This is a genomic window from Sphingopyxis sp. (genome assembly GCF_050725615.1).
Lineage (GTDB): Bacteria > Pseudomonadota > Alphaproteobacteria > Sphingomonadales > Sphingomonadaceae > Sphingopyxis.
This window is the reverse complement of the sequence record NZ_JBOHHU010000025.1, coordinates 1-46,968: the sequence shown is the minus strand read 5'-3', so window position 1 is coordinate 46,968 and position 46,968 is coordinate 1. Positions and strand designations below refer to the sequence as shown.

At 66.7% G+C, this 46,968-nt stretch carries 44 protein-coding genes, 2 tRNA genes and 1 pseudogene; 27 read left to right on the top strand and 20 right to left on the bottom strand.

The genetic code is table 11. The annotated features are described in order from the left end of the window. The 6 genes from ACREB7_RS07990 to ACREB7_RS07965 form a co-directional block, all read right to left on the bottom strand. Window positions 1-1,063: hypothetical protein (locus ACREB7_RS07990; protein WP_431591751.1), on the bottom strand; the 1,063-nt coding region annotated here is incomplete at its 3' end. A 175-nt stretch (window positions 1,064-1,238) separates the two neighbouring features. Further along, the gene (gene tldD / locus ACREB7_RS07985) at window positions 1,239-2,666 is read right to left on the bottom strand and encodes a metalloprotease TldD (RefSeq protein WP_431591750.1); all 1,428 of its coding nucleotides are present in this window, start codon (window positions 2,664-2,666) and stop codon (window positions 1,239-1,241) included. A gap of 240 nt (window positions 2,667-2,906) precedes the next feature. Beyond that, complete coding sequence (locus ACREB7_RS07980; protein ID WP_431591749.1) at window positions 2,907-3,455, bottom strand: DUF4402 domain-containing protein; 549 nt, start codon at window positions 3,453-3,455, stop codon at window positions 2,907-2,909. Between the two features lie 131 nt (window positions 3,456-3,586). Beyond that, entirely contained in the window at window positions 3,587-3,784 is a 198-nt protein-coding gene (locus ACREB7_RS07975) for a zinc-finger domain-containing protein (RefSeq protein WP_431591748.1), read from the bottom strand. Between the two features lie 52 nt (window positions 3,785-3,836). Further along, window positions 3,837-4,325, bottom strand: a complete 489-nt coding sequence (locus ACREB7_RS07970) for a DUF4402 domain-containing protein (RefSeq protein ID WP_431591747.1) — start codon at window positions 4,323-4,325, stop codon at window positions 3,837-3,839. A gap of 72 nt (window positions 4,326-4,397) precedes the next feature. After that, on the bottom strand, window positions 4,398-4,961 hold the full coding sequence (locus ACREB7_RS07965) for a DUF4402 domain-containing protein (protein ID WP_431591746.1): 564 nt from the start codon (window positions 4,959-4,961) through the stop codon (window positions 4,398-4,400). Between the two features lie 107 nt (window positions 4,962-5,068). Here ACREB7_RS07965 and ACREB7_RS07960 point away from each other — a divergent pair, with 107 nt between their 5' ends. From ACREB7_RS07960 to ACREB7_RS07945, 4 genes are all read left to right on the top strand, one after another. Beyond that, window positions 5,069-5,992 carry an ABC transporter ATP-binding protein gene (locus tag ACREB7_RS07960; RefSeq protein WP_431591745.1) on the top strand — a complete coding sequence of 308 codons (924 nt, stop codon included), beginning with the start codon at window positions 5,069-5,071 and terminating at the stop codon, window positions 5,990-5,992. Window positions 5,993-6,093: 101 nt separating this feature from the next. After that, window positions 6,094-7,680: an L-aspartate oxidase gene (nadB, locus tag ACREB7_RS07955; RefSeq protein WP_431591744.1), complete on the top strand. Its 1,587-nt coding sequence runs from the start codon at window positions 6,094-6,096 to the stop codon at window positions 7,678-7,680. A 43-nt stretch (window positions 7,681-7,723) separates the two neighbouring features. Beyond that, window positions 7,724-8,365 carry a DUF433 domain-containing protein gene (locus ACREB7_RS07950; protein WP_431591743.1) on the top strand — a complete coding sequence of 214 codons (642 nt, stop codon included), beginning with the start codon at window positions 7,724-7,726 and terminating at the stop codon, window positions 8,363-8,365. Window positions 8,366-8,396: 31 nt separating this feature from the next. Further along, window positions 8,397-8,774 carry a DUF5615 family PIN-like protein gene (locus ACREB7_RS07945; protein ID WP_431591742.1) on the top strand — a complete coding sequence of 126 codons (378 nt, stop codon included), beginning with the start codon at window positions 8,397-8,399 and terminating at the stop codon, window positions 8,772-8,774. A gap of 3 nt (window positions 8,775-8,777) precedes the next feature. Here ACREB7_RS07945 and ACREB7_RS07940 read toward each other — a convergent pair whose 3' ends face one another. The 5 genes from ACREB7_RS07940 to ACREB7_RS07920 form a co-directional block, all read right to left on the bottom strand. After that, window positions 8,778-9,023, bottom strand: coding sequence for a GlsB/YeaQ/YmgE family stress response membrane protein (locus ACREB7_RS07940; protein ID WP_431591741.1), 246 nt, complete (start codon window positions 9,021-9,023; stop codon window positions 8,778-8,780). Further along, window positions 9,020-10,225: a M20 metallopeptidase family protein gene (locus ACREB7_RS07935; protein ID WP_431591740.1), complete on the bottom strand. Its 1,206-nt coding sequence runs from the start codon at window positions 10,223-10,225 to the stop codon at window positions 9,020-9,022. Before ACREB7_RS07935 ends, ACREB7_RS07940 begins: the two co-directional genes overlap by 4 nt. A 54-nt stretch (window positions 10,226-10,279) precedes the next feature. Then, window positions 10,280-11,353: a helix-turn-helix domain-containing protein gene (locus tag ACREB7_RS07930; RefSeq protein WP_431591739.1), complete on the bottom strand. Its 1,074-nt coding sequence runs from the start codon at window positions 11,351-11,353 to the stop codon at window positions 10,280-10,282. Then, window positions 11,350-11,982 (bottom strand): hypothetical protein, encoded by a 633-nt coding sequence (locus ACREB7_RS07925; RefSeq protein ID WP_431591738.1) that lies wholly within the window; start codon window positions 11,980-11,982, stop codon window positions 11,350-11,352. Before ACREB7_RS07925 ends, ACREB7_RS07930 begins: the two co-directional genes overlap by 4 nt. Window positions 11,983-12,056: 74 nt before the next feature. Next, a complete protein-coding gene (locus ACREB7_RS07920; protein ID WP_431591737.1) occupies window positions 12,057-13,229 on the bottom strand; it encodes an acyl-CoA dehydrogenase family protein in 1,173 nt (390 codons plus the stop codon). Window positions 13,230-13,365: 136 nt separating this feature from the next. Here ACREB7_RS07920 and ACREB7_RS07915 point away from each other — a divergent pair, with 136 nt between their 5' ends. Further along, window positions 13,366-14,622, top strand: coding sequence for a dipeptidase (locus ACREB7_RS07915; RefSeq protein WP_431591736.1), 1,257 nt, complete (start codon window positions 13,366-13,368; stop codon window positions 14,620-14,622). A 3-nt stretch (window positions 14,623-14,625) separates the two neighbouring features. Here the strand turns inward: ACREB7_RS07915 and ACREB7_RS07910 are convergent, their stop codons facing one another. Next, complete coding sequence (locus ACREB7_RS07910; protein WP_431591735.1) at window positions 14,626-15,039, bottom strand: DoxX family protein; 414 nt, start codon at window positions 15,037-15,039, stop codon at window positions 14,626-14,628. 21 nt (window positions 15,040-15,060) lie between these two features. On the opposite strand from ACREB7_RS07910, the gene ACREB7_RS07905 reads away from it, so the two are divergent. Then, window positions 15,061-15,564 carry a TlpA family protein disulfide reductase gene (locus ACREB7_RS07905; RefSeq protein WP_431591734.1) on the top strand — a complete coding sequence of 168 codons (504 nt, stop codon included), beginning with the start codon at window positions 15,061-15,063 and terminating at the stop codon, window positions 15,562-15,564. Between the two features lie 101 nt (window positions 15,565-15,665). On the opposite strand, the gene ACREB7_RS07900 is transcribed toward ACREB7_RS07905, so the two are convergent. Then, entirely contained in the window at window positions 15,666-16,958 is a 1,293-nt protein-coding gene (locus ACREB7_RS07900) for an FAD-dependent oxidoreductase (RefSeq protein ID WP_431591733.1), read from the bottom strand. 177 nt (window positions 16,959-17,135) lie between these two features. Between ACREB7_RS07900 and ACREB7_RS07895 the strand changes: the two genes are divergently transcribed. The 4 genes from ACREB7_RS07895 to ACREB7_RS07880 all read left to right on the top strand — a co-directional run bounded on the left by ACREB7_RS07895 (window position 17,136) and on the right by ACREB7_RS07880 (window position 20,295). Further along, a tRNA-Gln gene (locus ACREB7_RS07895) sits at window positions 17,136-17,209 on the top strand. Window positions 17,210-17,456: 247 nt separating this feature from the next. Continuing rightward, the gene (locus ACREB7_RS07890; protein WP_431591732.1) at window positions 17,457-18,284 is read left to right on the top strand and encodes an oxidoreductase; all 828 of its coding nucleotides are present in this window, start codon (window positions 17,457-17,459) and stop codon (window positions 18,282-18,284) included. Window positions 18,285-18,300: 16 nt separating this feature from the next. Further along, on the top strand, window positions 18,301-19,332 hold the full coding sequence (locus ACREB7_RS07885; protein WP_431591731.1) for an AraC family transcriptional regulator ligand-binding domain-containing protein: 1,032 nt from the start codon (window positions 18,301-18,303) through the stop codon (window positions 19,330-19,332). A 114-nt stretch (window positions 19,333-19,446) separates the two neighbouring features. Further along, window positions 19,447-20,295, top strand: a complete 849-nt coding sequence (locus ACREB7_RS07880; protein WP_431591730.1) for an SDR family NAD(P)-dependent oxidoreductase — start codon at window positions 19,447-19,449, stop codon at window positions 20,293-20,295. 24 nt (window positions 20,296-20,319) lie between these two features. Here the strand turns inward: ACREB7_RS07880 and ACREB7_RS07875 are convergent, their stop codons facing one another. After that, the gene (locus tag ACREB7_RS07875; RefSeq protein WP_431591729.1) at window positions 20,320-20,700 is read right to left on the bottom strand and encodes a hypothetical protein; all 381 of its coding nucleotides are present in this window, start codon (window positions 20,698-20,700) and stop codon (window positions 20,320-20,322) included. Continuing rightward, window positions 20,697-21,749, bottom strand: a complete 1,053-nt coding sequence (locus tag ACREB7_RS07870) for a Leu/Phe/Val dehydrogenase (RefSeq protein ID WP_431591728.1) — start codon at window positions 21,747-21,749, stop codon at window positions 20,697-20,699. The genes ACREB7_RS07875 and ACREB7_RS07870 overlap by 4 nt, the downstream gene beginning before the upstream one ends. A gap of 122 nt (window positions 21,750-21,871) precedes the next feature. On the opposite strand from ACREB7_RS07870, the gene ACREB7_RS07865 reads away from it, so the two are divergent. Continuing rightward, window positions 21,872-22,336, top strand: coding sequence for an Lrp/AsnC family transcriptional regulator (locus tag ACREB7_RS07865; RefSeq protein ID WP_431591727.1), 465 nt, complete (start codon window positions 21,872-21,874; stop codon window positions 22,334-22,336). A 6-nt stretch (window positions 22,337-22,342) separates the two neighbouring features. Here ACREB7_RS07865 and rtcR read toward each other — a convergent pair whose 3' ends face one another. Further along, on the bottom strand, window positions 22,343-23,938 hold the full coding sequence (rtcR, locus tag ACREB7_RS07860) for an RNA repair transcriptional activator RtcR (protein ID WP_431591726.1): 1,596 nt from the start codon (window positions 23,936-23,938) through the stop codon (window positions 22,343-22,345). 263 nt (window positions 23,939-24,201) lie between these two features. On the opposite strand from rtcR, the gene ACREB7_RS07855 reads away from it, so the two are divergent. The 16 genes from ACREB7_RS07855 (at window position 24,202) to ACREB7_RS07780 (ending at window position 41,651) form a co-directional block, all read left to right on the top strand. Then, the gene (locus tag ACREB7_RS07855; protein WP_431591725.1) at window positions 24,202-25,749 is read left to right on the top strand and encodes an RNA-binding protein; all 1,548 of its coding nucleotides are present in this window, start codon (window positions 24,202-24,204) and stop codon (window positions 25,747-25,749) included. A 14-nt stretch (window positions 25,750-25,763) separates the two neighbouring features. Next, window positions 25,764-25,828 (top strand) — tRNA-Arg (locus ACREB7_RS07850). 607 nt (window positions 25,829-26,435) lie between these two features. Next, on the top strand, window positions 26,436-27,662 hold the full coding sequence (locus tag ACREB7_RS07845) for an RtcB family protein (RefSeq protein ID WP_431591724.1): 1,227 nt from the start codon (window positions 26,436-26,438) through the stop codon (window positions 27,660-27,662). A gap of 32 nt (window positions 27,663-27,694) precedes the next feature. Further along, window positions 27,695-28,168: a hypothetical protein gene (locus ACREB7_RS07840; RefSeq protein ID WP_431591723.1), complete on the top strand. Its 474-nt coding sequence runs from the start codon at window positions 27,695-27,697 to the stop codon at window positions 28,166-28,168. Window positions 28,169-28,177: 9 nt separating this feature from the next. Beyond that, on the top strand, window positions 28,178-28,960 hold the full coding sequence (locus tag ACREB7_RS07835) for a nucleotidyltransferase domain-containing protein (protein WP_431591722.1): 783 nt from the start codon (window positions 28,178-28,180) through the stop codon (window positions 28,958-28,960). Then, the gene (gene rtcA, locus ACREB7_RS07830) at window positions 28,957-29,970 is read left to right on the top strand and encodes an RNA 3'-terminal phosphate cyclase (RefSeq protein WP_431591721.1); all 1,014 of its coding nucleotides are present in this window, start codon (window positions 28,957-28,959) and stop codon (window positions 29,968-29,970) included. The genes ACREB7_RS07835 and rtcA overlap by 4 nt, the downstream gene beginning before the upstream one ends. 148 nt (window positions 29,971-30,118) lie before the next feature. Beyond that, the gene (locus ACREB7_RS07825; RefSeq protein ID WP_431591720.1) at window positions 30,119-31,012 is read left to right on the top strand and encodes a TauD/TfdA dioxygenase family protein; all 894 of its coding nucleotides are present in this window, start codon (window positions 30,119-30,121) and stop codon (window positions 31,010-31,012) included. Beyond that, on the top strand, window positions 31,009-32,412 hold the full coding sequence (locus ACREB7_RS07820; RefSeq protein ID WP_431591719.1) for an FAD/NAD(P)-binding protein: 1,404 nt from the start codon (window positions 31,009-31,011) through the stop codon (window positions 32,410-32,412). The genes ACREB7_RS07825 and ACREB7_RS07820 overlap by 4 nt, the downstream gene beginning before the upstream one ends. 48 nt (window positions 32,413-32,460) lie before the next feature. Further along, window positions 32,461-33,084 carry a TetR/AcrR family transcriptional regulator gene (locus ACREB7_RS07815; protein WP_431591718.1) on the top strand — a complete coding sequence of 208 codons (624 nt, stop codon included), beginning with the start codon at window positions 32,461-32,463 and terminating at the stop codon, window positions 33,082-33,084. A gap of 341 nt (window positions 33,085-33,425) precedes the next feature. Continuing rightward, window positions 33,426-33,839, top strand: coding sequence for a hypothetical protein (locus ACREB7_RS07810; RefSeq protein ID WP_431591717.1), 414 nt, complete (start codon window positions 33,426-33,428; stop codon window positions 33,837-33,839). Between the two features lie 5 nt (window positions 33,840-33,844). Continuing rightward, on the top strand, window positions 33,845-35,140 hold the full coding sequence (locus tag ACREB7_RS07805) for an efflux RND transporter periplasmic adaptor subunit (RefSeq protein WP_431591716.1): 1,296 nt from the start codon (window positions 33,845-33,847) through the stop codon (window positions 35,138-35,140). A 104-nt stretch (window positions 35,141-35,244) separates the two neighbouring features. Further along, window positions 35,245-38,421 carry an efflux RND transporter permease subunit gene (locus ACREB7_RS07800; protein WP_431591715.1) on the top strand — a complete coding sequence of 1,059 codons (3,177 nt, stop codon included), beginning with the start codon at window positions 35,245-35,247 and terminating at the stop codon, window positions 38,419-38,421. Window positions 38,422-38,432: 11 nt separating this feature from the next. Continuing rightward, window positions 38,433-39,833, top strand: coding sequence for an efflux transporter outer membrane subunit (locus ACREB7_RS07795; RefSeq protein ID WP_431591714.1), 1,401 nt, complete (start codon window positions 38,433-38,435; stop codon window positions 39,831-39,833). 339 nt (window positions 39,834-40,172) lie between these two features. Beyond that, entirely contained in the window at window positions 40,173-40,796 is a 624-nt protein-coding gene (locus tag ACREB7_RS07790; protein ID WP_431591713.1) for a hypothetical protein, read from the top strand. Further along, entirely contained in the window at window positions 40,720-41,328 is a 609-nt protein-coding gene (locus tag ACREB7_RS07785) for an RNA polymerase sigma factor (protein WP_431591712.1), read from the top strand. The genes ACREB7_RS07790 and ACREB7_RS07785 overlap by 77 nt, the downstream gene beginning before the upstream one ends. After that, complete coding sequence (locus ACREB7_RS07780) at window positions 41,325-41,651, top strand: hypothetical protein (protein ID WP_431591711.1); 327 nt, start codon at window positions 41,325-41,327, stop codon at window positions 41,649-41,651. Before ACREB7_RS07785 ends, ACREB7_RS07780 begins: the two co-directional genes overlap by 4 nt. Before the next feature lie 42 nt (window positions 41,652-41,693). On the opposite strand, the gene ACREB7_RS07775 is transcribed toward ACREB7_RS07780, so the two are convergent. The 4 genes and pseudogenes from ACREB7_RS07775 to ACREB7_RS07760 all read right to left on the bottom strand — a co-directional run. Then, window positions 41,694-43,883 (bottom strand): toll/interleukin-1 receptor domain-containing protein, encoded by a 2,190-nt coding sequence (locus ACREB7_RS07775; RefSeq protein ID WP_431591710.1) that lies wholly within the window; start codon window positions 43,881-43,883, stop codon window positions 41,694-41,696. Window positions 43,884-44,036: 153 nt separating this feature from the next. Beyond that, window positions 44,037-45,755 carry a flotillin family protein gene (locus ACREB7_RS07770; protein WP_431591709.1) on the bottom strand — a complete coding sequence of 573 codons (1,719 nt, stop codon included), beginning with the start codon at window positions 45,753-45,755 and terminating at the stop codon, window positions 44,037-44,039. A 63-nt stretch (window positions 45,756-45,818) separates the two neighbouring features. After that, the gene (locus ACREB7_RS07765; RefSeq protein WP_431591708.1) at window positions 45,819-46,445 is read right to left on the bottom strand and encodes an OB-fold-containig protein; all 627 of its coding nucleotides are present in this window, start codon (window positions 46,443-46,445) and stop codon (window positions 45,819-45,821) included. 64 nt (window positions 46,446-46,509) lie between these two features. After that, window positions 46,510-46,968, bottom strand: a pseudogene (locus ACREB7_RS07760) (hypothetical protein); the annotation flags it as partial.

Genomic DNA, 46,968 nt, shown 5'->3' with positions numbered 1-46,968 from the left:
TCGCGGTCCAGTCGATATTCCACACCGCATTGCCGGCGGGCTTGGGCGGGTAGGAAAAATTCGCCTCGGGACCAAAGGCGTTCAAATTGCCCATCATAAACTCGCCCGACGCCTTCTTGACCTCGGCGGGGATCTGGCACGTCGTCTGCGACGGCGGCATCACGATCTTCTTGGTGATCAGGTTCGCGACCACCGAGGGCGGCAGCCAGTCCCACAGCCCGCCACCGAATTCCTTGGTCGCGCTGCTCGTCCACCACACCATGTCGCCGCCCTTGTCGGCGCGGTCCATGCCGCCGATCGTCCAGGCAGCATAGCCGGTCGCGGGGGCGAGCGAATTCCAGCGGATCATCACCGACCCGTCGGGCTGATCGGCGGTCGAGGCCTGCAGCGCGGGCATATAGTCCTGCGCGAGGGTGAAATTGATGTCGTTGCCGACATTGCTCGCGACGCGGTGCGCGCCGAGCAGGCTGCTGTCCCTCGACGGCATCTTGGTCGACTTGCCGTTCGGCCATTCCATATAGGATTTGCTATTTGACGGCGACACTTCGCGGATGATCGGCACGGCGGTCGAGAAGAGGTTCGGTGGCACCTGTCCCGCCGCGACCTTGGCAAAATCGATGATCACCGGCTGCCCCGGTCCCGCCTTGGCGCCGCAGCCCCAATAGAGCAAAAGCCGGCCCTTCGGCCGTTCGAACTCGGTCGGATAGCTGCCGTCTTTGCGTTCGGGCGCGATCAGCGGCACCGATTTGCCGAGCTTCGCCTGCGGCAGGAAAAAATGGTCGCCCTTGGGCGGCGGCGCGGTCGGCAGCTCGTTCGAACCGAGGCGCAGGACCAGCTGGCGCGCCAGCGCATTGTCGGGGCCGCCGCCGAACATCATGCTCATCGCGCCGCCCATGCCGCCCCCACGACCATTTGGGCCGCCGCCCATCGCGGCAAAGCCCGACATCGTCGCGGCGTCCATCTCATAGCGTTCCTTGGGACCGGTGGATTTTTGCGCCGCGACCGGCGCGGTCAGCATCGCGGCGATCACCGCGACCGAAGTAAAACGGAAAGTCGTACGCATAATTCCTCCCTGCGACCGGAGGCGTACGCCCCCGGGGAAAAGTTCATGCGACCCAAATTCTGTTCTTGTTTGATGGCTCTATATGCGCAGCAGTCCGGCGCGCCAAGCAATGACGTCGATCACAGTCGGCGGTTTGTCGGCAGGCGTTCGCCGTTCGACGAATGCGGGCGCCAGATCAGGCCGTCCCGCCCACCGTCAGTCCGCTGACCAGCAAAGTCGGCTGGCCGACGCCCGCCGGCACGCTCTGGCCGCCCTTGCCGCACACGCCGATGCCCTCGTCGAGCGCCATGTCGTTGCCGATGCCGGTGACTTTCGTCAGCACGCTCGGCCCGTCGCCGATCAGCGTCGCGCCCTTGATCGGGGCGCCGAGCTTGCCATTTTCGATCTTGTACGCCTCGGTGCAGCTGAACACGAATTTGCCCGACACGATGTCGACCTGGCCGCCGCCCATGCTTTTCGCGAAAATGCCGGACTTGACGCGGCTGAGCAGTTCGGCGGGATCGTCGTTGCCGCCCTTCATGAAGGTGTTGGTCATGCGCGGCATCGGCGCATGGGCAAAGCTTTCGCGGCGGCCGTTGCCGGTCGGCGCCATGCCCATCAGCCGCGCGTTGAGCCGGTCCTGCATATAGCCCTTGAGGATGCCGTCCTCGATCAGCACCGTCTCGCCGGTCGGGGTGCCCTCATCGTCGATGCTCAGCGATCCGCGCCGTTCGGCGAGGCTGCCGTCGTCGACCACCGTCACCCCCGGCGCCGCGACGCGCTGACCGATGCGGCCCGAAAAGGCGCTGGTGCCCTTGCGGTTGAAATCGCCCTCGAGCCCATGGCCGATCGCTTCATGGAGCAGCACGCCGGGCCAGCCGGGGCCGAGCAGCACGGTCATCTCGCCCGCCGGGGCGTCGACCGCCTCGAGATTGACGAGCGCCTGCGCCAGCGCCTCGTCGATCGCGCGGTTCCATTGCGCCTCTTCGAACAGGTGATCGTACATATAGCGGCCGCCGAGGCCGAAATAGCCGCTCTCGCGCCGGCCATTTTCTTCGACGACGATGCTGACGTTGAGGCGGACGAGCGGGCGGATGTCGGTCGCGAGGAAGCCGTCGGCGCGGACGATCTCGACCACCGACCAGCTGCCCGCGAGCGCGACCGACACCTGCGCGATGCGCGGATCGCGCGCGCGCGCCGCTGCGTCGATCTGCTGGCACAGCGCGACCTTCTTGGCGAAGGGGATCAGGTCGAGCGGATTCGCCTCGCCATAAAGATGGCGGTTGGTGCGCGCGGGGGCGGCGGCGTGCGGCTGGCTGGCGGGATCAAGCAGCGCCAGCGTCTCGGCGGCGCGGCGGATCGCCGGGGCGCTGATGTCGCTGGCATGGGCGAAGCCCGTCATCTCGCCCGACACCGCGCGCAGGCCAAAACCCGCGTCGGTCGAATAGTCGGCGGTCTTCAGCCTTCCGTCGTCGAAACCGAAACTCTCGGTCGCGCGATATTGCAGATAGAGTTCGCCGTCATCGGCCTTGGCGAGCGCTTCCCTGGCGAGCTTCTGCGCGAGATCGGGGTCGAGCGCATCGGCGCGATAGAGGAAGCGGCGGGGATCGGTGGGGCTTGTCATTGGCCCGATATAGGGAGGCGCGCGCGCCGCGCAAAGCGTCTTGGCTGCTCGGGCGCGCTTATTGGGTTCACGCGAAGACGCGAAGACGTCGTGTTGGCCGCGAAGCGGCCTTCTCTTTTGGACATCGCCTCTGGCCGCACCGTTGCAAAGGAAAAGGGGCCTGTCGGCCCGAACTGTCCTCTTCGCGCCTTCGCGTCTTCGCGCGAAATTCTGCAACGTCCGACGATGACGCGTCGCTCGTCAGAGATAATTCACCGTCAGCGTGAAGGTCCCGCTGTAATCGCCGTCGGGCTGGTTCGCGGGGACGGTCAGCGTGCCGCCGATATAATAGGTCTGGACGCCGCTGGGCAGCAACGTCCCGCCGAGCAGGGCGATGCCGCCGCCGCTGGTGCTTGCGGCGCGCACCAACGTCGCGGTCATCGGCGTCGCGCCGCCGCCGGCGCGGCTCAGCGTCACCGACGTGCTGCCCGACACGGTGATCAGCAGGATGCCGCCGGTGCCCTGGAATTGCGCGCGTTGGAATCCGGCGCCGACCGACGTGGTGCCGCCGCCGGTCGTGCGGGCGCCGGTGACCGCGTCGATCGTCGCGGTGCCGCCGGTGCTGCCGCTGACGAGGGTGCCGAAATCGAGGTCCTCGGTCTTGACGAGCGTGTTGGGCCGCACGACGGTCGCGTTGGCGGTACCCGGCATGTCGGCGGCGTGCGCCGGGGCGCACAGCGCGGCGAATGCCGCAGCGATGGTCAGGGCGCGCGCGGCGGCCCGACAGTTTCTGGTCCCTGGAATCCCCACGATTCTGCTCCTGTCTGGCACAGCTTATGCCAGCGGGAAGTGAGTCGTTGATGCACGGGGGTGGTGAAGATCGCGTTTACTTTTGGGCAACGCGCTGTTTTGTCAGGCGTGATCGGCGATCCCGCCGAGGTTCAACCCTTGTCGGCGATCCCGCCCACGAGAACGAAGCGCCGGTCGCAATAGCCGCAGTCGGCAAAGCCTTCGTCGGTGTCGATCTCGAGCCAGACGCGCGGGTGGCCGAGCGCGGCGTCGACGAGGCCGTCGCCGGTGCCGTCGCAGGCGATGCGGGTTTTGGGCGTGCGGATGGTTTCGGGCGTGTCCTGGGTCATCGATCGCGCCCATAGCAAGCGCGTCGCAGCGCCGCAATCGGGTCTGCGCGGGCTATTGATAGTTGAAGGTGACCGAAAAACTGCCGCTATAGTCGCCTTCGGCCTGATTGGCGTTGACGCGCAGCCGGCCGCCGACCGCAAAGCCGACGATCCCATTGGCGTCGGTGATGCGATAATTATTGCCGTTGCCGAGTTGCGACAATCCGGTGAGCGCGCCGATCTCGAAATCGTCGACGCGCATCTGGGCGCCGGGACCGGACAGGAAAATCTGGCTCGATCCGGTCTTGATGATGACGCGGTTGGCGCTGCCCTGCCCCGCGAAACGCGCCGGGCGGGCGTCGCCCGACGCCGCGATCACCCCGCCCGAGGTGGTCACCGCGCCGGACGCGGCAACGGTGACATAGCCGATCGTCCCCGAGGGGATGATCGATCCGAAGTCGAGCTGTTCGATGTTGGTCAGCGACATGGGTTCGAGCACCAGCGCGCTCGCCTGGCCCTGCGTCTGCTGCGCGGCGGCGGGCATCGCCCAGAGTGCCGCCATGACGGCACCGGCAAACGCACTCCCCCCGAAGCGCGCCAGTGGTCCCCCGGTGCCGTCGCCCCACATCGGCGATCAGAGGTAATTAAGGGTGATGGTGAAGGTCCCGCTGTAATCGCCCGGCGCCTGGTTCGCGCCCACTTCGAGCGTCGCGCCGACCGGGAAATTATAATTGCCCAGCGTCGAGGCGATGCGGAAGCGCGTCGGGGTCGTCGACAGGATCGCGGTCGGCGTGCTGCCGATCTCGAAGGTCCGGACGCGCATCGGGGCGCCGGGGCCGGTGATGAAGATCTGGTTCGCCCCCAGCGAGATGTTGACCTGGCGATTATAGGTGCCGAGTCCCGCGAAACGCGCCGGTTCGCCGCCGCCGCCCGCCAGCGTCACGCCGCCGGTCGTCGTGCGCGATCCGTCGGGTTCGAGCGTCACCGTTCCCGCCGTCGTCGACGCGATGATGTCGCCGAAATCGAGGTCGTTGACCTTGAAGAAGGAAAGCGGCCGCAGCACGATGGCTTCGGCTTCGCCCTGGGCGCTGGCCTGCGCCCACGCCGGCGACGCGGCGGCGGGCGCCAACAACAGCGCAAAGGCGGCTAGGCCGCGCTGCGCGGGCAGCGGGCGACGGGTGTGTCTGGTCCTCACCATTTGGCGGATAGCAGCGATGTGACAAAATATGCTTACCCGCCATGGTAAAGAATTCCTTGCCAACCAATGTCTTTCGCGGGGGCGGGGGCGCGGCTATGGAAGACGCCATGAGTGAAGCCGCCATCCGCATCGACGCCGTCTCCAAAATCTATGCGGGGGGCAAGCAGGCGCTCGACAATGTCAGTTTCGACGTGCCGCGCGGGCAGATCTTCGGGCTGCTCGGGCCGAACGGCGCGGGCAAGTCGACCCTGATCAATATCCTCGCGGGGCTGGTCAACAAGACGAGCGGCAGCGCGAGCATCTGGGGCTTCGACATCGACGCCGACCCGCGCAACGCCAAATATTCGATCGGCATCGTACCGCAGGAAATCGTTTTCGACCCCTTTTTTACGCCTTTCGAGACGCTGGAGAATCAGGCGGGGCTGTACGGGGTCGCGAAGGGCAAGCGTATTTCGGACGAACTGCTCGCCGCCGTCCACCTCAGCGACAAGCGCGACGCCTATGCGCGGACGCTGTCGGGGGGCATGAAGCGCCGCCTGCTCGTGGCGAAGGCGATGGTCCATTCGCCGCCGATCATCGTGCTCGACGAACCGACCGCCGGGGTCGACATCGAACTGCGGCAGCAGCTCTGGTCCTATGTGCAATCCTTGAACGACCGCGGCGTCACCGTGGTGCTGACAACGCATTATCTCGAAGAGGCCGAGCAGCTCTGCGACCGCATCGCGATCATTAACCACGGACGGCTGATCGCGAACAAGCCGACGCGCGAACTGGTCGATATGGCGCGCGAAAAGATCGTCGTGGTGACGCTCGACGCCGACGTCACCGACCTACCGTCACACCCCGCCTTCGACAAGGTCGAGCGCGAGGGTGAGCGGGGCCTGGCGATCCACTACAACAAGGACCGCACCAACGCGGGCGAAGTGCTCGCTGCGGTGAACGCGATGGGGCATGGCATCGTCGACGTCTCGACCCGCGAAGCCGACCTCGAGGACGTCTTCCTCAACCTGACGCGCGCGGCGAATGGCTAGGCCCCCGTTTCCGTTTGTGTCGAGCGAAGCCGAGACACGTCGACGCAGCGCCAGAGGCATCTCGACTTCGCTCGATGCGAACGGGGCAAGGGTTTGACGAAATGACCGAAACCACCCCCCACGACGTCATCATCGTCGGCTCCGGCGCTGCCGGGCTCACCGCCGCGATCGCGCTCGCCGATCATTGCCGCGTGCTCGTGCTCGCCAAGGGCGAGCTCACAGGCGGGTCGACCGCCTGGGCGCAGGGCGGGATCGCCGCGGTGCTCGATGCGGGCGATACCTTCGAAAATCATATCGAGGACACGATGGTCGCGGGCGCCGGGCTCAACCGGCGCGAGACGGTCGAGTTCGTCGTAGAGAATGCGCCGCACGCGATCGAGCGGCTCGTCGAGATGGGGGTGCCGTTCAACAAGGACAGCGACGCGCTGCACCTGACGCGCGAGGGTGGCCATTCGCACCGCCGCATCGTCCATGTCGACGACGCGACCGGCTGGGCGGTGCAGGCGGCCTTGCTCAAGACCGCCGAGGCGCATCCGAATATCACTTTGCTGCCCGGACAGGCGTGCATCGACCTGATTACCGGCCGCCACGAGGAACGTTACTCAGGATCGGGCCGCGTCTGGGGCGTCTATGCGCTCGACGAAAAAAGCGGGGAGGTCCATGCGCATGTCGGCCGCGCGACGATCCTCGCGAGCGGCGGCGCGGGGCGCGTGTACCAGTTCTCGACTGCTCCCAGGGGTGCGACCGGCGACGGTATCGCGATGGCCTGGCGCGCGGGCTGCCGCGTCTCGAACATGGAGATGATGCAGTTCCACCCGACCTGCCTCTATAATCTCGAGGTCAAGAATTTCCTGATTACCGAGGCGGTACGCGGCGAGGGCGGCATCCTCAAGCACCCCGTCACCGGCCACCGCTATATGCCCGATTATGACGCGCGCGCCGAACTCGCGCCGCGCGATGTCGTCGCGCGCGCCAACGACGACCAGATCAAGCGCTCGGGGCTCGACTATGTCCATCTCGACATCAGCCATCTCGACCCCGATTTCGTCGCCGGGCATTTCCCGAACATCTATGAGAAATTGCTGACGCTCGGCATCGACATGACGAAGCAGCCGATCCCGGTGGTGCCCGCGCAGCATTATACCTGCGGCGGCATCCTCATCGACCTCGACGGCCGCACCGACCTGCCCGGTTTATACGCGGCGGGCGAATGTACCGAGAGCGGGCTGCACGGCGCCAACCGCCTCGCGTCGAACTCGCTGCTCGAATGCTTCGTCTTCGGCGAGGCGGCGGCGAAGGACATCATCGCGCGCTGGGACCAGCTCGACACCCCGCCGCCGATCCGCGCCTGGGACGAAAGCCGCGTCACCGATTCGGACGAAGAGGTGATCATCAAGCAGAACTGGACCGAAATCCGCCGCTTCATGTGGAACTATGTCGGCATCGTGCGCACCACCAAGCGTCTCGAACGCGCGCAGCATCGCATCAACATGATGACGCATGAGGTCGAGGATTATTACGGCCATTTCCGCGTCACGACCGACCTCATCGAACTGCGCAACCTGCTCCAATGCGCCGAGTTGATCGTGAAGAGCGCGCTCCACCGCAAGGAAAGCCGCGGGCTGCATTATACGCTCGACTATCCGGCGATGCTGCCGACGGCGGTCGATACGGTGTTGGTGCCCTAGCAAACTTGCGTCCCGATTCTGGCAATGATAGCCTTAGCCTGCCGTGGCAAATTTGATCTCAGCCTTTTCGGCCGAACAGGTCGAGCGCCTTACTGGCTTATCCGAATCTCAGCTTCGGGATTGGGATAATGACGGATTTTTTACTCCCGCCTTTGCAGCTGAAAACCGCCGATCTCCTTATAGTCGAATCTACTCGTTCGACGATTTGGTAAGCCTTCGGACGCTAGGAATTCTTCGAAAAAAGCACAAAATAGCCCTTCAATCGCTGAAGAAAACCGCAGCGAAATTGGAACAACATTCTGGTCGACCGTGGTCTGATCTGACTCTGTATGTCCTCAACCGTGAGGTCCATTTCAAAAACCCAAGCACCGGGCGAGTTGAAGGAGCCATTTCTGGCCAGATGGCCGTTCCGATCCCCCTCGGGTCGATTGCCGATGATCTGCGGTCAAAAATAGAAGAATCCAGATCAAGAAGTTTGGATAGCGAGGGCGACTTCGAGCAGCATCGTTATGTGGCGCATAATCGCCGTGTAGTATCAGGCACACGAATTCCGGTTGAAAGCGTAATGGCATTCTGGGAGCATGGTTTTTCTATCGAGCAAATATTGCGCGAATACCCTTCGCTGACACGAAAAGACATAGAGGCTGTGGTGGCTTCCAGTGATCGTGAGGCGGATGCAGCATAATCGGGGGGGGGGCGCTACAACGATGAGATTCATGCTGGACGAGAATGTTCCAGCGGCCGTGTCCCATTTCCTTGCGGAGCAAGGGTTCGAAGTAATTTTGTCGAGAGATGCCGTCGGCGAAGGAGCTCCGGATCCAATGGTGGCTCAGGCTGCACAAGTGAACGAAGCAATTTTGGTTTCGCTGGATCGAGATATGAGGCGAATTCAACGCCAGCTATCCGCAGCAAACGAAGCTCGCTTTCCAACCTTGGACCTGATCATGCTGGCTTGTAGCGAACCTCAAGCCGCTGCCCGCTTGCAGAAGTTCTTGCCTATCATTCAGGCGGAGTTCGAGCGAATTTCGATCGATCAGCAGATCGAGCGGTTGAGAATTGAAGTCGGTGCGAACAGATTGGTTGTTTGCCACTAAGCATCAGCCCCCGATCCCCAGCAACCGCCCCACAAAAATCAGCACGATCGCCCCCACCACCGACGCGAAGCAGCCCGCGCCGTGAAAGTCGCGCTGGCCGCGCGAGGTGACGAGCCCGGCGAGCAAAGAGCCGCCGATGCCGAGCAGGATCGTCGCGATCCAGCCCATCTCGACCGCGCCGGGGTAAAAGAATCGCGCCAGCGCGCCGATCAGCAGGCCCGTGATGATGGCGCCGATGATGTTGATCATATGCCGAACCCCTCGTTCAAAAACCGCTCCGCCAATGCCGCGTGCAGCGCCGCGCCGCGCGCCATGACCTTTTCGTCGAGCACCATGCGGTTCGAGTGCAGCCCGCAGCAGCTCCGCCAGTCGCTGCCCGCCTCGCTGGCGCCGAGCCAGAACATCGCGCCCGGCACTTTTTCGAGCACATAGGCGAAATCCTCGGCGCCCATCACCGGATGGTCCATCGTCATCCACGCGGCCTCGCCAAAGGTCGCCTCGACCACCGCCTGGCCAAAGGCGGCGGCGCGGCTGTCGCAGACGGTGACGGGGAAGCCCTCGACGATCTCGACCTCGGCGGTGCAGCCATGCGCCTCGGCGATCGCGGGGGCGAGGCGTTTCAGGTCGGCGGCGACTGCGGCGCGGCGGTGCGGCGACAGGGTGCGGATCGTGCCCTGCATCTCCGCCGTCTCGGGGATGATATTGTTCGTCGTGCCCGCGCTGATCTTGGCGATCGTGACGACGGCAGGGTCGAACACCGAGACGCGGCGCGTGACCATCGTCTGGATCGCGGTCACGATCGAACAGGCGACGGGGATCGGGTCGATCGCGTCCTGCGGCATCGACGCGTGGCCGCCCGCACCCCTGACGGTGATCGACAGCACGTCGGACGAGGCAAGCAGCGGCCCGGCGCGCCCGGCAAAGACACCGTGCGGCGCATTGGGCATGATGTGCAGCGCAAAGGCCGCGTCGGGCAGCGGATCGATCAGCCCGTCGTCGAGCATGAAACGCGCGCCATGATGCCCCTCCTCGCCGGGCTGGAACATGAACTGGACGGTGCCGGGCAGCCGATCACGGGCGGCGCAGAGCAGCTTCGCCGCGCCGACGAGCATCGCGACATGCGTGTCGTGCCCGCACGCATGCATCGCGCCGGTCGTCTCCGACGTGAAGTCGAGTCCCGTGTCCTCGACCAGCGGCAGCGCATCCATGTCGCCGCGCAACAGCACGGTGCGGCCATTGGCAGGGCCGCGCAAGGTCGCGACGAGTCCTGTCGTCGACGGCCCCTCGCGAAATTCGAGCGGCAGGCCGGCGAGCGCATCCTTGATCTTGGCGAGCGTCTTCGGGTTCTGAAGCCCCAGCTCGGGCTCGCGGTGGATCGCGCGGCGCAGGTCGACGAGATCGTCGAGGAGGGTTTCAGCCTCGGCGGGCCAGCTGTGTGATTGAGTGTCCATGCTGAGCATATTGTCCTGCTCGAATGGCGCTGTCGAGTTGACTTTCTCCAGCCTCTAACTCGTTACAAGCGACATTGGTGGCCAGTCGCTAGGAGCTTGCAATGGTCCTGCAAGTCCGAAAATTAGAGTCTCAATCTCTTCAAGCGGCACGCCAAGTTCGCGAGAAATATCGTTCTTAGTCAGCTTCTTACTCCAAAGTGCAGAAAGCACCTTCGCTAGAACTGCTGAAGTCTCTCGTTCAATTCCGTTTGGTTCGCCCCCTCGGTAACCCAGCTTCCCAAGCTCAATACAAAACGACCTATAGCTCCAGTCACTTAGCAGTTTCAAAGAGTGGAGCCGGTACGACAGCGCCATCGCGGAAACCTTCCAGCGCGATTTTGTTCTAATAATCTGTTGGGGAGAAATAACGTAAGAAATCTCATTTTTGATATCGGCTTCGGGCATCAAGAAAGCAGAGGCGAAGCGATCTGCTTGAAACTCAGCTCCCTTGTCGTTTTTTGCTCCAGCATGGTTGTGAAGAACCAAATGCCCAAGTTCGTGCGCGCAGTCGAAGATTGAACGCTCCGCCGTCTTTTCTTGGTTCAGGAAGACGTAAGGCCTATCCCCACTCCAGAATGAATAGGCATCAACATTTCGCGTGTTTTCAGACAGCGATAGGACCCTAACCCCTTTCGACTCCAAAAGCTTTATAACATTGCCAATTGGCCGATCGCCAAGCCCCCAATGTTGACGGAGAAGCCGTGCGGCGGTGTCGGGCCTAGTTCGTTCCTTGTTTAGGTCGATCAAATCTGGTTCTGGCAGGTGAAATCGATCATCGATCCATTGATACAAGGCAACTCCGATTGAGCCTGCTGCAAGTGACGCGTCGCGTTCAGCCGCACTCATCTTCTTGAGGCTCCGAAAGCTGACGGTATCTGGGTCCAACACCTCGGGCGTATCCATGAAAAAAAACTCGATAGGATACGCCAAAGCCAAGGCCAATTTTGAGACCGTCTCCGTATCTACCTGATGCCCATTTTCTGCCTTGGAAATGGTGACAGAAGTTAAGCCTGCCAAATCGGCAAGCGCTTTGCCCGAAAGCTTTCTACGCTGGCGCGCGACCTTCAGTCTTTCTGAATTGAAAATCATGCAGAATCTTTGAATCGAACCGAGATATCAAAATCGTCAATCGGACCCGTGTCCGGATCGATTTCTTCGAGCCAGTCGTCGCCCGGGGCAGAGATAAAGATCCTCTCGACGAAGTGTTTAAACGAGCCATTCGCGATGATCGGCTGCGACAATTCCACGCTGCCGTCTTCGCCCACCATGACGTAAAAACTAGGTACACCGTCGCTACGCACGCCAGTGAGCGGGCCCGCTTCAATACCAGCGCGCTCGAAAAGATTCGGGCCACATAGATTTTCCGAGGCGCTGCCTTTGGCCGAGCGAGGCGTCGGCGGAAAATGAACGTCGCAGGCGCGGTCTACGTTCTGATAGCCGATACGAAGGCCGAGTTCGCGATTTATAACCGCTTCGATGCCGCATGTCCGATCAACCTTCCAGCTGTCGTCCAAAAGCTGCTCACGAAGCTCGTTAACGCCGTAAATATATGCCAAGGTCCCCGGCGCATTGGTTGGCATCAGCGGGCTCGCGTCATCGGCCCAAGTCTTGGCGACGGAGGCCACCGCCGTAAGCTGTTCCCTAATCAGCCCTAAATCGGCGAGCCGACGATCCACCTCATTCGCGTCTTCGACCACAATCGTTCTGGCAGGGATCATCGATTCGCTCCGTTTAATAATCCATACCTCAATAGAGGGGTAAAAAATTAAACGCAAGAGCTATTGCGGTGCGGTCACCGCCCCCCGAACAACTGCCGTCCCGCGAGGTCGAGCATGATTTCCTCACTCCCCCCGCCGATCGCGTTGACGCGGACCTCGCGGTAGATGCGTTCGACCTTGCTGCCGGTGATGTAACTCGCGCCGCCCAGCACCTGCGCCGCCTCGCGCGCGACGGCCTCCAGCATCCGCGTCGCTTGCACCTTCAGCATCGCGAAATCGGCGGGGCGGTCCTTGCCGCTCTTCACCTGCCAGGCGGCGAGGTCGACCCATGCCTGCGTCGCCTCGATCTGGCGCTCCATGTCGGCGAGCTTGATGCGGATCGACTGATGGCCGACAAGCGGCTTGCCGAACGTCTCGCGTTGCTGCGCCCACTCCGCCGCCTCGGCGAGCGCGACGCGCGCATAGGCGCAGCAGCCCATCGCCATGCCCAACCGCTCCGAATTGAAATTGCGCATGATGCCGATGAAGCCGCCATTCTCCGGCCCGATCAGGTTGGTCGCCGGGACGCGGACGTCGCTGAAATGGATCGCGGCGGTGTCGCTGCAGCGCCAGCCCATCTTGTCGAGCCGCGTGCGCTCGACCCCCGGCGAATCCATCGCGATCAGCAGCAGCGAGATGCCCGCCGCGCCCGGCCCGCCGGTGCGCACCGCGCAGGTCAGCCAGTCGGCGCGCATGCCCGACGTGATGAACATCTTGCCGCCATTGACGACATAATCGTCGCCGTCCCTGACCGCCGTCGTCTTGAGGTTGGCGACGTCGCTGCCGCCGCTCGCCTCGGTGATGCCGAGCGCGATGATCTTCTCGCCCGCGAGCACCGGCGGCGCGACGCGCTGTTTCAATTCGTCCGACCCGAGCGCGAGGATCGGCGGCAGGCCGATGCCATGCGTCATCAGCGATGCGCCGAGCCCGCCCGCGCCGACCGCGGCGAGTTCCTCGGTGAGGACGAGGCTGTGGAAATTGTCGAAGCCCTCGCTGTGCCCGCCATATTGCTCGGGATAACGCAATCCGAGGATGCCGGCGTCGGCCGCTTTCTTGTGCAGTTCGCGCGGCAGCTCGCCCTCGGCCTCCCAGCGGTCGATATGCGGTGCGATCTCGCGCGTCACGAACCGCCGCACGCTCTGCGCCAGCGCCTCATGGGTTTCGTCATAATAGGGCGAACGCGCGCGCCAGTCGTCGAAAGCTGTCATGGCGCGATGCTGCGCGGGGTTTACGTAAACGTCAAGTGGCGTTTCCCCGACCGTGAAACTGCATAACATATGCCTTTCCGTTATACGCTCCGCCTCGCTCTTGCACCGCGCCGCCAACCCTCTAGGGTCGCGCGCCATGAACAAGTCGCACCTGCTCGCCGGCCTCGCCGCCTTCGCCCTTCTTTCCACCCCCGCCCTGGCCCAGAAGACGCCCGAGGCGATCGCCGAGGCGGCGCTCAAGAAGGCGCCGGTGTTCGACGGGCACAACGACGTGCCCTGGGAATTGCGCGGGAGCGTCGGCAATGTCATCAACGACTTCGACTTCAACGACACCACCAGACCCAAGCCCGACGGCAGTGTGATGCACACCGACATCCAGCGGCTGCGCAAGGGCCATGTCGGGGCGCAATTCTGGTCGGTCTATGTGCCGTCGAACACCAACGAGCAGCAGGCGGTGCAGCAGACGATCGAGCAGATCGACGTCGCGAAGCGGCTGATCGCGCGCTATCCGAACGACCTCGGCTTCGCGTCGACGGCGGCCGAGCTCGAAAGCCAGATGAAGGCGGGCAAGGTCGCGGGCATGCTCGGGGCGGAGGGCGGCCAGTCGATCGGTTCGTCGCTCGCGGTGCTGCGCCAGCTTTATGGCATGGGCGTGCGCTATATGACGCTGACCCATGGCAAGACCACGCCCTGGGCCGACAGCGCGACCGACGCGCCGCAGCATGACGGGCTCACCGATTTCGGCAAGCAGGTCGTTCGCGAAATGAACCGCATCGGTATGATCGTCGACCTCAGCCATGTCAGCGAAGCGACGATGAAGGACGCGCTCGAAGTGGCGAAGGCGCCGGTGATGTTCAGCCATTCGGGCGTGCGCGCGGTCAACGACCACCCCCGCAACGTCCCCGATTCGGTGCTGCCGGCGGTGAAGGCGAACGGCGGCGTGGTGATGGTCGTGCTTTATGCGGCCTTCCTCGATCCCAAGCTGCGCGACCATGGGTTGTCGCGCACCGCTGAAAAGGCGCGGATCGATGCGCGCTATGTCGGCGATCCCGATGCCGCCGCCGCCGCGCTCAAGGCCTGGGACGCGGCGAACCCGCCGCCGCAGACGCCGATCGGCCTCGCCGCCGACCATATCGACCATCTGAAAAAGACGATCGGCGTCGACCATATCGGGATCGGCGGCGACTATGACGGCATGGACGCGACCCCGGTCGGGCTGGAGGATGTCACCGGCTATCCCCGCCTGTTCGCCGAACTCGCGCGGCGCGGTTACACGCAGGCCGAGCTCGAGAAGATTTCGAGCGGCAACATGCTGCGCGTGCTGAAGGCGGTCGAGGCCTATGCCGCGAGCCAGAAGGGCCAGCCGCCGATCGAGACCCCGGTCGCGAAATAGGGCTCAGCGGCGGCGGAACGGCCAGTCGGTCACGCCGCCCACCCACAATGCCCACCAGATGATCACCGGCTGCAGCGCAAGGCGCGGGCCGTGGTACCACCAGCTTAGCGTCTCGCCGCCGATCGCGATGTTGGCGAAGGCGTGGTGGAAATTGGCGGGCCAGACGCACAGCGCATAGATCGCGAGGCCCCAGCCGGCGGCCTTGCGCGTCTGCGGGAGCATCAGCCCGATCGCGCCGGCGAGTTCGGCGACGCCGGTCGCGGCGACGACCAGATCGGGCCTCGGCACCCAGGGCGGGGTGATCGCGAGGAAGGGGGCGGGGGTCGCGAGGTGGCGATAGCCGGCATAGGCATAAGCGAGCGCGAGCAACCAGCGCAGCATCGTGCGGGCGCGACTTTGCGGCTTGCCTAAGCTCATGTTTTTTCGTCTAGTCGGTGCATGAAAATCCTGTTGCCCGCCCGTCTGTTGTTCGCGCCGATCGCCGCCGCGCTGCTGCTCGGCGCCGCGCCGGGCAAGACACCCACGCCGGGCTATCCGGCGCCCGCCTTCACCCTCACCACCTTCGAAAAGCGCAAGGTCACGCTTGCCGAGATGAAGGGCAAGGTCGTCGTGATCAACTATTGGGCGACCTGGTGCGCGCCGTGCAAGGCCGAAATGCCGATGATGCACGACTATTTCAACGCCAATCAGGCGCGCGGGCTGGAGATGTTCGGGGTGACGACGCAGGACAGCCTGCCCCAATATCAGCTCAAGAAGCTGTCCGCCGTGCTGTCCTACCCGCTCTCGAACAAGATGAGCCGGGGCTATGGCGCGATCGATAATGCGGTGCCCTCGACCTATATCATCGACCGCAAGGGCATCGTCCGCCATGCGAAGAAGGGCGCTTTTACCGCGCGCGAATTCAAGGCGGCGATCGATCCGCTGCTGGCGGAGGGGGGCTGATTAACCCAACGCCGTTTGTATCGAGCGAAGTCGAGATACGCTTTGGAGCGCATGGGGTAACGTGTCTCGACTTCGCTCGACACGAACGGAGAGGGAAGTGATTACCGCCCGATCGCCGCCAGCATCGCCTCGACGCTGGTGAATTTCTCGCGCGGGTTGCCGTCGAGCGCGGCGGCGATTTCCGCCGCCTCGATCTTGCGCCAGTCGCGAAAGGTCACCGGTACGACGTTGCGGCTCGCGAGCAAGGCGTCGAGCCCCGGGCGTCCCGCCTTGCCTGCGCCGCGCCCGATATCCTCGAGCACCATCTCGCCCACCCGCGCGCCGTCGGGCTTGTTGGTGCCGATCGTTCCCGACGGCCCGCGCCGCGCCCAGCCGACGGCATAAAGGCCGGGCAGGATGCGCCCCTCGGTGTTGGCGAAGCGGCCGCGGCCATGTTCATAGGGGACGCCGGGGATCGGCGGGGTCTGATACCCGATGCAACTGACGACCAGCCCGGCTTCGATCGCATAGGTCTCGCCGGTGCCATGGCTGCGCAGGTCGGCATCGAGCCGCGTCCGCTCGACGATGACGCGCTGGACCCTGCCGTCCCCCTCGATCGCGATGGGCATGGCAAAGAAGTCGAAGTCGATCGTCACCGGCTTGGCGACGGGGTTGGCGGAAAATCCGCGCAGATGCGTCACCGACTTGCGCATGCCGGGCTCGAGCAACGCATCGTCGCCCTCGGGCGGCAGGTCGGCGGGGTCGACGCGCGGGCTCGCGCGTTCGAGATGGCCGAGTTCGCCGAGCTCCTTGGGCGTCATCGCGATCTGGTGCGGCCCGCGCCGGCCGAGGATATGGATATGGCGCACCGCGCTGCCCGCCAGCGTCTCGCGCGCGTGCGCGACGATGTCGCTGCCGGCGAACTCGGCCGGGGTCTTGGCGAGAATGCGGGCGACGTCCAGCGCGACATTGCCGTTGCCGATCACCGCGACTCCGGCGGCGTCGAGGCGCGGGGCGAGCCCGGCGAAATCGGGATGGCCATTATACCAGCCGACGAAGGCGGCGCTGCCGATCACCCCGGGCAGGTCGGCGCCGGGGATATCGAGCGGCCGGTCGTTCGGTGCCCCGGTCGCGAGCACGACCGCGTCGTAGAGCCCGACCAGTTCGTCGATCGTCACGTCGGTGCCGACCGAGACATGGCCGACGAAGCGGACATTGTCGGCGAGCGCGACGCCTTCGTAGCGGCGCGACACCGCCTTGATCGACTGGTGGTCGGGCGCGACCCCGGTGCGGATCAGGCCATAGGGGACGGGCAGGCGGTCGATGACGTCGACGGCTATGTCCTCGGCTTTCTGCAAGGTTTCGGCGGTGTAATAGCCGGCCGGACCCGAACCGACGATCGCGACATGACGCATTCAGCCCACTCCTTCGGGGTGTCCGCGTGGGACGGCGGCCCCCTTGTCTTGTTAGACGCGATGCTAGCGGCGATTTGCGTCAGGGCAAGGGGCAAGGGGCAGGGTGGGGGGCAGCGGTCGCATCGTCGCAGCGGCCTTGACAGCGCGGGCGGGGAATCATAATGCGCGCCCCTCTGATGCCCCGTCGTCTAATGGTAAGACTGCGGTTTCTGATACCGCCTATTGAGGTTCGAATCCTCACGGGGCATCCACTCCTTCCGGTATTCGGCAGCCCGCGCACCAAGCCCGGGCTCGCGGCCGTCCGCCGCCTGGCCTGAGTGGCACGGGTCGCCCTGCCTTCCGGCCTTCGCTCGAAAAATAGTCTGCGGTTCTCTCCCGAGCGCGGCGACCTTCGTCCTCGCTCCGGGCCAATTGGCGCTTTCGGCGAGCGCGATGGCGCGTTCTGCCAGTCAATTCCCGGGCGCGCCGGTCTAGGCCGCTGGCACAGGAGATTGGCAGATGAGCAATATGGGTAAGGTGGCGCTGGTGACCGGAGCATCCTCCGGAATCGGGTTGGCGGTGGCGGAACGGCTGCTGGACGATGGTTTCAGGCTCTATGTCGCCGCGCGCTCGGTGGACAAGATGGCGGGGCTCGTGGCGCGCGGCGCGGTCGCGATCGCCATGGACATCACGAAGGAAGCCGACGTCAGCGCGGCGGTCGAGCGGATCGCGGCGGACGTCGGCGGCGTCGACCTGCTGGTGAACAATGCCGGTTTCGGCCTGTACGGCCCGGTGGAGGAAATCTCCATCGACGAGGCGCGCTACCAGTTCGAGGTCAATGTTTTTGGGCTGGCGCGTCTGACTCAGTTGCTGATCCCGGCGATGCGCGCGCGCGGATCGGGAACGATCGTCAACGTCACCTCGATGGGCGGCAAGATCTATTCGCACCTTGGCGCCTGGTATCATGGCACCAAACACGCGCTGGAAGGGTGGTCCGACTGCCTGCGACTCGAACTGGCGCCGTTCGGGATCGACGTCGTGATCGTCGAGCCGGGGGTCATCGAAACCGGATTCGGAACGGTGGCGGCGCGGCAGATCGCCGAGCGGTCCGGCAACGGACCCTATGCCGGGCAGGCGGCGGCGGTGGCCGCGGCGATCGACGGCACCTATGGTCACGGCACGGGGTCGGACCCGAAGGTGATTGCGCATATCGTGTCCAGGGCGGCCCGTGCACGCCGACCGCGAACGCGCTATGTCGCGGGCAAATACGGGAAGATGCTGATCGGCATGCGCCGCTGGATGAGCGATCGCATGTTCGACCGACTGATTATGAGCCAGACGAAATAGGCCGAAGGGACGCGGGATGAGCCAGGCGCCAGCAGATCGTTACAAGATTCCCAAGGCGCTGTGGACCGCCGTCGAGCGGATCGGGCTGTCCCCCGCCGCCGTCCTGCGCCAGGCGCGGCTGCCGGCGACACTCGGGACCAGCGAACAGGCCCCGATCACCACCGCGCAATATTTTACGCTGTGGCGGGCGATCGACGCGCTCAAGGGCGACAGCGCGCTCGGGATTCGGCTGGTCGAGGCCACCGACACCGCGATCCACCCGCCGGCGATGCTCGCCGCCTTCCATGCCTCCGACTATCGCGACGCCTTGCACCGCATCGCGCGTTTCAAACGGCTGTGTACCCCCGAACAGCTCCATGTCGCCGAAAGTCCGGAGGGGTGCACCGTGACCTTCGACTGGATCTATTCGAGCGAAACCGGGCCGCCGATCACGACCGACATCACCTTTGCGTCGCTGCTCGAACTGGGGCGCCGGGGGACGGGCCGGCGGATCGAACCGCTGCGGCTCGACCTGGCGCGGCCATCGGACGGCTGCCGCTATCGCCAGCAATATTTCGGACCGATCCGCTATGGCGCGCCGCGTGATGCGATGATCCTGCGTCGCGAAGATCTGGACCGGCCATTTCCGGGGCATAATCCCGAGCTTCTCGCGATGCTCACCCCGGCGCTCACCTCGGCGCTCGAAGAGCTGGACGCCCGCAATTCGGTGGAAACCCAGGTCAAGATCGTGGTGAAGCGCCGTCTCGCCAGCGGGCGCCCCGACCTAGCCGAGATCGCGCGCGAGCTGGGCCTGAGCGAGCGTACCTTGCAACGGCGCATCACCGCGTCGGGAACGACCTTTCGCCAGTTGACGATCGACGCGCGGCAGGAACAGGGGCGCGAACTCCTGCGCAACCCGTCGGCGGACATCGACGAGATCGCCTATCTCCTGGGCTATCAGGACAGCAGTTCCTTCTACCGCGCGTTCCGGTTCTGGGAAGGCGTCACCCCGGCGCGCTGGCGCGAACGCGAGCGCGGGCTGGCGGGTGCGGAGGGCGCGCTGCACTAAGGAGCCCGATCTTGGCGCCCAATGCCAGTCGAACGGCGCCTTGTGCCAGTGTGGCTCGCTCCGCCCCCGCTATGCCTCGTCCATCGGCGACCGTCGCCGGATGGAGAGATGAAGATGGCACAGAAGATCTGGTTTATCACGGGCGCGTCGCGCGGATTCGGCAGGCTTTGGGCGGAGGCGGCGCTGGCGTGCGGCGACAAGGTCGCGGTCACCGCGCGGTCGATCGCCGATGTCGAGGATTTTGCCGAACGCTTCGGCGATCGGGCCTTGCCGATCGCGCTCGATGTCACCAACCGCACCCAGGTCGGCCTCGCGGTCGCGCGCGCCCATACGCATTTTGGCCGGCTCGACATCCTGCTCAACAATGCGGGCTATGCGCTGGTCGGCGCGATCGAGGAGGGCGAGGAGGCCGATGTCCGCGCCGAATTCGACACCAATTATTTCGGTACGCTCGCGGTGATCCAGGCGGCGCTGCCGCTGCTGCGCGAGCAGGGCAGCGGTCATATCCTGGGCGTTTCCAGCGTCGCCGGGGTCATTGCCCATGGCATGATCGGTTTCTATCACGCGTCGAAATGGGCGTTCGAGGCCTTGCACGAGGCGCTGGCCGACGAGGTGAAGGCGTTCGGGATCAAGGTGACGATCCTCGAACCCGGCGCCTATGCGACGAGCTTCTCCAGCCCGACCTCGCTTCGCATGGCCAAGGGACTTGACGCCTATGCGCCGCACCGCGCCCAACTCTTCGCCGCCGGCGCGCAAATGCCGATGGGCGACCCCCATGCCACCGCCGATGCCATCCTGAAAATCGTCGATGCGGCGGACCCGCCGCTGCGTTTCTTCGTCGGGACCGAAGGCCTGCCGCTGGTGAGAGCGGCGTTCGCGGCGCGCCTCGCGACATGGGAAGCGTGGGAGGAGCTTTCGACGGCGGCGCAGGGGGTGTCGATCACGCGCGAGGTCGAGGTCTGAGCTTCGGCGAAGCGTCGTACCCGCTCACGCGCTCCAGGCATGATCGGGACGGTCTCGACGGCTTTCGACCTGGCGGTCGCCGACGAGGGCGCTCGCCAGCTCGTGCCTGCGGGCCGGGGGCGCCATGTCCGGACCGGGGGCCACCCCGGCCGATGGCGTCCCCGCGAGCGCCGCGTCGGCGTCGCGCCGCGATGCGGCGATGACCATCACCCCTTCGTTCAGCCGCGCGACCAATATGTCGGCGTGCGGCGCGTCGAGTTCGGTGACGAGCGCGACATGCAGGCTGTCGTCGGCGCGCCGGACGGTCATTGCCTCGGGGATCAGCGAGCGCTGCGCGAACAGGCCGACGACCCGCAGCAGGGCCTGCGGGTCGTCCTGCACCACCAGATCGAAACGCTGTCTCAAGCCGCGACCCGCTCGACGTCGGCGATGATGCGCTCGGCCATCTGGTCGGCGACCAGCGCGGGCGAGAGCCGGCGCCGCGCTGCCTCTTCGAGCAGCGCCGCGACGCGGGGGCCGATCTGTCCGACGCGGGCGACGACATGGGCGCGATTCTCGCCCAGATATTCGGCGGTCACGCTGACGATGCCGCCGGCATTGGCGACATAGTCGGGAACATAGGCGATGCCGCGCCGGACCAGCAGGTCGGCGACGTCGGGCGTGGCGAGCTGGTTGTTGGCGCCGCCGCAGATCAGCTTGGCCTTCATCGCCGCGACGCTTTCGGGGGTCAGCGCGCCGCCGAGCGCGCAGGGCGCGAAGATGTCGGCCTCGACCCCGGCGATTGCATCGACGTCGACGACGCGCGCGCCGAGGATCTTTTCCAGCCGGTCGCGGCGCTCGGGTTGGACGTCGGCGATCACCAGCTCGGCGCCCGCATCGGCCAGGCGGCGGCACAGTTCGCCGCCGACATTGCCGGTGCCCTGCACCGCGACGGTCAGCCCTTTCAGGCTCGATCCGAAGGCGTGGGCCGCGCCCGCCTCCATCGCGTCGAACACCCCTTGCGCGGTCCATGGCGACGGGTCGCCGCCGGCACGCCGCGCATCGACGGTGAGGCCCGCGACGTGGCGAGTCTCTTCGGCGACATGATGCATGTCGGCGACGCTGGTGCCGACATCCTCGGCGGTCACATAAGCGCCGCCGAGGTCGGCGACGGCGCGGCCGAAGGCGCGGAACAGCGCCTCGCGGTCGAAATCGCCGGCCGGGCGGCGCAGCACCGCCTTGGCGCCGCCGAAGGGCAGGCCCGCCATCGCATTTTTATAGCTCATGCCTTCGGCCAGCCGGAAGGCGTCGGCGCCGGCGGCGGCGATGTCGGGATAATGCCAGAAACGGCACCCGCCCGCGCCCGGGCCGAGGCGGGTCGAATGGATGACGATGACGCCATCAAGGCCTGATGCCGCATCCTCCAGCCGGACGACCTCGACGGCGGGGTTCAGGCGGGACACTTTTACGACCATGGGAAACTCCTCCTTGAGCGCCGCTTATCGCCCGGCGCGCGGAGAGAAACTTGCCTCAACTGACTAGGCGGAGCGCCGGATATGGGTTAAATCATCTCCATATTGCCTAAATGTGAGTTGATATGACTGACCTTGATCCGTTCGAGAAGAAAATCCTCCACGAATTGCAGCAGGACGCGAGTCTCACCACTGCCGAGCTGGCCGAGCGGGTGGGGCTGTCGGCGACGCCGTGCTGGCGGCGGATCAACCGGCTCGAGCAGGACGGCTATATCCGCGCCCGCGTCGCGCTCGTCGACCGGCGCAAGGTCGGGCTCAACGCGCATATCTTCGCGCAGGTGAAGCTGAACGCGCACGGCCGCGCCAATCTCGACGAATTTGGCGCTGCGATCCGCGATTTCCCCGAAGTGCTCGACTGCTTCGTGCTGATGGGCAGCACCGATTTCATGCTGCGCATCGTAGCGAAGGACATCGACGCCTATGAAAAATTCTTCTTCGACCGGCTGAGCAAACTGCCCGGCGTGCAGGAAATCAACTCGACGGTGGCCTTGTCGGAGATCAAGTCGACCAGCGCCCTGCCGATCGCCTGACGGGCGTCAGGCGTCGGCGATCGCGCGCCAGTCGAGGGCGAAGCGCGCGAGATATTTGCGCAGCCGGTCGGCGTCGTTCGAGCTGGCGCGGCGCGCCTTCGACGCCGCGAACAACAGGCGCCCGGCCTCCGACAGGCTGCGCGACGCGCGGCAGGTGCGCACGACCTCGGCAAGCTGGACACGGTCGAACAGGTCGAGCGCGTCGACCGCTTCCGGCCCCAGCAACGCGTCCAGGCCGTCGTCGGCGCCCGCGACCTGCCCCGACCACAGCGCCCTCAGCCGCGTGATTTCGCCATCGACCTGGTCGCTGTCGATCCGGCCGGTCGGGGCGAGGGTCGCCATGCGGGTGACGCTGGCGGCGAGGTCGCGGAAATTGCCCGGCCAACTCGCCGCCGCCGAGGTCGCGAAGGCCAGGTAGCGCAGGCGCGCTTCCTTGTTGAAGCTCACCCGCTGCCCCTCGCGCTCGGCAAAGCGGTCGAGTTCATAGTCGAGATTGGGCTCGATATCCTCGCGCCGCTGCGCAAGCCCGGGCAGCGCGAAGGTCCACAGGTTGAGCCTTGCGAACAGGTCGTCGCGAAACGCCCCGGCGGCGACCGCGCCGCCGAGGTCGCAATTGGTGCCCGCGATCAGCTGGAAATCGGACGCGCTTTCCTTGTCGGCGCCGACCGGCAGGAAGCGTTTGTCCTCGATCGCGCGCAGGATCATCGCCTGTTCGTCGAGCCCGAGTTCTGCGATCTCGTCGAGGAACAGGATGCCGCCATCGGCCGATTTGAGCAGCCCGGCGCGCTCGGCGACCGCGCCGGTGAAGGCGCCCTTGCGGTGCCCGAACAGCGCCGACATCGCGCCGTCGCCCTTCAGCGTCGCGCAATTGACCTCGACGAACGGCCCCGCGACCTGATGCTTGGCCTTTTTGAGTGCGTGGATACGCCGCGCGAGTTGGCTCTTGCCCGCCCCGGTCGGTCCCATCAGCAGGATCGGCGCCTTCGACCGGCTCGCGACATGCTCGATCTCGTCTATCATGCGGTTGAAGGCCGGGTTGCGCGTCGCGATCCCCGATTTGAGGAACGAGGTGCTCTCGCCCGCCACCGCGGCGAAGCGCGTCGCGATGCTGTCGTAGCGCGACAGGTCGAGGTCGATCGCCGCCCATTTGCCCGGCGCCGCGCCCGACACCCGCCCGACCGGCTGGGTCTGCAGCAGCTTGCCGGGCAGGAAGCGCGCCTCGGTCAGCAGAAACAGGCAGATCTGCGCGACGTGCGTGCCCGTGGTGATGTGGATCAGATAATCCTCGGCCTCGGGATCGAAGGGATAGGCGTTGGCGAAGTCGAGCAGGGCGCCATAGACCTCCTCGAAATCCCACGGATCGGTCAGGTCTATGATGCGGCGGTCGACGCGCGTTTCGGGCGAAATCGATTCGATATCGGCCGCGACATAGTCGGCGAGGCGGCGGTGCTGGCTGGCGTGGAGCATCACGAACCGGTCGACGCGCAGATCCTCGTGCATCGTCAGCGCGACCGACGGGCGCCATTTTTCCCAGCGCGACGGGCCGAACTTGCTCGCGTCGAGGGTCGAGCCGAGAAATCCGATGACGACCAATGGTTTCATTTATCCTATGATATAAGTTCCGATATCATTGTCTATAAATTTTGATCACCCCCAAGCGGCGCGACGGACCGGCGTGCGACACACGATCTATATTTATGTCGTATAATCAATATATTATGGAATTTCCTCGGCCGTTTCCGAGCAACTGGCACGCCTTCTGCAATGCTAAGGGGGTCAGGACATCGCCTGACGGACGCGGTTCAGGGGCGGCCGGAATAGGCCGGTCGCCCCCGGCAGCCGCCGAAGATTTTGAGGATATGGCCATGGCCAACACGACCCTGTTTGCATCGCTGAAGGCGCGGATCCTGCCGCGCACCGATGCCGTCAACCACGCCGGCGGTGCGGCATACAGCTATGGCCCCGAGGCCAGGCTGGCGCAGCTCGCGGCGACCGGGACGCTGGCCGATGGTTTTTATGCGACCGCCGATGCGCAGCTGACCGACGTCCTCGCGGCGGCGCGTGCGGTGTCGCCGGACTTTGTCGCCAGGGCGGCGATCTATGCCCGCCAGTCGGGCGCGATGAAGGATATGCCGGCTTTGCTGACGGCCTATCTGACCGTCGCCGATCCCGACCTGGCGGTGCCGGTGTTCGGCCGCGTGATCGACAACGGCCGCATGCTGCGCAATTTCGTGCAGATCATGCGGTCGGGGGTGGTCGGGCGCTCGTCGCTCGGCACCCGGCCGAAGCGGCTGGTCAAGCAGTGGCTGGAGCAGGCGTCGATGCGCGACCTGATGGCGGCGGCGACGGGCACCAGCCCCAGCCTCGCCGATGTCGTCCGCATGGTCCACCCCGCGCCGGCCGATGCGACCCGCCGTGCCTTTTACGGCTGGTTGATCGGCAAGCCTTATGATGTCGCGGCGCTGCCGGTGGAAATCGCGGCGTTCGAGGCCTGGAAGCAGGCGCCGGACGGCGATCTGCCGCCGGTGCCCTTCGAATGGCTGACCGCCTTTCCGCTGTCGGACCGGCAATGGGCATCGCTCGCCGGCCGCATGGGCTGGCAGGCGCTGCGCATGAACCTGAACACGCTGGCGCGCCAGGGGGCGTTCGCGCTTCCGGGCGTGACCGAGATGGTCGCGAACCGGATCGGCGATCCCCGGGCGATCGAGCGGGCGCGGGTGATGCCGTACCAGTTGATGGTCGCGATGACGCAGGTCGGAGATGGCGTGCCGCTCGCGGTGCAGGCGGCGCTCGAAAAGGCGCTGGAGGCGTCGCTCGCCAAGGTTCCGGTGCTGCCGGGCCGGGTTGTGGTCTGCCCCGACGTCTCGGGCTCGATGAGCTCGGCGGCGACGGGATACCGCAAGGGCGCAACCTCGGCGGTGCGCTGCATCGACATCGCGGCGCTGGTCGCGGCGGCGGTGCTGCGCAGCAACCGTCAGGCGCGGGTGATGCCGTTCGAAGAGCGGGTCGTGCCACTGGCGCTCGATCCGTTTGCACGGGTCGCGGTGAATGCGGCGCGGCTGGCGGCGATCGGCGGCGGCGGGACCAATGTCTCGGCGCCGCTGGCAAAGCTCAACGCCGAACGCGCGGCGGTCGATATGGTGATCCTTGTCTCCGACAATGAAAGCTGGATCGATCCCTCGCGGCGCGGCGCCACGGCGACGATGCACGAGTGGACGAAGCTGAAGCGCCGGAACCCGGCGGCAAAGCTGATCTGCATCGACATCCAGCCCTATGGCACGACGCAAGCGCGTGACGGTACGGACATCATGAATGTCGGTGGTTTCACCGACGCGGTTTTCGACGCGATGGCGCGTTTCGCCGCTGGTCAGGCGCGCGATTGGGTCGGGATTGTCAACGAAGTGGAGATATGAAGAAGAGCGTCACGGCGAATGCCGGAAAGGACTACACTTCGAATGTGGGGGTCGCGGGTTCGAATCCCGCCTGTCCGGAAACGGTCAGTAGCTCAGCGGATAGAGCACCAGCCCTAGGGCATGTCTTTTCCATCCCTCGTCGCCGTGACGCCAGGGAATTTCAGGATTGCCGTGGCGAATGCCGGTGGGGCTACATCCCAAACGAGGTCCGACGAGTAAAGCGCCCCAGCCCCGGAAACGGACTGGGGAGATGCGGGTTCGAATCCCGCCGCTGGAACGTAGCTTAAGGACCGCCGTCTCACCAAAACTCGTCGCCACGGCGACCCGAACGCCGGCGAATGCGGGACGGGACTCCATCCTGTCACGATGGCCCCCTGGGCCGTCTCGTCCCTGAACTTTCGTCGCCGGAACCGACATAGGCTGGCAAATGCCGGTGGGACTCCATTCCAAAGGTGCCAGTGGCGGGCTCCGCCTACGCGCTGGCTTGAATGTCTCATCGATCCTCGTTGCCGGCACCCGGATAACAGTCGGCGAATGCCGGCGGGACTACAGGGTCAGAGCATCCACCCCCGGGTGGAAGGTCGGCGGTTCAAATCCGCCCCCGGCTTGCCGGGGTAGCTCAGGAAAAATGTCTCGCCACGCCTCGTCGCCGGCACCATGAAGATATTGAAAGAAGGAGGTCAGCCATGACCCAGACGACATACGAAGTGCTCAATGTCGAGGGCGGACGCCCGGTCAAGATGTGGACGCGCGGCGTCCCCGTCGAAGACGCCGCGCGCGCGCAGCTGACGAAGGCGGCAAAGATGCCCTTCGTGTTCAAGCATGTCGCGGCGATGCCCGACGTCCATGTCGGCCTCGGCGCGACGGTCGGATCGGTGATCCCGACCCGCGGTGCGGTGATCCCGGCGGCGGTCGGGGTCGACATCGGCTGCGGCATGATGGCGGCGCGCACGACGCTGGTGGCGCACGACCTGCCCGACAATCTGGAGAATATTCGCAGCGCGATCGAGGCGGCGGTGCCGCACGGCCGGTCGGTCGGGCGCGGCAAGCGCGACACCGGTTCGTGGGGCGATCCGCCGGCGGCGATCGTCGACGCCTGGGCGACGCTCGCCGAGCGTTTCGGCCATATCGTCGCCAAGCATCCGCGGCTGAAGAACACCAACAACCTCACGCATCTGGGGACGCTCGGGACGGGAAACCATTTCATCGAGCTGTGCCTCGATACCGAGGCGCGGGTGTGGGTGATGCTCCATTCGGGGTCGCGCGGCGTCGGCAATGCGATCGGCACCTACTTCATCGAACTGGCGAAGAAGGACATGCGCAAATGGTTCATCAACCTGCCCGACGAAGATCTGGCGTACTTCCCGGAAGGGACCGACCATTTCGACGATTATGTCGAGGCGGTGGGCTGGGCGCAGGACTTTGCGGCGCTGAACCGGCGGATGATGATGGCGAATGTGATCGCGGCGCTGCGGCGCCAGATCGCCAAGCCCTTCGAGGCCGAAGCCGAAGCGGTGAACTGCCATCACAATTATGTGACGCGCGAGAATCACTTCGGCGAGAATGTCCTCGTCACCAGAAAAGGTGCCGTGCGCGCGGCGAAAGGCACGATGGGGATCATCCCGGGTTCGATGGGCGCGAAATCGTTCATCGTGCGCGGGCTGGGCAACCCGGAGTCGTTCGATAGCTGCAGCCATGGCGCGGGCCGTGTCATGAGCCGCACCGCGGCGAAGAAGCTCGTCACGCTCGACGAGCATATCGCCGACACCGCGGGGGTCGAATGCCGCAAGGACGAAGGCGTCATCGACGAGACGCCGAAGGCGTACAAGCCGATCGAGGCGGTGATGGCTGCGCAGGCCGACCTCGTCGAGATCGTCCATACGCTGAAGCAGGTGGTGTGCGTGAAGGGGTGATCCCCTTCACGCCGCCGCCCAAGGGGGACATCATGTGCGACCGGGTCGCCGAATGGCGGCAGGACGGCCAGATTTTCGTCTGGCGCTATCCGAAACGCAACAAGCATGCGGGCGAATGGCATTTCACCGGCGATCCGGCGGGGTGCCGTTCGATCTGCGACCTCATCGACCGGATGGTGGGCGGCGAAGCTTGTCATCGGACGATGCGGCTCGGCCAGGTGACACCGGCGATTTCGTCGGTTCCCAACTATGGCGAGACCAAACCGGATCGGTTCTGCTCGATGCGCGTCGCCTTCCGACCCGATGCAGGCGAGGTGACGATGGTTGAGGATGGCGACCGGTTGTTTCTGACCTTTGGCAACGAACAGATGTGCGATTTGCGTGCCGCCTTTGCCGATGTGGAGGTCGGGAACGGCGATTTCGGTATCGCTCCGTCCGATGACCGGAGGACAAAGTCTTGGTGTTTCTGGTGGATGCCTTGGTCCGCCGGACATTATGAACAATAGTTGGAAAAGATGAGTATCGAACCCGCCATCCGGCAAGAAATCGAAACCCGCCTGTCCGCCGTCGAGGCGGAGGATGGCGTGCGCCTGCTGCTCGTGATCGAATCGGGGTCGCGGGCGTGGGGTTTCCCGTCGCCCGACAGCGATTATGACGTGCGCTTCCTCTATGTCCGGCCGCGCCGCGACTATCTGGCGCTGAGCCCGGTGCGCGACGTGATCGAGCGGCCGATCGTCGACGAGATCGACCTCAACGGCTGGGATATCCGCAAGGCGCTGGGGCTGATGCTGCGCAACAATTCGGTCCTGTCCGAATGGATCGAATCGCCGATCGAGTATCGCGACGCTGATCCCGTGATCGCGCGGATGGCCGCGCTGAAGGATCGGCATTTCGATCCGAACGGCTTTGCGCTGCATTATGCGAAGCTCGGGCGGACGTCGGTCGCGCGCTGGTTGCAGGATGCGCAGGAGGTTTCGGTGAAGCGCTATTTCTATGCGCTGCGCCCGGCGCTGGCGATCCGTGTGCTGCGCCGTGATCCCTCGCGCCGGCCGCCGATGCAATTGCAGCAATTGATGGACGAGGCCGACCTGCCCTCATCGACCCGCGAAGAGATCGAGCGGCTGGTGGCGTTGAAGGCGGACACGCGCGAGGCGGGGCCGATCGCGCGCGTCCCCGAAATCGACACGCTGATCGCCGACGAACTGGGGCGCGCGGGCGAGGTGCCGGCGCGGCCGCCGAGCGAGGCGTTCGCGGCCGAAGCGAATGAACTGTTTCTGGAATTGGTAGACGAACAATGATCATCATCGACGGATCCGAAGGCGAGGGCGGGGGGCAGGTCGTGCGCAACAGCGTCGCGCTGTCGCTCGTCACCGGCCAGCCGTTCCGCATCGTCAACGCGCGCGGCAAGCGGTCGAAGCCGGGGCTGATGCGCCAGCATGTCACCGCCGTCGAGGCGGCGCTGCAGATCGGCGGCGCGCGCTGCGACGGGCTGTTCGTCGGCACGTCCGAGATCGAATTTCACCCCGGCCGCGTCACTCCGGGCGACTATCATTTCGCGGTCGGCACCGCCGGCAGCACCGGGCTGGTGCTCCAGACGATCCTGCTGCCGCTGATCCTCGCGGGCGGGCCGTCGCGCGTCGTGCTGGAGGGCGGCACGCACAACATGCTCGCGCCGCCGTTCGATTTCATCGACCGCTGTTTCCTGCCGGTGGTCCATCGCATGGGCCCGACCGTGACGGCGCGGCTGGTCCGCCATGGCTTTTACCCGCGCGGCGGCGGCCGGATCGAGGTCGACATCGCGCCGGCGCCGCTGCGCCCGATCGAGGCGACCGAGCGCGGCGCGCTGCGCGCGCTGTCGGGCGAGGCGCGCTTTGCGAGTCTGCCCTTCGACATCGCGGCGCGCGAGATCAAGGCAGCGCAAAAGACGCTCGGCTGGGACGAGGGGGCGATCGTGGTGCGCCAGCTTCCCGACGAGCAGGGGCCGGGCAATATCCTGTTGCTCGAAGCCGAATATGAGCATGTCACCGAAATCGTCAGCGGTTTCGGCAAGCTTGGCGTGAGCGCCGAATCGCTCGCCAAGACTGCGGCGCAGCGGATGGCGGGCTATATCGAAAGCACCGCCTTTGCCGGACCCTATCTGGCCGATCAGCTGCTGCTGCCCTTCGCGCTTGCGGGCGGCGGGACGTTCACGTCGGTGAAGCCGTCGCAGCACGCGCGGACGGCGGCGGACATCATCACCCGCTTCACCGGCCGCATCACAAATTTCGGCGAACGCCCCGGCGCGCCCTGGCTGGTCGATATCCGCTAGCCGGGGCGGCGCTTCGCGACCAGTCGTGCAAATCGCGCGGGTTGTCGCTTCGTTCTTGTCAATTAATATAGTTGAGTTATCGTGCCGGGTATCGGGACGTGACGATTCGACCGATCCCCCACGTCGCTTTGACAAAAAGGATCGCGCCATGGCCACGCTGCCGCAGACTCCCGATATATTCGACCAGGCCCGCACCCTCGGCATTGTCCTTTCGCCGCTGACCCCGACGCTGGGCGCCGAGATTGCCGGGCTCGACCTCGACCAGCCGCTGACATCGGCCGAGGCCGCCTGGCTGCGCGCCGCCTGGCTGCGCTTCAAGGTGATCTTCTTCCGCGACCAGGACATCAGCCACGAGAGCCATGTCCGGCTCGGCGCGCTGTTCGGCGAGCTCGAAGGCCATCCGGTCATCCCGCATGTCGGCGGTTATCGCGAAATATTGCGGATCGAGGGCGTCGAAGGCGTGCAGCTCACCGCCGAGACGCTCGCGCCGTTTCAGGCCTATAACAAATGGCACACCGACGTGACCTTCCGGCAGAAGCCGTCGATCGCCTCGATCCTGCGCGCGCGAGTGTTGCCGCCGCTCGGCGGCGACACGATGTGGGCCGACACCGCCGCCGCCTATGCGGGGCTGCCGCAGCCGGTGAAGGATCGCATCGAAGGGCTGGAGGCCGAGCATGATATCGTGCGCAGCTTCGGCGGCCGCGTGTCGGAGGAAAAGCGCGCCCAGCTCGCGCGCGACTTCCCGCCGGTGCGTCACCCGGTGGTGCGCACCCATCCCGAAACCGGCGAGAAGATCTTCTACGTCAACTACACCTTCACCAGCCGCATCGTCGATATCCCCGAGGAGGAGAGCGACACGCTGCTCAAATTGCTCTTCGACCGCATCAAGGTCCCCGAATATCAGGTGCGTTTCCGCTGGACGCCGAACGCGATCGGCATCTGGGACAATCGCTCGACCCAGCATTATGCGGTCGGCGACTATTGGCCCGCATATCGCGCGCTCGAACGGGTCACCGTGTCGGGCGATGTGGTGACGCGGTGAAGTTCGACGGCACGATGCTGCAGGGTCCGCGCCCGCGCTTTCGCACCGCCACCCGCGTCGCCATCGTCGGCGCGGGCTTTTCGGGAACGCTGCTCGCGATCAACCTGCTCGAGCAGGAGGATGTCGAGGTGCTGCTGATCGAGCGCGACCGGCGGCGGATGGGCGCCGGGGTCGCGTACAGCAGTTTCGATCAGACCCATCTGCTCAACGTGCGCGCGGGCAATATGAGCGCCTTTCCCGATCGCCCGGGCCATTTCTGCGATTGGCTCGCCGCGCGCGGGCTGGGCTGCGAGAAGGCCTTCGTCAGCCGCGCGACCTATGGCAATTACCTGCGCGAAACGCTCGCGGCGGCGATGGAAAAATATGGCCGGCGGCTGCAACTGATCGACGACGAGGTGCTCGACATCGAGGAGCGCCACGGCAAGGTCACGCTCGGGCTCGTCAATGGCGGGCTGGTCGAGGCCGACAAGGTGGCGCTCGCGATCGGCAACCTGCCGCCGCACGATCATCCCGCGATCGCCGGCGCCGGGCTGACCCCCTGGCGCTATGTCGGCGATCCCTGGGCGAGCCCGCTCGCCGAGGGGTTGCGCCAACATCAGACGGTGCTGGTCGTCGGCACCGGGCTGACCGCGATCGACGTCATCCTGCGGCTCACCGCAAACGGTTTCGACGGCAGGATCGTCGCGATGTCGCGCCGCGGTCTCCGCCCGCATCGCCATGTCGACGGGCTGGCGCCGGTTCGGCCGGTCCTCGCCAGACCCGCGCCCGAGCTGTCCGATCTGGTGCGCTGGGGCCGCGAGGCGGCGCGCCGGGCCGACTGGCGGCTCGCGGTCGATTCGATCCGCCCGATCACCCAGATGATGTGGGCCTCGGCCGATGCCGGCAAACGCGCGCGCTTCCTCCGCCACCTGCGCCCCTTCTGGGACGTCCACCGCCACCGCCTCGCGCCCGAGGTCGCCGATCGCATCGACGCGCTGATCGCCCGGCGCCAGCTCGTCTTTCGCGCCGGCAAGATCGACGACGTCGTCAGCGAGCCCGACAATGTCGCGGTGCACTGGCGCTCGCGCGGCGAGGACCGCACCCGGCGGCTTGACGTCGCGCGGATCATCAATTGCACCGGGCCGCAGGGCGACCTCTTGCGCGCGACCGACCCGCTGGTGCGCCGCCTGCTCAAGCAGGGGGTGATCCGTCCCGACGCGCTGCGCCTCGGGCTCGATATCGATCGCGACGGCCATGTCATGAATCGCGAGGGCCGCGCTTCCGACCATATCCTCGCGATCGGACCGATGACGCGCGGCGACCTGTGGGAGGTGGTCGCGGTGCCCGACATCCGCAACCAGGTGAGCGCGCTCGCGCGGCGGCTGGTCAATGCGCATTGGACGGGCGGCGAGGGGCTGTAGACGCCCCCCACTGGACTTTTTCGGGCGGCATATTATATACCGACCGTTATGGAACAGGATGTCATCTCCGCCCCCGCCTCGACGCAGAAGGGTCGTCCGCGCGAATTCTGCGTCGATCAGGCGCTCGCCTCGGCGCTCCACGTCTTCTGGGCCAAGGGCTATGACGGCGCGTCGATGACCGACCTGACCGAGGCGATGGGTATCACCAAGCCCAGCCTCTACGCCGCCTTCGGGAACAAGGAAGCCTTGTTTCACAAGGCGTTGGATTTGTACGAGCAGGAAAAGCTCGAATATGGCCGCGCCGCGCTCGAACAGCCGACGGCGCGCAAGGTCGCCGAACATTATCTGCGCGGCGCGATCGAAATCCATGGCGGCGCCAGCGACCCGAAGGGGTGCATGGGGCTGATCTCGTCGCTCGCCTGCAGCCCCGAGGCCGAGTCGATCAAGGCCGATGTCGTGCGCCGCCGCGCCTCGTCGCAGCGCCTGCTCGTCGAGCGCTTCGAGCGCGCCAAGGCCGAGGGCGACATTCCCGCGCATGTCGATGCCGAGGGACTGACCAGCGTGCTCTATGCTTTGCTTCAGGGCATCACCGTCCAGGCCGGCGCCGGCGCCACCCGCGCCGAGCTCGAACGGCTGGTCGACACCAGCATGATGCTCTGGCCCAGCGCCTGACCCATGCGCGCCTGAACGGCGGATGAAAATTATTTCGTACCGGTCGGTATAAAACTCTTGACGCGGCGCTGATTCAGGTTATATACCGGACAGTACAGAAGGTGGCTGGACGGTTCGACCGGCTGCGAGGACGCGAAGGGAACGCCGATGCGCAAACGGACATGTAGAACCGCCTAGGGATCACCCGGGCACATAAGCAACATAATCGCGACCGGCGACGGACCCCGTTTTCACGCGGCGGACGAACCCTTTCGCTTATCCAAAATCTCCCCTCGCCGGGCGCAAGCGTCCCGGGGCCTGAGCCCCCTTGCGCCCGGCACCCCCATCCAAGGAGGACAACCATGGCCTATCTTGCTGTCAACGAAGCGCTCGATTTCGCCCTTGCTCCCGCTCGTGTCGCCGCCCTTGCCCCCGTGGCGGCGCTCGCGGCGCCCAAAGCCAAACCCGCTGGCTTTTCGGCGCTCGAATGGTCGGTCGTGATGCTCGCGCGTCACGACCGGCCATCATCGCTCCGTGAGCCCGGCCGCGCGGGTCGTCTGCTCGGCGCGATCTTCGGCGACAGCTATAACCGCCGTCTCGCCGACCCGAAGCTCGAGGCGCTGCGCCGCATGGCGGTGCTCACCTGGCACCATGGCTATGCCGTGACCACGGTGCAGATCGACGCCTTCCTCGCCGCCGGTTTCACCACCGACCATTATGACCTGCTCGGCCGCCGCGTCGCCGACGTGCTCAGCACGCGCCTCTTCCGAAAGTAAGACCCATGAACATGCTCTCTCCCTTCGACCGCGCGAAAGCGCGGGAGGTCGAACTCGTCCCCGGTACGGCCGCCATCGCCGCCAGGCCCCCCCGCCGCTGGCGTCGCGGCCTGGCTGTCGGCCTGCCGCTCGCACTCCTCGTCGCCGGCGGCTACGCCTTCACCAGCCGCGATAACGCCGCCGTCGCCGCGCCGCCGGTGCCGATCGTCACCGTCGCCGCGCCGCTGCTACGCGACATCACCCAATGGGACGATTATGTCGGCCGCTTCGAGGCGAGCCGCGCGGTCGAGGTGCGCCCGCGCGTCTCGGGCCAGCTCGTCGGCGTCCACTTCACCGACGGCCAGATCGTCCGCAAGGGCCAGCTGCTCTTCACGATCGACGCGCGCCCCTTCAACGCCGCGCTTGCCGAGGCGCGCGCCGATGCGGCGAGCGCGCGCAGCGACCTCGAACTTGCGCGCGTCAACCTCGCGCGCGCCAACCGGCTGATCGCCGACGAGGCGGTGTCGCAGAGCGATCTCGACCAGCTCAACGCCCGCGTCCGTGCCGCCTCGGCAGCGCTCGCCGCCGCCGACGCCCGCGTCCGCTCGCGGTCGCTCGACGTCGAATTCACCCAGGTGCGCGCGCCGATCGGCGGCCGCATCTCCGATCGCCGCGTCGACTCGGGCAACCTCGTCGCGGCGGGCGAGGGCGCGGGTGGCAGCTTGCTCACCACGATCAACGCGCTCGACCCGATCTATTTCAACTTCGACAGTTCGGAGGCCTTGTTCCTCAAGGCGCAGCGCGAGCGCCAGGCGGGCGCCGCTGCGGCGCAGCAGGTCGAGATCCGGCTGCAGGACGAAAGCGACTATCGCTGGCAGGGCCGGGTCGATTTCTCCGACAATGCGATCAACGCCAATTCGGGCACGCTGCGCGTCCGCGCGGTGATCGACAATCCCGACTATTTCCTGACCCCCGGCATGTTCGGCAACATGCGCCTCGCGCAGGGCGGCACGGTGTCGGCCTTGCTCGTTCCCGACGCCGCCGTGCGCACCGACCAGGCGCGCAAGCAATTGTTCGTCGTCGGCAAGGACGGCATCGTCGCCGCGCGGCCGGTCGAGACCGGTCCGCTCGTCGCCGGGCTGCGCGTCATCCGCTCGGGGCTGAAGGCGGACGACCGGGTGATCGTGCAGGGCATCCAGTTCGCTCAGCCGGGCGGCAAGGTGACCGCCAAGCCCACCACGATCCGGCCGAAAGCCGCGCCCGCCGCGCCGACCGGTCAGGGCCAGTCGCCCGCCGCGTCGCAGGCGACGCTCGCGCCCTAAGTCCGCGAACCAAGTCCGTGAACCGCGCCGGCCCCGTCCGGCGCGGCACCGCCCAATCCGATTAAACCATCTGCCGGCCCCCTGGTGGGCCGAGGAGGCTCGCCATGCGTCTCAGCCATTTCTTCATCCGCCGCCCGATCTTCGCGGGCGTGATCGCGATCATCATCACGATCGTCGGCGCCTTCGCCTATTTCGGGCTGCCGGTGTCGCAATTTCCTGCCGTGGTCCCGCCGACGGTGACGGTCAGCGCCAATTATCCCGGCGCCTCGGCCGAGACCGTCGCCGACACCGTCGCCGCGCCGATCGAGCAGCAGATCAACGGCGTCGACAATATGCTCTATCAATCGTCGCAATCGACCGGCGACGGACGGCTGACGGTCACCGTCACCTTCAAGCTTGGCACCGATCTCGACACCGCGCAGGTGCTGGTCCAGAACCGCGTCGCGCTCGCCGAGCCCAGCCTGCCCGAGGAAGTGCGGCGGCAGGGCGTCGTCGTGCGCAAGACCTCGCCCTCCTGGCTGATGGCGGTCAACGTCCTCTCGCCCGACGGCTCGCTCGACCGCAGCTATGTCTCCAACTATGCGCTGACCCAGCTCAAGGACCGGCTGACCCGTGTCGACGGCATCGGCGACGTTCAGGTGTTCGGCGCGCGCGACTATGCGATGCGCGTGTGGATCGACCCCGGCCGCGCCGCCGCGCTGAACCTGACCGCAGGCGACATCGTGACGGCATTGCGCGAGCAGAATGTCCAGGTCGCCGCCGGCACCGTTGGCCAGCCGCCCTTCGACACCGGCGCCGCGCACCAGCTCAGCGTCGAGACGCAAGGCCGCTTCAAGACCGCCGACGAGTTCGCCAATATCATCGTGCGCACCGCGCCCGACGGGGCGATCACGCGGCTCAGCGACGTCGCGCGCGTCGAACTGGGGGCCGAGGATTATGGCGTGAACGCCTATCTCTCGGGCCAGGATTCGATCATCATGGGCGTCACCCAGCGGCCGGGCACCAACGCGCTCGCCGCCGCCGAGGGGGTGAAGGCCGAGCTCGCCGAAGCGGCCAAGAGCTTTCCCAAGGGGCTCGAATATAAGATCATCTGGAACCCGACCGAGTTCATCAGCGAATCGATGTCCGCGGTGCAGCAGACCCTGCTCGAGGCGATGCTGCTCGTCGTCCTCGTCATCCTGATCTTCCTGCAAAGCTGGCGCGCCGCGATCATCCCGGTCATCGCGATTCCCGTGTCGCTGATCGGCACCTTCGCGGTGCTCGCCGCGCTCGGTTACTCGCTCAACACGCTGTCGATGTTCGGCCTGGTGCTCGCGATCGGCATCGTCGTCGACGACGCGATCGTCGTCGTCGAGAATGTCGAGCGTAATATGGAGCATGGCCTCAGACCCCGCGAAGCCGCGCACACCTCGATGGACGAAGTGTCGGGCGCGCTCGTCGCGATCGTGCTCGTGCTCTGCGCGGTGTTCGTGCCGACGACCTTCCTCACCGGCATCACCGGCGAATTTTACCGCCAGTTCGCGGTGACGATCGCCACCGCCACCGTCATCTCGCTGATCCTGTCGCTCACCCTGTCGCCCGCGCTCGCCGCGATGCTGCTCCGTCCGCGCGCGACCGAGGCGCCCGCCTCGGGATGGCGGCGTTATGCCTGGCAGGCGGGCGACAAGTTCAACCGCAGCTTCGACCGGCTCAGCGACTGGTATGCGACGACCGTGCGCCGCGTCGTCGCCGCCCCGCGCAAGGCGTTCCTAACCTATGGCGCGCTGATCGCCGCGACCGCCGGAATCTTCTGGGCGACGCCGGCGGGCTTCGTCCCCGCGCAGGACCAGGGCTATGCCCTCGCCGCGATCCAGCTCCCCCCGGGCAGCTCGATCCAGCAGACCGACGCGGTGCTCAAGAAGGTGGTGAAGAAGCTGCTCGAGGTGCCCGGCACCGAGGCGGCGGTGATGTTCGCCGGCTTCGACGGCGCCTCGGGCACCCAGGCTTCGAACGCCGGCGCGGCCTATGTCACCTTCAAGCCCTTTGCCGAGCGTGCGGGCACCGACCGCACCGAAGCCAATATCGAGAATGACATGCGCGCCGCGCTCGCCGACGTGAACGACGCCTTCGTCTTCGTCATCCCGCCGCCCGTCATCCAGGGCATCGGCAACGGCGGCGGCTACCGCATGATCGTACAGGACCGCAGCGACGCCGGCTATCAGGCGCTCGAGCAGGCGGGCGGCCAGCTGATCGGCGCCGCGCACCAGCAGCGCCAGCTCGCCAACGTCTTCACCCTCTACAACACCGCGACCCCGCGCGTGTACGCCGACATCGACCGCGCCAAGTCCGACATGCTCGGGGTGCCGCCGGCGCGGGTGTTCGAGGCGCTGCAGGTCTATCTCGGCTCCGCCTATGTCAACGACTTCAACCTGCTCGGGCGCACCTTCCGCGTCACCGCGCAGGCCGAGGCTGCGGCGCGCGACGATCCGGCGGACATCGCGCAGCTCAAGACCCGCTCGAACTCGGGTCAGATGGTGCCGCTCGGCGCGGTCGCGACCTTCAGCGACCGGACCGGCCCCTATCGCGTCACCCGCTACAACCTCTTCCCCGCGGTCGAGGTCGATGGCGAGACCGCAGCCGGTTATTCGACGGGTCAGGCGATCGCGGTGATGGACAAGGTTGCTCAGGACCTGCCTGCGGGCTTTTCGGCCGAATGGACCGACCTCGCCTTCCAGCAGAAGGCGGCGGGCAATGTCGCCGCGCTGGTCTTCGCGCTGTCGGTGGTGTTCGTCTTTCTCGTCCTCGCCGCGCAGTTCGAAAGCCTGACCTTGCCGCTCGCGATCATCCTGATCGTGCCGATGACCCTGCTCGCCGCGATGGCGGGGGTGAATCTGCGGGGTCTCGATAACAATATCCTGACCCAGATCGGCCTCATCGTGCTGATCGCGCTCGCCGCGAAAAATGCGATCCTGATCGTCGAATTTGCCAAGCAGGCCGAGGAACGCGGCGCGAGCATCGTCGAGGCGGCGGTTGCGGCGGCGCGTGCGCGTCTCCGTCCGATCCTGATGACCAGCTTCGCCTTCATCCTCGGCGTGGCGCCGCTCGTCTGGGCCTCAGGACCCGGCTACGAACTGCGCCAGGCGCTCGGCACTGCGGTCTTCTATGGGATGATCGGGGTCACCTTCTTCGGGCTGATCTACACGCCCAGCTTCTATGTCGTCTGCCGCACGCTTGGCGACCGCTTGGCCGCCCGTCGCGGTCGCGGCGGCTCCGCCGATCCCGTGCTCCAGCCTGCCGAATAAGGAGAAAGCCCATGCGCAATTTTCTCATCGCCACCGTGTCCGCGTTCACGCTCGCCGCGTGCGCGGTCGGGCCGGACTTCGCCACACCCTCCTCCCCCGTGACGGCGTCCGGCCCCTTCCTCTCGACCAAGGCCGGGGTCACCACCACCGCGCCCGCCGACGCGAACTGGTGGCGGCTCTATAACGACCCGGTGCTCGACACTCTCGTCGCCGACGCGCTTGCCGCCAACACCGACGTCCGCGTCGCGGTGGCGCGCATCGCCAAGGCCCGCGCGGCGCTCCGCGAAGTGCGCGGCGACCGCCTGCCATCGACCAACCTCAGCGCCGGCGCGAATTACGGCCGCGTCAGTGAAGGCTCAGTCCCTGCAGGCGCCGACCGCACCGGGTGGCAGGTCGATGCCGGGCTCACCGTCGGTTATGAGGTCGATCTGTTCGGCCGTGTCTCGCGCGGCGTCGAGGCCGCACGCGGCGATGTCGCGGCGGCCGAGGCCGACGCCGATGCAGTGCGTGTCACCGTCGCTGCCGAAACCGCGCGGGCCTATGCCGATGCCGCCTCTTCGGCCGAACGGCTCGGCGTCGCCGAACGGATCGTTGCCTTGCTCGACCAGTCGGTGAAGCTCACCGCACGCCGCGCCGAAGTCGGCCTCACCACCCGCCTCGACACCGCGCGCGTCGCGGCGCTGCGCAACCAGCGCGCCGCCGACATCCCCGCGATCGCCGCCGAGCGCGACGCCGCGCTCTTCCGCCTCGCGACGCTCACCGGGCGCACCCCGGCGGACTTGCCGCCGATAGCTGCGGCGCGTACGACGACGCTCCGCCTCGACCAGCCGATCCCCGTCGGCGACGGCGCCGCGCTTCTGGCAAGGCGTCCCGACGTGGCCGCCGCCGAACGCCGCCTCGCCGCCGCGACCGCGCGCATCGGGGTCGCGACCGCCGACCTCTATCCGCGCGTCACGCTCGGCGGCTCGATCGGCCAGACCAGCGGCGGGCTCGGCGACCTCTTCGGCGGCGGTCCGCTGCGCTGGCTGCTCGGCCCGCTGATCAACTGGAGCTTCGGCAACCAGGAGGCGATCCGCGGCCGGATCGCCGGCGCCGAGGCCGATACCCAGGCCTCGCTTGCGACCTTCGACGGCACTGTCCTGCGCGCGCTCGAGGAAACCGAGACCGCTCTCTCCTCCTACGCGCATATGCTCGACCGCCGCACCGCGCTGCAATCGGCGCGCGACGAAGCCGGGATCGCGGTCAGGATCACCCGCGCGCAGCAGCGCGAGGGCGCGATCGACGGCCTCGCGGCGCTCGACGCCGAACGCACCTTCGCCGAGGCCGAGGGCGCGCTGGCGCTGGCCGATGCCCGCATCGCCGACGCGCAGGTCGATCTGTTCCGCGCGCTCGGCGGACGGTGGGATAGCTGAAAAGGCCCTACCCTTTAGGGGAGGGCAGCGAGACTTGGCAGCTTGCTGCCTTAGTCGCAGCAGGTGGGGGCCGGCGACCTTGCGCTATCTCGCAGGCCCCCACCCCAACCCCTCCCCTGAAGGGGAGGGGCTTTATAAAAAGTTTCCGCACCCCCGCATCCAAACCCGTACCCCACACCGTCTACTCCCTGACCGGCCCTGACAGCCGGTCCTTGCGGCGACCGCGACGCGGTTCCCGACCGGCCATCCGCTCTCCCCGGGGCGGCCTGCCTCAGCGGCCTTGCCCGCGGTCGCCGCCTGTGGTTTCACCATGCCTTCGGGCATGCAGGGAGAAAGACGATGTTCCATCTTTTGGCCGCGACCCAGGCGGCTGCTGTCGCCGCCCCGGCTGCCCCGCCCGCCGCCGCCGCCGTGGCGACGGTGCCGGTCACCGTGCCCGCGCAGGCGATCAGCGCGGCCGATGTCGCAAGCTATATCGACCCGCGCGACATCGCCTCCTTCATGCCGCCGCCGCCGCCGACCACCGAGTTCGTCGCGGTCAGCGACAGCTTTTTCCGCCTGATGGAAAATATCACGATGGTCGCGCTGTTCGTCATCGGCTTTTTCCTGCTCGCGCGGCTCATCCATGCGTGGATGCTCCACCGCTCGATCCGCCGCGCGCTCGATGCCAAGTCCGACGCGGTCGCGCCGCTGATCGACAAGCTCAACAAGCCCTATGAACATCTCGGCGCGCTCGGCGGCAATAGCGCCACGCCGAATGGCGGCGACGACCGCAATGCGCTCGTCCTCATCGCGATCGGCCTCGCGATGGCGGGCTTCGGGCTGATCCAGGGGCATGAGGAACTGATCCGCATCTCGGCCGGCGCCGCGCTCTTCCCCGCCTTCGTTGGTATCGCCCTGCTCGTCCGCCGCCGCCTCGCGCGCGCTGCGGCTGCTGAGGAACGGGCCGCTGCGCAGGGATGAGGACGCCCATGCCGATATTGCGCTCAACCAGCGCGTTGCCGGGGGCGACCGCGCCGCTTTCCAGCTCCTCGTGCTGCGGCACGAGGGGCGATTGCGCGCCTTTCTGTCGCGCGCTGCGGGCAGCGAGGCCGATGGCGACGACCTCGCGCAAGAGGCGTTCGTCCGCGCCTGGCGCCGGGCGGGCGATTATCGCGGGCAGGGGAGTTACGCCGCCTGGGTCATGGGGATCGGCTGGCGCCTGTTCCTCGACCAGCGCCGCACCGCGAAACGCCGCGAAAGCCTCGCCTTGCGCGATGACGCCCCGACCAGCAGCAATCCGCATGGCGCGACCGACGCCGCGATCGACGCCGACCGGCTGCTCGCCACGCTCACCGCGCCGGAACGCGCCGCGCTCACCCTCTGCTTCGGCCATGGCTGGTCGCATGGCGAGGCCGCCGAGATCATGGGCGTGCCGCTCGGCACGCTCAAATCCCTGGTCTTGCGCGGGCGCGCCAAGGCGCAGAAACTGATCGGCGAAGGAGGCGCGGCATGACCGGTTCGGACGACAGCGCGATGGATGCGATGCTGAGCGCCATGCTCGCCCCGCCCGCGCGTGCCGGCGACCGCGCCTTCGCGGCCCGGGTCGACCGCGCGATCGACGCCGAGGCCGCCTATGCCCGCGCCCGCGCGCGCTTCTGGACCAGCTTCGCCTTCGAGGCGCTGGCCGTGATGGCGCTGCTCGCCGGCCTCTGGCTGCTCTCGGGCACGCCGCTGCTCGCGCCGCTCGCCGGCCCGGCGCAATGGGGGCTTGCGCCGCCGCTGCTGCTGATCCTGCTGCTCTGGTTCGGCGGCACGCAAAGGTTGCGCGGGGTTTAGGGCCGCCTTCTCCCCGCCCTTTCGGGGCAGGGGAATGGGGTTTCATTGCCCGCAGACCGCGCGCGTGCCCCACACCGCGCCGATCAGCGGGTCGGCGGCGCGTTCGTCGGGCGTGAACAGGCTTTTGTCGCCGCGCAATATCCCGCACGCCGACCCCGCCAGCCCGGCCCAGTCGCCGAATATCGGCGTCAGGTTCCAGATGCGAACCGCGCCATCGGCGGTGGCGGTCGCCAGTTGCCGGTTGTCGGGGCTCAGCCCCAGCGCGGTGACTGCGCTGCGGTGCGCCTCGAAATCGGCGATCTGCTGGCGCGACGCGATGTCCCAGACCGCGACATGGCCGTCGATGCCGCCCACGGCGACGAACCGCGAATCGGCGCTGATGACGAAGGCGCCGTTGGCGACGCGGCGCGTCTGCGGCAAATTCACCTCGACCAGCCCGTCGGCGATGCGGGTCAGGCGGATGACCCCGGCGGCGTCGATCTCGATCGCATGCGTGCCGTCGGCGGCGATGGCGAGCGCGCCGGCATTGCGTGCGTCGTTTCTCAGACTGCCGACCAGCGCGCCGCCGCGCCGGATCTGCAACCCCTCGCTCAGCGACATGGTGACGATCGTCGATCCGTCGGGACCCCAGGCGGCCGAGCGCAGCCCGTCGATCAGGATCGGTTCGCCCAGCCTTTCGCCGGACAGGTTCCAGATCCGGGCGCTCTCGTCGAGCGACCCGGTCAGGATGCGCTGGCCATCGGGGTGAAAGCTCGCCGACAGCACCGGGCCATCATGGTCGCCGAACCGGGTGACGACCGCACCGGTCGCGCTGTCGCGCAGTTCGACACTGCCGTTCGCCAGCGAAATCAGGAAGCGGCTGCCGTCGGCGTTGAACCAGTTGTTCGACAATTTGGTGCCGCCGACCGCCGCGTCGGCGTTCATGCCGCGCGACGCGCCGCGCACCCCGACGGTGCCTTTCGACGCGCCGACCATCCCCTTGGTCGCGGCCTGACCGAGCGCGATCGGGGCCCCGCTGCGCGCGTCGAACAGCCGCGCCACCTGGTCGAGCCCCGAGGTCATCAGGCGCGCGCCGTCGGGGCTCAGGGCCAGGAAACTGACGTCGCGGCCGCCGCTGCTGAAGCCCGCCGTCGCCTGCGGTTCGGCGATCAGGCGCGCGAGCAGGACGCGCTGCTGGGGGATGCTGGCGGGCGAAATCCGCGCCCCTGCCAACGCATAACGCAGCGCGAGGTCGGTCTTGCCGTCGTCGGCGGCGGCCAGCCCACGCTGCGCGAAGCTGTCGGCGAGCGCGCCTTGCGCGCGGGCGAATTGCGCCTCGGCGCGGGCGGCGTTGCTGCGCGCGATGCCGGTCTGGCGCTGCGCCTCGGCGGCGTTGGCGAGCGCCAGAGCGCGTTGCTGCTCGGCCAATTTGCGCTGTTCGTCGGCAAATTTGCGCGCCGCGCTTTCGCGCGATCGCGCCAGCGCTTCGGCTTCGGCGCGCTGCTGCGCCAGCGCCTCGCCCCGGCGCGCCCGATCGGCCTGTTTCTCGGCGAGGATGCGCTGCTGTTCGGCGTCGCGCGCGCTGCTGTTCGCCGCGAAGCCCAGCGCCGTCGCCACCCCCGCCAGCGCGATGAACAGCGCGAGCGCGCCCGCCATCGCCACCATCTGCCGCCGCCGCCGCGCTTCCTCGCGCCGCCGCAGCTGGTCGAGGTCGAGCCCGAGCAGCCCGGCGAGCAGTTTCTGCCGCCCGCCCGCCGCGCCGTCGCCGATGATATGCCCCGTTTCCTTTCGGATATCGCGCAGGTCGGCGGCGAGCACCGAAGTTTCGCGCAAGGCAGGCGGCATGCACTGCACATCGGGATCGTCGCTGTCGGGGTCGCCGTCGCCGATGACGGGGAAGATCGCGTCATTGCCGTTCTTGGCGCGAAACAGTCGGATTTCCTCGTCGACCCAGTGGCTCCGCGCCGAATTGGGGGTGCATAATATGATCAGCGCTTCGCTCGATTCGAGCGCCGCGCGCAGCCGGTCGCCAAGCTCGCCGCCGCCCGCCAGATCCTCGCGATCGCGAAAAATCGGGTGCAAGGTCGCGGGCACCGGCCCGCGTTTGCCCGCCATGCCCTGCAGCGCCTTGGGGACTTTATAGCTGTCGAGGAAGCGGTGGAGTTTCGCGGCCAGCTTGCCGTCGGCGCGGGCGTAGCTGAAGAAGGCGCGGTAGCGCGCCTCTTCGCCGATCTCGCTCGTCGCTGTCGTCATCTTCGCCCCCGCTTCCTCCACCTAATCCAAGGTTGCAGGCAAAGAAAGCCGTTCGCCAATTACCGTAGCCCTGAGCCTGTCGAAGGGCGCCTCTCGGATGGGCGCCCTTCGACAGGCTCAGGGCTACGGTTTAAGATGCGACCGAACGGGTCTTCAGCTTTCGTCGTTTTCGTCGGCGACCGCTTCGGACGGCGCCGCGCGCGGCTTGCGGGCGGCGCGCGCGGCAGGAGCCGCGACGGGTACCCCAGCCTCAGTCGTTGCCCCACCGATCAGCGCGTCGAGCGAGCCGCCGTCGAAACCCAGTTCCTTCATCAGCCCGTCGATCACCGGCGCCTGCGCGCGATAGGCGAGCGCCGCCGACACCGCGTTGCTCGCGAGGTTGCCGCCGCCACCCCCGCCGCCATTGTCGCCGGCTCCGGCCGCGCCGCCGCCGTTCTGGGTGATGCCGTCGACCTGCACGATCTTGATCGAATCGATCGCCTCCATCGGCTTGGCGGCTTCGCGCACCACCTCGGGCAGGACTTTCAGCAGCGCCATCTTGGTCTGCAGCGAAATCTGGTTCGACGACAGGATGTTCGCCGCCTCGTTGATCGCGCGCTGGCCCGCCGCCTCGACCTCGAAGCGCACCCGCGCCGCCTCGGCGCGCAATTTCTCGGCGTCGGCTTCGCCCTCGGCCTCGAAACGCAGTGCCGATGCGCGGTTCGAGGCCGCCTCTTTCTCCGCCTCGGCCTGCACCTTCACCGAAATCGCCTGCCGCTCGGCTTCCTTCGCCGCCTCGATGAGCTCGATCCGCTTCGAACGCTCGGCGATCTCGGTCTCGCGCGCGGTTGCCACCTGTTCCTCGGCGGCAACCGCGACGGCGCGCGCCTCGTCCGCCTCACCGCGCGCCTGGCTTTCCTCGCGGCTCTTGTTCTGGATCAGGATCTGCTGTTCCTGCCGCGCCAGCTCGACCGCCTGCTCCTGCGCGATGCGCGCTTCCTCGATCGCGCGATCGGCCTCGATCTGCTTGGCGTCGACCAGCTGCTTGGCCTGGATGCGCGCGCCCTCGGCCTCCTGATTGCGCTGCGCCTGTTCGCGGGCGATCTCGGCCGCCTGCACGGCGCGGCGCATTTCGACCTCGCGCTCCTGCTCCAGCCGCGCGAATTCATTGTCGCGGCTGATCTCGAAGCTGCGCTTGTCGGCCTCCAGATTCTTGGTCTCGATCTGGACGCGGGTGTCCTGCTCGATATCGTTGCGCGCCTTCTTGCGCAGCTCGATCTGCTCGGTCAGCTTGGTCAGGCCCTCGGCGTCGAAGGCGTTGTTCGCGTTGAAATGCTCGATCGAGGTCTGGTCGAGCCCGGTCAGCGACACCGATTCGAGCTCCAGCCCGTTCATCGACAGGTCGTTCGAGCTGACCTGCTGCACCTTCTGCACAAAATCGGCGCGCTGCTCGTGCAGCTGGTTCATCGTCATGCCCGCCGCGACCGAGCGCAGCGCGTCGACGAACTTGCCTTCGACCAGATCCTTCAGCGCCTCGGGATTCATCGTGCGCAGACCCAGGGTCTGCGCCGCCATCCCGATCGCGCCGGCATCGGGCCGCACGCGCACGTAAAATTCGGCCTTCACATCGATGCGCAGCCGGTCGAGCGTGATCAGCGCGTCGACATTCTTGCGCTCGACCGCCAGCCGCACCGTGTTCATGTTCACCGGCATGGTTTCGTGCAGCACCGGCAGCACCAGCGCGCCGCCGTTCATGATCACGCGTTCGCCGCGAAAGCCCGTGCGGACAAAGGCGATTTCCTTGGTCGCGCGGCGGTACAGCCGCGTGATGATCAGTCCCAGTATCAGGAGGACGGCAAGACCGATGCCGGCGTAAATCGCGATTTCAATCATCGAAAGCCCCGTTGCTGTTGATTCGGCTTCCGAAATTGGAAGCACCCGGGTCTGATCTTAGGGTCAGTCGAGGCGGGGTAAATAGAAATCGCCGTTGGAAAATCCCTTGAAGGTCTCGCCTTCGCGTTTGACCAGCAACACCGTCTCGCCGGTCTGGAAAATCTGGTCGGCGCTGTCGGGTTCGACCATGATCTGGTGCGGCTGGCCGTGGCGGTCGATACATTTGGCGGGGGCGGGGTTGCCCGGCGATGCGGTGCCGACGGTGATGGTGGCGCGCGTGCCGATCAATTCGTCGCGGTCGATCGCGGTGGTCTCGATGCCCGGAAACACCCGCGCGATGACCCGCGCGGCGGCGCCGGCGGGGGGCAGGGCGGCGACGGCGGTGACCGGCGCCATCAATAGCGCCGATCCCGGCCCGCCGGTCAGCGCCGTGATCAATTGCTGCAACCCCAGCCCGATCGTCCCGAACAGCGCGAGGAAGACGACGAGCCACATCAGAAAGGGAATGCGGCCGATCCCTGCCCAGGCGAGCAGCGCCTCGGCCGCGCCGGCGTCGCCGTCATGGTCGCCGACATGCGCGCCGTCGACATCGCCGACGATGCCCAGCGCCTGGACGGCGCCGATCAGCAGCATCAGCAGCAAGGCGGCGCTGAAGATCGCATTTTCGGGGGCGAAAAACTGGTCGAGCATGATGCTATGTGCCGCGCGCCCAATGACTTGGCAAGCGGGCGGGATTGGCGGCGATCAAGGGCGCTCAGCTGTCCTCGCCGTCGATGCCCTGATATTTGAGCTGCAGATAGCGCTCGCGCGTCGCCAGCTTGTCGAGTTCGCCCGCCGCCAGGCTGCGCGCGGCGTGGCCGATCTCGCTCTCCAGCGTTTTGAGGCCGCCGACGAGCGTTTCGTCGGGGGTGCGTCCGGCATGGGCTTCGGCGCGCAGGCCCGCCGGGATGCGCTGATAGCCCGCGACGAGTTCGGGCAGATCCTCGCCGACCAGCTTGCGGATATTCGCGGCGGCGGGGGAGGAGGCGTCGAGCGTCTGGAGCTGCGGTGCGAGCAGGTCGAGCTGCACCCCGATCCCGTCGACGAGCTGGCGCGCCGGGGCGGGCAGCGCCGGGCGCTGCGCCTCGAGCCAGATTTCGGTGCGCCCCGCGAGCTGTTTCAAATCGGTCTTGGGCAGGTCGACCTGCTGCGGCTCGGGAAAGGGCGCGCGCCC

Coding starts and splice junctions, on each gene's coding strand:
- ACREB7_RS07935 (WP_431591740.1), bottom strand. CDS start 10,225: ATGGACACTCAATCACACAGCTGGCCCGCCGAGGCTGAAACCCTCCTC.
- ACREB7_RS07770 (WP_431591709.1), bottom strand. CDS start 45,755: ATGATTGAAATCGCGATTTACGCCGGCATCGGTCTTGCCGTCCTCCTG.
- ACREB7_RS07885 (WP_431591731.1), top strand. CDS start 18,301: ATGAGCCAGGCGCCAGCAGATCGTTACAAGATTCCCAAGGCGCTGTGG.
- ACREB7_RS07925 (WP_431591738.1), bottom strand. CDS start 11,982: ATGATCCCTGCCAGAACGATTGTGGTCGAAGACGCGAATGAGGTGGAT.
- ACREB7_RS07890 (WP_431591732.1), top strand. CDS start 17,457: ATGAGCAATATGGGTAAGGTGGCGCTGGTGACCGGAGCATCCTCCGGA.
- ACREB7_RS07940 (WP_431591741.1), bottom strand. CDS start 9,023: ATGATCAACATCATCGGCGCCATCATCACGGGCCTGCTGATCGGCGCG.
- ACREB7_RS07920 (WP_431591737.1), bottom strand. CDS start 13,229: ATGACAGCTTTCGACGACTGGCGCGCGCGTTCGCCCTATTATGACGAA.
- ACREB7_RS07780 (WP_431591711.1), top strand. CDS start 41,325: ATGACCGGTTCGGACGACAGCGCGATGGATGCGATGCTGAGCGCCATG.
- ACREB7_RS07880 (WP_431591730.1), top strand. CDS start 19,447: ATGGCACAGAAGATCTGGTTTATCACGGGCGCGTCGCGCGGATTCGGC.
- ACREB7_RS07915 (WP_431591736.1), top strand. CDS start 13,366: ATGAACAAGTCGCACCTGCTCGCCGGCCTCGCCGCCTTCGCCCTTCTT.
- ACREB7_RS07840 (WP_431591723.1), top strand. CDS start 27,695: ATGTGCGACCGGGTCGCCGAATGGCGGCAGGACGGCCAGATTTTCGTC.
- ACREB7_RS07795 (WP_431591714.1), top strand. CDS start 38,433: ATGCGCAATTTTCTCATCGCCACCGTGTCCGCGTTCACGCTCGCCGCG.
- ACREB7_RS07975 (WP_431591748.1), bottom strand. CDS start 3,784: ATGACCCAGGACACGCCCGAAACCATCCGCACGCCCAAAACCCGCATC.
- rtcR (WP_431591726.1), bottom strand. CDS start 23,938: ATGAAACCATTGGTCGTCATCGGATTTCTCGGCTCGACCCTCGACGCG.
- ACREB7_RS07775 (WP_431591710.1), bottom strand. CDS start 43,883: ATGACGACAGCGACGAGCGAGATCGGCGAAGAGGCGCGCTACCGCGCC.
- ACREB7_RS07810 (WP_431591717.1), top strand. CDS start 33,426: ATGGCCTATCTTGCTGTCAACGAAGCGCTCGATTTCGCCCTTGCTCCC.
- ACREB7_RS07815 (WP_431591718.1), top strand. CDS start 32,461: ATGGAACAGGATGTCATCTCCGCCCCCGCCTCGACGCAGAAGGGTCGT.
- ACREB7_RS07905 (WP_431591734.1), top strand. CDS start 15,061: ATGAAAATCCTGTTGCCCGCCCGTCTGTTGTTCGCGCCGATCGCCGCC.
- ACREB7_RS07800 (WP_431591715.1), top strand. CDS start 35,245: ATGCGTCTCAGCCATTTCTTCATCCGCCGCCCGATCTTCGCGGGCGTG.
- ACREB7_RS07865 (WP_431591727.1), top strand. CDS start 21,872: ATGACTGACCTTGATCCGTTCGAGAAGAAAATCCTCCACGAATTGCAG.
- ACREB7_RS07965 (WP_431591746.1), bottom strand. CDS start 4,961: ATGGTGAGGACCAGACACACCCGTCGCCCGCTGCCCGCGCAGCGCGGC.
- ACREB7_RS07970 (WP_431591747.1), bottom strand. CDS start 4,325: ATGGCGGCACTCTGGGCGATGCCCGCCGCCGCGCAGCAGACGCAGGGC.
- ACREB7_RS07855 (WP_431591725.1), top strand. CDS start 24,202: ATGGCCAACACGACCCTGTTTGCATCGCTGAAGGCGCGGATCCTGCCG.
- ACREB7_RS07835 (WP_431591722.1), top strand. CDS start 28,178: ATGAGTATCGAACCCGCCATCCGGCAAGAAATCGAAACCCGCCTGTCC.
- ACREB7_RS07845 (WP_431591724.1), top strand. CDS start 26,436: ATGACCCAGACGACATACGAAGTGCTCAATGTCGAGGGCGGACGCCCG.
- ACREB7_RS07960 (WP_431591745.1), top strand. CDS start 5,069: ATGAGTGAAGCCGCCATCCGCATCGACGCCGTCTCCAAAATCTATGCG.
- ACREB7_RS07805 (WP_431591716.1), top strand. CDS start 33,845: ATGAACATGCTCTCTCCCTTCGACCGCGCGAAAGCGCGGGAGGTCGAA.
- ACREB7_RS07765 (WP_431591708.1), bottom strand. CDS start 46,445: ATGCTCGACCAGTTTTTCGCCCCCGAAAATGCGATCTTCAGCGCCGCC.
- ACREB7_RS07900 (WP_431591733.1), bottom strand. CDS start 16,958: ATGCGTCATGTCGCGATCGTCGGTTCGGGTCCGGCCGGCTATTACACC.
- ACREB7_RS07930 (WP_431591739.1), bottom strand. CDS start 11,353: ATGATTTTCAATTCAGAAAGACTGAAGGTCGCGCGCCAGCGTAGAAAG.
- ACREB7_RS07910 (WP_431591735.1), bottom strand. CDS start 15,039: ATGAGCTTAGGCAAGCCGCAAAGTCGCGCCCGCACGATGCTGCGCTGG.
- ACREB7_RS07790 (WP_431591713.1), top strand. CDS start 40,173: ATGTTCCATCTTTTGGCCGCGACCCAGGCGGCTGCTGTCGCCGCCCCG.
- nadB (WP_431591744.1), top strand. CDS start 6,094: ATGACCGAAACCACCCCCCACGACGTCATCATCGTCGGCTCCGGCGCT.
- ACREB7_RS07825 (WP_431591720.1), top strand. CDS start 30,119: ATGGCCACGCTGCCGCAGACTCCCGATATATTCGACCAGGCCCGCACC.
- rtcA (WP_431591721.1), top strand. CDS start 28,957: ATGATCATCATCGACGGATCCGAAGGCGAGGGCGGGGGGCAGGTCGTG.
- ACREB7_RS07945 (WP_431591742.1), top strand. CDS start 8,397: ATGCTGGACGAGAATGTTCCAGCGGCCGTGTCCCATTTCCTTGCGGAG.
- tldD (WP_431591750.1), bottom strand. CDS start 2,666: ATGACAAGCCCCACCGATCCCCGCCGCTTCCTCTATCGCGCCGATGCG.
- ACREB7_RS07870 (WP_431591728.1), bottom strand. CDS start 21,749: ATGGTCGTAAAAGTGTCCCGCCTGAACCCCGCCGTCGAGGTCGTCCGG.